52 protein-coding genes and 1 tRNA gene (2 of these 53 running past the window's edge) are annotated in these 54881 nt (G+C 71.6%); 16 read left to right on the forward strand and 37 right to left on the reverse strand.

Annotated features, from left to right (window positions below; all coding sequences use genetic code 11):
- Positions 1 to 700 carry the end of a chloride channel protein gene (locus E5N76_RS31085; protein ID WP_149539173.1) on the forward strand. It extends 1085 nt beyond the left edge of the window, so the window shows 700 of its 1785 coding nt (coding positions 1086–1785); its start codon lies beyond the left edge, outside the window; it ends in the stop codon at positions 698 to 700.
- Between the two features lie 118 nt (positions 701 to 818).
- Here E5N76_RS31085 and E5N76_RS20435 read toward each other — a convergent pair whose 3' ends face one another.
- From E5N76_RS20435 to mutS, 3 genes are read right to left on the reverse strand one after another with little or no spacing between them, the layout of a single operon-like run.
- Entirely contained in the window at positions 819 to 1022 is a 204-nt protein-coding gene (locus E5N76_RS20435; protein ID WP_149539174.1) for a hypothetical protein, read from the reverse strand.
- A gap of 51 nt (positions 1023 to 1073) precedes the next feature.
- Positions 1074 to 3902 (reverse strand): [protein-PII] uridylyltransferase, encoded by a 2829-nt coding sequence (locus tag E5N76_RS20440; RefSeq protein ID WP_149539175.1) that lies wholly within the window; start codon positions 3900 to 3902, stop codon positions 1074 to 1076.
- Positions 3903 to 3907: 5 nt separating this feature from the next.
- Complete coding sequence (mutS, locus tag E5N76_RS20445; RefSeq protein ID WP_149539176.1) at positions 3908 to 6592, reverse strand: DNA mismatch repair protein MutS; 2685 nt, start codon at positions 6590 to 6592, stop codon at positions 3908 to 3910.
- 641 nt (positions 6593 to 7233) lie between these two features.
- Here mutS and E5N76_RS20450 point away from each other — a divergent pair.
- The 3 genes from E5N76_RS20450 to E5N76_RS20460 all read left to right on the forward strand — a co-directional run bounded on the left by E5N76_RS20450 (position 7234) and on the right by E5N76_RS20460 (position 10416).
- Positions 7234 to 9537 carry an NADP-dependent malic enzyme gene (locus tag E5N76_RS20450; protein WP_149539177.1) on the forward strand — a complete coding sequence of 768 codons (2304 nt, stop codon included), beginning with the start codon at positions 7234 to 7236 and terminating at the stop codon, positions 9535 to 9537.
- A gap of 100 nt (positions 9538 to 9637) precedes the next feature.
- Positions 9638 to 10087 carry a DUF488 domain-containing protein gene (locus tag E5N76_RS20455; RefSeq protein WP_149539178.1) on the forward strand — a complete coding sequence of 150 codons (450 nt, stop codon included), beginning with the start codon at positions 9638 to 9640 and terminating at the stop codon, positions 10085 to 10087.
- A gap of 8 nt (positions 10088 to 10095) precedes the next feature.
- Positions 10096 to 10416 carry a hypothetical protein gene (locus E5N76_RS20460; protein WP_149539179.1) on the forward strand — a complete coding sequence of 107 codons (321 nt, stop codon included), beginning with the start codon at positions 10096 to 10098 and terminating at the stop codon, positions 10414 to 10416.
- A gap of 109 nt (positions 10417 to 10525) precedes the next feature.
- Here E5N76_RS20460 and E5N76_RS20465 read toward each other — a convergent pair whose 3' ends face one another.
- The gene (locus E5N76_RS20465) at positions 10526 to 12112 is read right to left on the reverse strand and encodes an ABC transporter substrate-binding protein (RefSeq protein ID WP_149539180.1); all 1587 of its coding nucleotides are present in this window, start codon (positions 12110 to 12112) and stop codon (positions 10526 to 10528) included.
- A gap of 141 nt (positions 12113 to 12253) precedes the next feature.
- Between E5N76_RS20465 and E5N76_RS20470 the strand changes: the two genes are divergently transcribed.
- The 4 genes from E5N76_RS20470 to E5N76_RS20485 all read left to right on the forward strand — a co-directional run bounded on the left by E5N76_RS20470 (position 12254) and on the right by E5N76_RS20485 (position 16482).
- Positions 12254 to 13249 carry an isopenicillin N synthase family dioxygenase gene (locus tag E5N76_RS20470; RefSeq protein ID WP_149539181.1) on the forward strand — a complete coding sequence of 332 codons (996 nt, stop codon included), beginning with the start codon at positions 12254 to 12256 and terminating at the stop codon, positions 13247 to 13249.
- Positions 13250 to 13492: 243 nt separating this feature from the next.
- Positions 13493 to 14677, forward strand: coding sequence for an acyl-CoA dehydrogenase family protein (locus E5N76_RS20475; protein WP_149539182.1), 1185 nt, complete (start codon positions 13493 to 13495; stop codon positions 14675 to 14677).
- Positions 14678 to 14866: 189 nt separating this feature from the next.
- A tRNA-Met gene (locus tag E5N76_RS20480) sits at positions 14867 to 14943 on the forward strand.
- 291 nt (positions 14944 to 15234) lie between these two features.
- Positions 15235 to 16482, forward strand: coding sequence for an ABC transporter substrate-binding protein (locus E5N76_RS20485; protein ID WP_149539183.1), 1248 nt, complete (start codon positions 15235 to 15237; stop codon positions 16480 to 16482).
- Between the two features lie 144 nt (positions 16483 to 16626).
- Here E5N76_RS20485 and E5N76_RS20490 read toward each other — a convergent pair whose 3' ends face one another.
- The 3 genes from E5N76_RS20490 to E5N76_RS20500 form a co-directional block, all read right to left on the reverse strand.
- The gene (locus tag E5N76_RS20490) at positions 16627 to 19122 is read right to left on the reverse strand and encodes a putative bifunctional diguanylate cyclase/phosphodiesterase (protein ID WP_149539184.1); all 2496 of its coding nucleotides are present in this window, start codon (positions 19120 to 19122) and stop codon (positions 16627 to 16629) included.
- Between the two features lie 41 nt (positions 19123 to 19163).
- Complete coding sequence (locus tag E5N76_RS20495) at positions 19164 to 19712, reverse strand: putative pterin-binding protein (RefSeq protein ID WP_207792046.1); 549 nt, start codon at positions 19710 to 19712, stop codon at positions 19164 to 19166.
- A 164-nt stretch (positions 19713 to 19876) separates the two neighbouring features.
- Positions 19877 to 20236: a 6-pyruvoyl trahydropterin synthase family protein gene (locus E5N76_RS20500; RefSeq protein WP_149539185.1), complete on the reverse strand. Its 360-nt coding sequence runs from the start codon at positions 20234 to 20236 to the stop codon at positions 19877 to 19879.
- Positions 20237 to 20854: 618 nt separating this feature from the next.
- Here E5N76_RS20500 and E5N76_RS20505 point away from each other — a divergent pair.
- Positions 20855 to 21946, forward strand: a complete 1092-nt coding sequence (locus E5N76_RS20505; protein ID WP_149539186.1) for a TRAP transporter substrate-binding protein — start codon at positions 20855 to 20857, stop codon at positions 21944 to 21946.
- Between the two features lie 181 nt (positions 21947 to 22127).
- Here E5N76_RS20505 and E5N76_RS20510 read toward each other — a convergent pair whose 3' ends face one another.
- The 4 genes from E5N76_RS20510 to E5N76_RS20525 form a co-directional block, all read right to left on the reverse strand.
- Positions 22128 to 22811, reverse strand: coding sequence for a DJ-1/PfpI family protein (locus tag E5N76_RS20510; protein ID WP_149539187.1), 684 nt, complete (start codon positions 22809 to 22811; stop codon positions 22128 to 22130).
- Entirely contained in the window at positions 22808 to 23323 is a 516-nt protein-coding gene (locus E5N76_RS20515) for an HPP family protein (protein WP_187830300.1), read from the reverse strand. Before E5N76_RS20515 ends, E5N76_RS20510 begins: the two co-directional genes overlap by 4 nt.
- A gap of 17 nt (positions 23324 to 23340) precedes the next feature.
- Entirely contained in the window at positions 23341 to 23919 is a 579-nt protein-coding gene (locus E5N76_RS20520) for a TIGR04282 family arsenosugar biosynthesis glycosyltransferase (RefSeq protein WP_149539189.1), read from the reverse strand.
- A 289-nt stretch (positions 23920 to 24208) separates the two neighbouring features.
- Positions 24209 to 24925, reverse strand: coding sequence for a TIGR04283 family arsenosugar biosynthesis glycosyltransferase (locus E5N76_RS20525; protein WP_235907798.1), 717 nt, complete (start codon positions 24923 to 24925; stop codon positions 24209 to 24211).
- Positions 24926 to 24972: 47 nt separating this feature from the next.
- On the opposite strand from E5N76_RS20525, the gene E5N76_RS20530 reads away from it, so the two are divergent.
- Entirely contained in the window at positions 24973 to 26085 is a 1113-nt protein-coding gene (locus E5N76_RS20530) for a PA0069 family radical SAM protein (protein ID WP_187830301.1), read from the forward strand.
- Between the two features lie 182 nt (positions 26086 to 26267).
- Here E5N76_RS20530 and E5N76_RS20535 read toward each other — a convergent pair whose 3' ends face one another.
- The 9 genes from E5N76_RS20535 to efp all read right to left on the reverse strand — a co-directional run bounded on the left by E5N76_RS20535 (position 26268) and on the right by efp (position 35260).
- On the reverse strand, positions 26268 to 26678 hold the full coding sequence (locus E5N76_RS20535) for a cupin domain-containing protein (RefSeq protein ID WP_149539191.1): 411 nt from the start codon (positions 26676 to 26678) through the stop codon (positions 26268 to 26270).
- A 261-nt stretch (positions 26679 to 26939) separates the two neighbouring features.
- Positions 26940 to 27185: a hypothetical protein gene (locus E5N76_RS20540; RefSeq protein ID WP_149539192.1), complete on the reverse strand. Its 246-nt coding sequence runs from the start codon at positions 27183 to 27185 to the stop codon at positions 26940 to 26942.
- A gap of 406 nt (positions 27186 to 27591) precedes the next feature.
- Positions 27592 to 28341: a 3-oxoacyl-[acyl-carrier-protein] reductase gene (fabG, locus tag E5N76_RS20545; protein ID WP_149539193.1), complete on the reverse strand. Its 750-nt coding sequence runs from the start codon at positions 28339 to 28341 to the stop codon at positions 27592 to 27594.
- Positions 28342 to 28757: 416 nt separating this feature from the next.
- Positions 28758 to 29717: an ACP S-malonyltransferase gene (gene fabD, locus E5N76_RS20550; RefSeq protein ID WP_149539194.1), complete on the reverse strand. Its 960-nt coding sequence runs from the start codon at positions 29715 to 29717 to the stop codon at positions 28758 to 28760.
- A 137-nt stretch (positions 29718 to 29854) separates the two neighbouring features.
- Positions 29855 to 31543, reverse strand: coding sequence for a peptidoglycan -binding protein (locus E5N76_RS20555; RefSeq protein WP_149539195.1), 1689 nt, complete (start codon positions 31541 to 31543; stop codon positions 29855 to 29857).
- Between the two features lie 124 nt (positions 31544 to 31667).
- The gene (locus E5N76_RS20560) at positions 31668 to 32813 is read right to left on the reverse strand and encodes a flagellar motor protein MotA (RefSeq protein ID WP_149539196.1); all 1146 of its coding nucleotides are present in this window, start codon (positions 32811 to 32813) and stop codon (positions 31668 to 31670) included.
- Entirely contained in the window at positions 32810 to 33364 is a 555-nt protein-coding gene (locus E5N76_RS20565) for an OmpA family protein (RefSeq protein ID WP_149539197.1), read from the reverse strand. The genes E5N76_RS20560 and E5N76_RS20565 overlap by 4 nt, the downstream gene beginning before the upstream one ends.
- 241 nt (positions 33365 to 33605) lie before the next feature.
- On the reverse strand, positions 33606 to 34457 hold the full coding sequence (locus E5N76_RS20570) for an inositol monophosphatase family protein (protein WP_149539198.1): 852 nt from the start codon (positions 34455 to 34457) through the stop codon (positions 33606 to 33608).
- Between the two features lie 236 nt (positions 34458 to 34693).
- Complete coding sequence (gene efp, locus E5N76_RS20575) at positions 34694 to 35260, reverse strand: elongation factor P (RefSeq protein WP_149539199.1); 567 nt, start codon at positions 35258 to 35260, stop codon at positions 34694 to 34696.
- A gap of 139 nt (positions 35261 to 35399) precedes the next feature.
- Between efp and E5N76_RS20580 the strand changes: the two genes are divergently transcribed.
- A complete protein-coding gene (locus E5N76_RS20580) occupies positions 35400 to 36014 on the forward strand; it encodes a Uma2 family endonuclease (protein WP_207792048.1) in 615 nt (204 codons plus the stop codon).
- 291 nt (positions 36015 to 36305) lie between these two features.
- Here the strand turns inward: E5N76_RS20580 and E5N76_RS20585 are convergent, their stop codons facing one another.
- The 3 genes from E5N76_RS20585 to E5N76_RS20590 are packed head-to-tail and all read right to left on the reverse strand — an operon-like array spanning position 36306 to position 38124.
- Positions 36306 to 36743: a type II toxin-antitoxin system VapC family toxin gene (locus tag E5N76_RS20585; RefSeq protein ID WP_207792049.1), complete on the reverse strand. Its 438-nt coding sequence runs from the start codon at positions 36741 to 36743 to the stop codon at positions 36306 to 36308.
- A complete protein-coding gene (locus tag E5N76_RS30120) occupies positions 36740 to 37021 on the reverse strand; it encodes a type II toxin-antitoxin system Phd/YefM family antitoxin (protein WP_207792050.1) in 282 nt (93 codons plus the stop codon). Before E5N76_RS30120 ends, E5N76_RS20585 begins: the two co-directional genes overlap by 4 nt.
- The gene (locus E5N76_RS20590; RefSeq protein WP_149539201.1) at positions 37018 to 38124 is read right to left on the reverse strand and encodes a lysine-2,3-aminomutase-like protein; all 1107 of its coding nucleotides are present in this window, start codon (positions 38122 to 38124) and stop codon (positions 37018 to 37020) included. Before E5N76_RS20590 ends, E5N76_RS30120 begins: the two co-directional genes overlap by 4 nt.
- Before the next feature lie 37 nt (positions 38125 to 38161).
- Here E5N76_RS20590 and epmA point away from each other — a divergent pair, with 37 nt between their 5' ends.
- Complete coding sequence (gene epmA / locus E5N76_RS20595) at positions 38162 to 39202, forward strand: EF-P lysine aminoacylase EpmA (protein WP_149539202.1); 1041 nt, start codon at positions 38162 to 38164, stop codon at positions 39200 to 39202.
- A gap of 54 nt (positions 39203 to 39256) precedes the next feature.
- Here the strand turns inward: epmA and E5N76_RS20600 are convergent, their stop codons facing one another.
- Positions 39257 to 39700, reverse strand: a complete 444-nt coding sequence (locus E5N76_RS20600; RefSeq protein ID WP_149539203.1) for a DUF2171 domain-containing protein — start codon at positions 39698 to 39700, stop codon at positions 39257 to 39259.
- Positions 39701 to 40150: 450 nt separating this feature from the next.
- Between E5N76_RS20600 and E5N76_RS20605 the strand changes: the two genes are divergently transcribed.
- Positions 40151 to 40723, forward strand: coding sequence for a hypothetical protein (locus E5N76_RS20605; RefSeq protein WP_207792051.1), 573 nt, complete (start codon positions 40151 to 40153; stop codon positions 40721 to 40723).
- Between the two features lie 15 nt (positions 40724 to 40738).
- Here E5N76_RS20605 and E5N76_RS20610 read toward each other — a convergent pair whose 3' ends face one another.
- From E5N76_RS20610 to E5N76_RS20625, 4 genes are all read right to left on the reverse strand, one after another.
- Entirely contained in the window at positions 40739 to 41164 is a 426-nt protein-coding gene (locus E5N76_RS20610; RefSeq protein ID WP_149539205.1) for a bleomycin resistance protein, read from the reverse strand.
- Positions 41161 to 41787 (reverse strand): thiamine phosphate synthase, encoded by a 627-nt coding sequence (thiE, locus tag E5N76_RS20615; RefSeq protein ID WP_149539206.1) that lies wholly within the window; start codon positions 41785 to 41787, stop codon positions 41161 to 41163. The genes E5N76_RS20610 and thiE overlap by 4 nt, the downstream gene beginning before the upstream one ends.
- Positions 41788 to 41910: 123 nt before the next feature.
- On the reverse strand, positions 41911 to 42552 hold the full coding sequence (locus E5N76_RS20620) for an FMN-binding negative transcriptional regulator (protein ID WP_149539207.1): 642 nt from the start codon (positions 42550 to 42552) through the stop codon (positions 41911 to 41913).
- Between the two features lie 32 nt (positions 42553 to 42584).
- Entirely contained in the window at positions 42585 to 42779 is a 195-nt protein-coding gene (locus tag E5N76_RS20625; RefSeq protein ID WP_149539208.1) for a hypothetical protein, read from the reverse strand.
- 249 nt (positions 42780 to 43028) lie between these two features.
- Here E5N76_RS20625 and E5N76_RS20630 point away from each other — a divergent pair, with 249 nt between their 5' ends.
- Positions 43029 to 44087, forward strand: a complete 1059-nt coding sequence (locus tag E5N76_RS20630) for a mechanosensitive ion channel family protein (protein ID WP_149539209.1) — start codon at positions 43029 to 43031, stop codon at positions 44085 to 44087.
- A gap of 169 nt (positions 44088 to 44256) precedes the next feature.
- On the opposite strand, the gene E5N76_RS20635 is transcribed toward E5N76_RS20630, so the two are convergent.
- Both E5N76_RS20635 and E5N76_RS20640 read right to left on the reverse strand, forming a co-directional pair.
- A complete protein-coding gene (locus E5N76_RS20635; RefSeq protein ID WP_149539210.1) occupies positions 44257 to 45051 on the reverse strand; it encodes an ion channel in 795 nt (264 codons plus the stop codon).
- A 123-nt stretch (positions 45052 to 45174) separates the two neighbouring features.
- Complete coding sequence (locus tag E5N76_RS20640) at positions 45175 to 46410, reverse strand: argininosuccinate synthase (protein ID WP_149539211.1); 1236 nt, start codon at positions 46408 to 46410, stop codon at positions 45175 to 45177.
- A 127-nt stretch (positions 46411 to 46537) separates the two neighbouring features.
- Here E5N76_RS20640 and E5N76_RS20645 point away from each other — a divergent pair, with 127 nt between their 5' ends.
- Positions 46538 to 47710: a hypothetical protein gene (locus E5N76_RS20645; RefSeq protein ID WP_207792052.1), complete on the forward strand. Its 1173-nt coding sequence runs from the start codon at positions 46538 to 46540 to the stop codon at positions 47708 to 47710.
- Positions 47711 to 47968: 258 nt separating this feature from the next.
- On the opposite strand, the gene E5N76_RS20650 is transcribed toward E5N76_RS20645, so the two are convergent.
- A complete protein-coding gene (locus tag E5N76_RS20650; protein WP_149539213.1) occupies positions 47969 to 49129 on the reverse strand; it encodes an MFS transporter in 1161 nt (386 codons plus the stop codon).
- A gap of 84 nt (positions 49130 to 49213) precedes the next feature.
- Positions 49214 to 49510: a SemiSWEET family sugar transporter gene (locus E5N76_RS20655; RefSeq protein WP_149539214.1), complete on the reverse strand. Its 297-nt coding sequence runs from the start codon at positions 49508 to 49510 to the stop codon at positions 49214 to 49216.
- A 122-nt stretch (positions 49511 to 49632) separates the two neighbouring features.
- On the opposite strand from E5N76_RS20655, the gene E5N76_RS20660 reads away from it, so the two are divergent.
- Positions 49633 to 50613, forward strand: coding sequence for a Bug family tripartite tricarboxylate transporter substrate binding protein (locus tag E5N76_RS20660; protein ID WP_149539215.1), 981 nt, complete (start codon positions 49633 to 49635; stop codon positions 50611 to 50613).
- 107 nt (positions 50614 to 50720) lie between these two features.
- Here E5N76_RS20660 and rlmN read toward each other — a convergent pair whose 3' ends face one another.
- From rlmN to E5N76_RS20685, 5 genes are all read right to left on the reverse strand, one after another.
- Entirely contained in the window at positions 50721 to 51908 is a 1188-nt protein-coding gene (gene rlmN, locus E5N76_RS20665; RefSeq protein ID WP_149539216.1) for a 23S rRNA (adenine(2503)-C(2))-methyltransferase RlmN, read from the reverse strand.
- Positions 51905 to 52384 carry a hypothetical protein gene (locus tag E5N76_RS20670; protein WP_149539217.1) on the reverse strand — a complete coding sequence of 160 codons (480 nt, stop codon included), beginning with the start codon at positions 52382 to 52384 and terminating at the stop codon, positions 51905 to 51907. Before E5N76_RS20670 ends, rlmN begins: the two co-directional genes overlap by 4 nt.
- 49 nt (positions 52385 to 52433) lie before the next feature.
- A complete protein-coding gene (locus E5N76_RS20675) occupies positions 52434 to 52793 on the reverse strand; it encodes a YunG family protein (RefSeq protein WP_149539218.1) in 360 nt (119 codons plus the stop codon).
- 315 nt (positions 52794 to 53108) lie between these two features.
- Positions 53109 to 53936 carry a sugar phosphate isomerase/epimerase family protein gene (locus E5N76_RS20680; RefSeq protein WP_149539219.1) on the reverse strand — a complete coding sequence of 276 codons (828 nt, stop codon included), beginning with the start codon at positions 53934 to 53936 and terminating at the stop codon, positions 53109 to 53111.
- Between the two features lie 332 nt (positions 53937 to 54268).
- On the reverse strand, positions 54269 to 54881 hold the 3' portion of the coding sequence (locus tag E5N76_RS20685) for a dihydrodipicolinate synthase family protein (protein ID WP_149539220.1). It continues 545 nt past the right edge of the window; only the last 613 of its 1158 coding nucleotides appear in the window; the start codon falls outside the window, past its right edge; its stop codon occupies positions 54269 to 54271.

Here is a 54881-nt window from a genome sequence, read left to right on the forward strand (position 1 = left end):
GCTCTTCGCCGGCGTGATGGCACTGCTGGCGCCGCCGGGGCCGGATGCACTGCTGATGGCGGTGGTGGGGATGAGCGCCTTCGGCGCCGCCGTCATCGGCGCGCCGCTGGCGATGACCTTCCTGGCGCTGGAGACCACGGGGAGCCTCGCTGTCACCGGGCTGGTGCTGGCCGCCGTCGCGGTCTCCGGCCTGCTGGTGCGGCGGCTGTTCGGCTATTCCTTCGCCACCTGGCGCTTCCATCTGCGGGGGGAGGCGATCCGCAGCGCGCATGATGTGGGCTGGGTGAACGACCTGACGGTGGGGCGGATGATGCGGCGGGATCCGCGGCGGGTGCCGGCGGAGACCAGCCTGGCGAATTTCCGCCGCCTCTTCCCGCTGGGCGCCGCCGCCCAGGTGGTGGCGGTGGATGAGGCCGGGCGCTATGCCGGCCTGGTCTCCGTGCCGGAGGCGCATGCGGCGGCGCCGGAGGGCGGGCTGGGCCCGTTGCTGCGGCATCGCGGTACGGTGCTGCTGCCGGCGATGAATGCGCGCGACGCGATCGCCGCTTTCGAGGCGGCGGAGGCCGATGCGCTGGCGGTGGTGGAGCCGGCCAGCCGCCAGGTGCTGGGGCTGCTGACGGAAACCCATCTGCTGCGCCGCTATGGCGAGGAGGTGGAGAAGAGGCGGCGGGAGGAGAGCGGGTTGAGCGGAGCGGGATGAACCGCCGGGTCTGAAACTCGGACCGGGGTCCGGGGCCAAGTCCTGGCCCCGGCGGGGGTGCAGGGGGCAGCGCCCCCTGCCAGGGGGGGTGGCGGCACTGCCGCCAGCGACCGAAGCCCTACTTCTTCACCGGAATATTCACCTTCCCCCCCGGCGCCGCCGGGTCCCGTCGGTTCACCCCCACCTCCCGGTCCTCCGGCGGGTATTGCGCTTCCGGCCGCTTGTCGCGCGGCGGTGCCTTGGGGCCGTCCCGGGTGACGTGGCTGGTGATCGTGTCCTCCATCGGCGCGCCGGCGCCGGGGTGCTTCGGGTCGTCGGCCATGGCGGGCTCCTGCGGCTGTTGCCGCAACAACGCCCCCCGCCGGGCGCGGGTTCAGGCCCGTTCCGCCGCCGCCCTGGCCGTGCCCGGCACCGCGCCGCCGCCATCCGCCGCCTGCGGCGACAGCGCCGCTTCCATCGCTTCCCGCAGCGCGGCCAGCTTGCGCTCGTTCTCCACCTTCAGCCCGAACACGTCCTTCACGTAGAAGACGTCCACCGCCCTGACGCCATAGGTGGTGATGTGGGCGGAGCCGATCTGCAGCCCCTCTCCGCTGATCGCCGCCGTCACGTCGTGCAGCAGGCCGGGGCGGTCGCGGGCATTCACCTCGATGACCGTGTGGGTGTTGCTGGCGTGGTTGTCGAAGACCACGCGGGGCGGCACCGTCACGGCGCGCAGCCGGGCCGGCTCGCGCCGCACCTTGCGGATCTCCTCCCGCAGCCGGAGGCGGCCGGAGAGCGCCTGTTCCACCAGCACGGAAAGCCGTGCCAGGCGGTGCGGCGCGTCGAAGGCGCCGCCGGCGGCGTCCTGCACCCAGAAGGTGTCGAGCGCCATGCCGTTGGTCAGCGTATGGATGCGCGCATCCACGATGGAGGCGCCGGCCACCGCCAGCGCGCCCGCGATGCGGCTGAACAGGCCGGGATGGTCCGCGGCATAGACGGTGATCTCGGTGACGGCGCGGCTTTCGAGGACGCGGGTGCGGACGGTCAGCGGCGCCTGGCTGGCCTCGGCCTCGCGGATCAGCGCGGCGTGGCGGGCATGGGTGTCGGCGTCGAAGGAGAGCCAGTAGCCGGGATAGCCGAGGGCGAGGAATTTGTCCCGCTCCGCGGCCGGCCAGGCGGCCAGCATGGCGGCGGCGGCCTCCCGCGCGCGGGCCACGCGCACGTCGCGCTCCGGCACGGAAAGCCCGCCGGCCAGCACCTCCGCCACGCGCCAATAGACCTCGCGCAGCAGCGTCGCCTTCCAGCCATTCCACACCTTGGGGCCGACGGCGCGCATGTCGCAGACCGTGAGGACCAGGAGCAGGCGGAGGCGTTCGGGGGATTGGACGAGGTCGGCGATGTCGAGGACGGTCTTGGGGTCCTCGATGTCCCGCTTGAAGGCGGTCTGGCTGATCAGCAGGTGGTGGAGGACGAGCCAGGAGACCGTCTCCGTCTCCTCCGGCGTCAGGCCGAGCCGCGGGCAGAGCTCGGTGGCGATGCGGGCGCCGAGTTCGGAATGGTCCCCGCCGCGGCCCTTGGCGATGTCATGCAGCAAAGCGGCCATATAGAGGGCACGGCGGGATTGGAGCTGGCCGATCAGCTCGGAGGCGACGGGGGCGACTTCCTGCAACTCGTTGCGCTCGATCTGCTGCAGCACGCCGATCGCCTCGATGGTGTGCTCGTCCACGGTGAAGACGTGGTAGGTGTCGAACTGCATCAGCCCGACGATGCGGGCCCAGTCCGGGATGAAGCGGGAGAGGAAGCCCGCCTCGTTCATCAGCCGCAGCCATTGCGCCGCGTCGCGGCCGGTCAGCAGATCGAGGAAAAGGGTTTTCGCTTCGGGGTTGTCGCGCAGCCGGCTGGCATGGTGGGCGTTGCGGATCAGGGCGCGGATGGCGAGGGGATGGATCTCCAGCTTGCGGTCCCGCGCGGCTTTCAGGATCCGCAGCATCAGCACCGGCTCGCGGGAGAAATCCCGGTTGGGCGGGGCGGCCACCAGCTTGCCGTCGGCGAAGGCGAGGCCGGCCTCGGCCAGCGCCGCATCGCCCTGGCGCCGCGTCGCCGGCGGGCCCAGGGCGGCGCGCTCGATGGCCGGCTCCAGGATGCGGGTCAGGCGGAGCACGTCGCGCACCGTGAGGAAGAGGTGCTTCATGAAGCGCTCGACGCCGTTCTGCCGGCCGCGCGGCATGTAGCCCATGCGGGCGCCGACCACCGGCTGGAAATCGAAGGTCAGGCGCTCCTCGGCGCGGCCGGCGACGTAGTGCAGGTGGAAGCGGACGGTCCAGAGGAAATTCCAGGCCCGGCGGATGGCGCGCGCCTCATGCTCCGTCAGCAGCCCGCCGCCGGGGCTCTCGGGCCCGACGAGCTCGGGCATGCGCTGGGTGTTGAAGGCGTAGCGGGCAAGCCAGTAGAGGGTCTGCAGGTCCCGGAGGCCGCCGCGCCCCTCCTTCACATGCGGCTCCACCAGGTAGGGGCTGTCGCCGTAGCGGGCATGGCGGCCAGCCCGTTCCGCCCGCTTGGCGGCAAGGAAGGGGCCGAGGCCCCGCTCCTGGCGCTGCCTGTGGAACACCTCCTGGAAGCGCTCGAACACCCTGGGATCGCCGGCGAGGAAGCGGGCATCGACCAGGGCGGTGAGGACGGTGGTGTCCCGCCCCGCCTCCTCCATGCAGTCGCGGATGGAGCGGGTGGCGTGGCCGACCTTCAGCCCGAGGTCCCAGAGCAGGTAGAGGACGAATTCCACCACCCGCTGAGTGCGCAGCCCGGCCGTCTGGTCGGAGAGGAAGAGCAGGTCGATGTCGGAGAAGGGGGCGAGGACGCCGCGGCCATAGCCGCCGGTCGCGACCAGGGCGAAGGGGGCTTCCGCCCGCTCCATCGCATCCCGGGCCGGGACCATGGCCAGGGCATAGGCCTCGATCGCCTGCATGAGGCCGTCGGTCAGCGCCGCCAGCCAGCGGGCGGCGGCGAGGCCGGAGAGCTCATGCGCCTCGAAGCTTTCCTGCACCCTTTGCTGGATGCGGCCGAGATGCTGGCGCAGCAGGTCCAGCGCTTCTTCCCGCCGCATCGGGCCGCCGCCCTGGCCCCGGGTGAGCTGGGCGATCAGGTCCGGAATCACGGAAGGTGGTTCGGCCAGCGCGGCGGCGCGCTGGCCGGAAGCCCTGGCGGGGAGTGCGGCGGGCGAGGTCATTCGGGCTACTCTAGCCCGGCGCAATCGCCCTTGACAGTGCCATCGAGCAAGGCGCGGAGGCGGTAGAGCGCCGCCTGGGCCTCCCTGGGGCTCAGCGCGTCCGGATCGAGCGCCGCCAGCGCCGCCAAAGCCGGGTGGGATTCGGCCGGAGGCGGGCCGGGGTCGGGGACGGGCGCCGGGGGGGCGGCGGGGCGGGCGAAGAGGGGCAGCTCCTCCGACAGCGGGTCGAGGCCGCGGGCCCGGGCTTCCAGCGAGGCCAGCACCTCCGCCGCCCGGGCGAGGACGGCGCGCGGCACGCCGGCCAGCCGGGCGACATGCAGGCCCCAGCTCCGCTCGGCGGCGCCGGGGCCGACCAGGTGCTGGAACACCACCTCGCCGCGATGCTCCTTCACCCGCATGGAGGCGAGGGTCAGCTCCGGCAGCTTGCCGGCGAGCGCGGTCAGCTCGTGGAAATGGGTGGCGAAGATGGTGCGGCAGCGCAGCCGGTCATGCAGCGCCTCCAGCACCGCCCAGGCCATCGCGAGCCCGTCCCAGGTGGCGGTGCCGCGACCGACCTCGTCCAGCACCACCAGGGAATTCGGCCCGGCCTGGTTCAGGATGGCGGCCGTCTCCGCCATTTCCACCATGAAGGTGGAACGGCCGCCGGCCAGGTCGTCCGCCGCGCCGACGCGGGAGAAGAGCCGGTCCACCAGGCCGAGCCGGGCGCTTTCGGCCGGCAGGAACAGGCCGGATTGCGCGAGGATGGCGAAGAGCGCGTTCTGCCGGAGGAAGGTGGATTTGCCCGCCATGTTCGGCCCGGTGAGCAGGCAGAGGCGGCGGCCGGGGGACAGGTCGCAGTCATTCGGCACGAAAGCCGGTCCCCGGGCGCGGGCCAGGGCGGCGGCGACCACCGGGTGGCGGCCGCCCTGGATGCAGAATTCCGGCCGCTCCACCAGCGCCGGCCGGCACCAGCCGCCCTCGGCGGCCAGCTCGGCGGCGGCGGCATGGACGTCGAGCTCGGCGAGCGCGGCGGCGGCGGCGGCGATGCCGGGGGCGGCTGCCAGGCAGAGATCGCGCAGGTGGCGGGCGATCAGCCGCTCCCGCCGCGCCGCCTGCTCGGCGGCCTCGGAAAGGCGGCGGTCGAGATCGGCGAGCGCGGCGCAGGTGAAGCGGTGGCCATTGGCCATGGTCTGGCGATGGATGGGGGCGTAAGGGCCGGCGGCGCTGGGCGGGGCGTCCCGCAGCAGCTTCTCCCCGGCCGCCGAGGGGATTTCCGCCAGATAGCCGAATTGCTGGTGGTGCTTCACCTTGAGCGAGGCCACGCCCCAGGCCTGGGCAAGGTCGAGCTGCAGCGCGGCGATGGCGCCGCGCGCGTCATCCCGCAGCCGGCGGAGGCCGTCCAGCTCGCCATCATAGCCGGGGGCGAGCAGGCCGGGATCCTCCAGCCGCGCCGGCAGGGTTTCGGCCAGCGCCCGGGTCAGCTCGGCCGAGGGGTCGGGGTGCGGCACCAGCGCGGCGGCGGCGGCCTCCAGCAAGGGCGGGATGGGGGCGAGGCCGGGGGCGGCCAGCGCCTCCGCGATGCGGGCGGCGCGGGTGAGGCCGTCCCGCACCGCTGCCAGGTCGCGCGGGGCGAAGCGGTCCAGCGAGAGGCGGGCGAGCGCCCGGGCCATGTCCGGCGCCCCCTTCAGCAGGGCGCGGATGGCGGCGCGCAGCGGGGCGGCGGCGAGCAGCGCGGCCACGGCATCATGGCGGGCGGCGATGGCGCCGGCATCCGCCAGGGGGCTGGCGAGGCGGGCGGCCAGCTCCCGCGCCCCTGGCGCCGTCACCGTGCGGTCCACGGCGCCGAGCAGGCAATCCTTGGTGCCGCCCCGCTCGGCACGGAGGATTTCCAGGCTGCGGCGGGTGGCGGCATCCATCTGCAGCAGCCCCTGGCCGCCGCGCGATACCGGGCGGCCAAGGCGCGGCAGGGCACCCTTCTGGGTGAGGCGGACATACTCCACCGCCATGGCGGCGGCGGCCAGCTCCTCCGGGGCGAACTCGCCGAAGCCGTCGAGGCTCGCCACCTGGAAGGCCTCGGCCAGGCGGCGAGGGGCGTCGCGCGGCGGCGTCGCCTCCACCGGGGCCGGGCCGGCGGGCAGGGCAAGGCTGGCGGGCGCCAGCAGCTCCGCCGGCTCCAGCCGCGCCAGCAGGGCGGGCAGCTCCGCGGCGGGGAGCGACTCCGTGCCGAACAGTCCGGTGGTGATGTCGAGCCAGGCGGCGCCGATTCGCGGCCCGGAAGGCGCCAGGGCCAGCAGCCAGGCGGGCTTCGCCGCCTCCAGCAGGCTTTCCTCCGTCACCGTGCCGGGGGTGACGAGCCGCACCACCTCCCGCCTGACGGCCGGGGCCTTGCGGCGCTTCGCCTCCTCGGGCGTCTCCATCTGCACGGCGAGCGCCACGCGGAAGCCGCGGCGGATCAGCCGCGCCAGATAGGCCTCATGGCTGTGCGCCGGCACGCCGCACATCGGCACCTTGCGGCCCTGATGCTCGCCGCGGAAGGAGAGGGCGATGTCCAACGCCTCGCTCGCTGCCTCCGCATCGGCGAAGAACAGTTCGAAGAAATCCCCCATCTGGAAGAACAGCAGCGCATCCGGGTGAAGCTGCTTGCAGGCGAACCATTGCGCCAGGGCGGGGGAAGCGCCTGCGGCGCTGGGCAGGGGTTCGGGCAGGTCCATGCCGGCTTCCTAGAGCATTTTCAAGTCCGGCGGAATCGCCGGACGACTCGGAAAATGCGGCAGAACAAAGAGCTAGAGCGGCTTCACGCTGACTGCGCAGCGTGAAGCCGCTCTATCTTATTGATGGTAGAGCAGCTTCACGCCTCCGGGCGATTCCGCCCTTCGGCGATCTGCTCTAGCCTTGGTTTTCGGTGGCCTGCTCGTCCGCGAAGTTCGCTGGAAATCCAGCGAACTTCGCGGGACGGACACTGGCGCAAACTCCGATCAGGTGGAATCACCTGATCGGAGTAATTTGCTCGCTGTAGACCGTGATCGCCCGAGGTGGAATCACCGAAAAGCATGAATCACGCGATCAGACTAAAGCCGCCAAGGTCCGGCAGGAACAATCCCTGCCCGGCCCGGCAGGTTAAGCATGGTGGTTTTTAAGTTCCGCGCGCTTTCTCTTCGCCCTTGCGAAGCAGCCACCTTCCCTGGACCTCGCGCGGCTGCGATGCTGGGCGCTCGATCGCGGCTTCGCCGCATGGCTCTGGTTCGGGCCTGTCGGGACAAGGATGGGGGCGAAGGGCCGGGGCTGATCGCCGCCGGACCCCGGCCGCCGCCCGTTCTTCCGGCCGGTCCCTGTGAGGGTAAGGAACGCCGGAATGGACGATGTGCGCAATACCGGGCTGCCCAATGACGGGCGCACCGCCCGCATCACCGGCGAGGAAGCCCTGGCCATGCATGCCGAGGGCCGCCCCGGCAAGCTGGAGATCCGCCTGACCAAGCCGCTGGTGACGGCGCGCGACCTCTCGCTCGCCTATTCCCCCGGCGTCGCGGAGCCCTGCCTGCATATCCACCGCGACAAGACCCTGGCCTATGACTACACCTCCAAGGGCAATTTCGTCGCCGTCATCTCCAACGGCACCGCCGTGCTCGGCCTCGGCAATCTCGGCGCCGTCGCCTCCAAGCCGGTGATGGAGGGCAAGGTCGCCCTCTTCAAGCGCTTCGCCGATGTGGACGGGATCGATCTCTGCATCGACACCGAGGATGTGGATGCGATGATCAACGCCATCCGCTATCTCGGCCCCTCCTTCGGCGGGATCAACCTGGAGGACATCAAGGCGCCGGAATGCTTCATCATCGAGCAGCGGCTGCGCGAGCTGATGGACATCCCGGTGTTCCACGATGACCAGCACGGCACGGCGATCGTCGCCGCCGCGGGCCTCATCAACGCGGCGCATCTGACCGGGCGGGATTTGGCGACGACGAAGCTCGTCATCAACGGCGCCGGCGCCGCCAGCATCGCCTGTGCCGAGCTGCTGCGGGCCATGGGCATGCGGCCCGAGAACATCCTCATGTGCGACACCAAGGGCGTGATCTACCGCGGCCGGGTGGAGGGCATGAACCAGTGGAAATCCGCCCACGCCGTGGAGACCAAGGCCCGCAGCCTCTCCCAGGCGCTGGAAGGCGCCGATGTGTTCTTCGGGCTTTCGGTGAAGGGCGCGGTGACGCAGGACATGGTGCGCGCCATGGCGCCCAAGCCCATCATCTTCGCCATGGCGAATCCGGACCCCGAGATCACGCCGGAGGAAGCGAAGGCGGCGCGGCCGGACTGCATCATCGCCACCGGCCGCAGCGACTACCCGAACCAGGTGAACAACGTCCTGGGCTTCCCCTTCATCTTCCGCGGCGCGCTGGACGTGCGGGCCAGCACCATCAACGACGCGATGAAGATCGCGGCGGCGAGGGCATTGGCGCTGCTGGCGCGGGAGGACGTGCCGGAGGAGGTGGGCAGCGCCGGCGCCGGCAAGTCGCTGCGCTACGGGGCGGAGTACATCATCCCGAACGCCTTCGACCCGCGCCTCATCAGCCGGGTGCCGGTGGCGGTGGCGAAGGCCGCCATCGAGAGCGGCGTGGCGCGCAAGCCCATCACCGACCTGGCGCGCTACGGCCGGACGCTCGCGGCGCGGCTGGACGCCACGGCCAATGCGCTGGAGCTCATCACCGAGCGGGTGAAGGCCAACCCGAAGCGCGTGGTCTTCGCCGAGGGCGAGGAGGAGAAGGTCATCCGCGCCGCCATCGCCTTCCACAATGCCGGCTATGGCTACCCGGTGCTGGTGGGGCGGGAGGACAGGATCACCGCCACCTGCCATGCGCTGGGCATCCCCCTGCCGGACGGCATCGAGATCCGCAATGCGCGGATTTCCGACAGCAACCGGCGCTATGCCGACTACCTCTATGCCCGGCGGCAGCGCGAGGGCTTCCTGTTCCGCGACTGCCAGCGGCTGGTGAACCAGGACCGCAACGTGTTTGCGAGCTGCATGGTGGCGCTGGGCGATGCCGATGCCGTCGTCACCGGCCTGACGCGCAGCTACTCGGTCGCGCTGGAGGGCGTGACCTCGGCGATCGACCAGGAGGCGGGCAGCCCGCTTTTCGGCCTCACCCTCATGCTCGCGCGGGTCTCCGGCACGGTCTTCGTCGCCGATACCGCGATCCATGAACGGCCGGAGGCGGCGACCCTGGCCGAGATCGCCATCCGCTCCGCCGCCGCGGCGCGGCGGCTGGGGCATGAGCCGCGGGTCGCCTTCCTCTCCTTCTCCACCTTCGGCGATCCGAAGGGCCATATCCCCGGCTCCCTCCGCGAGGCGGTGCGGCTGCTGGACGAGCGCAAGGTGGATTTCGAGTATGACGGCGAAATGGCCGCCGATGTGGCGCTGGACCCGGCGCTGCGCGCCCGGCTCTATCCCTTCAGCCGGCTGAGCGGCGCCGCCAATGTGCTGGTGATGCCCGGGCTGCATGCGGCGCATATCCTCACCCGCGCCACGCCGCGGCTGACCAGCGCCACCACCATCGGGCCGCTGCTGATGGGGCTGTCCCGCCCGGTGCAGATCGTGCCGATGGATGCCAGCGTGAACCAGTTGCTGGACATGGCCTGCCTGGCGGCGCACGCCGCCATCGCGCGATGATGCGCCGATCGCCCGCGCGAAGCGGCGGTGCGGATCGGCCGCGCAATGCTCATGCCCGCTCGCCCGAGCGGCGCGGGGGCGTGAAGCGGTTGCGCCAAAGATGACCTCGCCGCTCTTCACCATCGGCTATGGCGAGGCGACGCCCGGGCGGGTGATCGCCGCGCTGCAGGCGGCCGGCGTCACCACGCTGGTGGATGTACGGGCCGTCGCCAACAGCCGCAAGCCGGGCTTTTCCAAGGGCGCGCTCTCGGCGGCGCTGGCCGAGGCGGGGATCGGCTACCTGCATCTCCGCCCCCTCGGCACCCCGCCGGCGGGGCGGGAGGCGGCGCGCAGCGGCAGGCCAGCGGAGATGCGGCGCATCTTCTCGGCGCATCTGGCGGGCACCGAGCCCCAGGCGGCGCTGGCGGCGCTGACGGAACGGGCCGGGCGGGAAAGGCTTTGCCTGCTCTGCCTGGAGGCCGACCCGGCGCAATGCCACCGCACCCTGGTCGCAGAAGCGGTGGCGGCCCAGGCGCCCGGAGTGGTAGTGGAGCATCTTCACCCCGCCTGAGGCTGCCGATGCCGCAATGCCTTCTGGTGCTGCACACCCTGGACCAGCTTAGCCCGGATGCGCGCCGGGCCTTTGCCGATTCGCTCTATGAGATCTCCGCCGAGCACTGGGCGGTGCAGCCCGGCGCGACGCTGGTCGCCACCGGCACCTCCCCCGCCTATCTGCTGGCGCATCTGCGCGGCGTGTTGCGGCGGCAGAAGGCGCCGGAGGTGCCGCTGCTGGTGACGCGCATCCGCGCCGATCTGGCCATGGCGGGCCAGCCGGCGGGCGGCGCCGCCTGGCTGCAGGCGCTGCTGGACGAGGCGGAGCCGGAGGGCGAGGAGGAATAGCGCCGCCCTGGGGCATGATCCGTTCGCCTGCGCTCACGGCTCATGCTCCAGCTCCGCCCGGATCGCAGGGAGTCACGCTTCAGGTGACGCCGCCGAAAGCGATCGCGCCCTACCGTGCCACCCGCCGCATGTTCCAGAAGACCGGGAAGCCCACCGGCAGCACCTCCGCCACGTCCGCCCGATGCGCTGCCGGGACGGAGAATTGGCCGTTGAAGAGCATCAGCGCCTCGTCATGGACGAGGCGCTGCATCTCCGCCGCGATCGCCTGCCGCTTCGCCGCATCCGGCTCCTTGCCGAATTGCTCCAGCAGCGGCGTCAGGGCCGGGGCGCAGTACCAGCCCGGGTAGTTCTGGCCGCAATTATACGCCACGGCGTAATGGGCCAGCGGGTTCAGGATGTCGAAGCCGGTGAAGACCACGGGCATCAGGTTCCAGCCGCCCCGCCCCGGCGGCTCCCGGGAGAGGCGACGCTGCGCCTGGCTGCTGTAGTCGCTGGCCAGCACATCCAGGTTGAAGCCGGCGCGCTTGAGGCGGTCGATGATGACCAGCGCCATCGGGTTCAGCGTCACGCTGTCCGTGCTGTGCAGCAGCACCACGGGTTCGTTGTTGTACCCGGAAGCGCGCAGCGCCTCGCGCGCCTTCTCGATGCTCGGGTTGCGCAGGCGTTCGGTGCCGGCCTCCGAGGCGTAGGGGCCGCCGCACATGAAGATGGACTGGCACCAGGGCATGGACATGCCGGCGGGCAGGCCGAGGCCGGCGATGATCTCGCCCTGGTCCATCGCAAGCTGCAGGGCGCGGCGTACGGCGGGGTTGTTGAAGGGCGGGTGCAGGTGGTTGATCTGCAGCGCGCCCATCATCTGGGCGATGGGGCGCGGATTGATCAGCCGCACATTGCGGTCCCGCTGCAGCCGGGCGATGAAATCCGTGGGGACGAATTCCAGGTAGTCCACCTCGCCCGCCTGCAGCGCGGCGACGCGGGTGGAGAAGTCGGGCAGGCTGACGAAATCCACCCGATCGAAATGCGGGACCTTGCCGCCGGCGAGGCCGTCCGCCGCTTCCTCCCGCGGCTTGTAGCGCGGGTTGCGGCGGAAGATGGCGCGGTCCCCCTGGCGCCATTCGCCGCGGTCGAAGGTGTAGGGACCGCTGCCGATGCTCTCCGGCACCGGGCGGGTGATCTCGGTGGCCGCCAGCCGCGCCGGCATCATGAAGGGGATCTGCGCCGCCGGCTTGCCGATCGCCTCGATCACCTGGCTGAAGGGCTCACGGAGTTCGAGCACGAAGGTGCTGGCATCCACCACGCGGAAGCCCTTGGCCGCCGCCATCAGCCGGCCGCCGAGGCCGTCCCGCCGGCCCCAGCGTTCGAGGGAGGCGACGCAATCCTCGGCGGTGACGGGCTTGCCGTCGTGCCATTCGAGGCCGGGGCGCAGGCGGAAGGTCCAGGTGAGCTGGTCGGCGCTCGGCTCCCACCCTTCCAGCATCTGCGGCTTGTAGTTGCCCTCGCCATCCATGCTGATCAGCGTGTCGTACACCAGGTAGCCATAGGCGCGCGTCACGTTGGAATTGGTGATGATGGGGTCGAGCACCTGCAGCTCGAGATTCAGCACGGCGCGCAGCGTGCTGCCCTGCGCCTGCGCCCCAGCCTCGAATGACAGGGCGGGCAGCAGGGCGAGGATGGCGGTGGCAATGATCCGGCGCATTGCGGTCTCTCTCCTTCGGAGAGGCGTTTCCTGCGCGGCAGGGTGGCGCGGGGCGGCGGGTCTGACAAGCCGCCCTGGCAAGCTCTGGCCGGGGCGGCCGGGGCGTGCTTGGCTGTGCGCCGACGCAGCGAGGTGCCCGGCATGAGCCAGACCACAGGCGGCCCGGATGGCCGCATCCCCGTCCTCGATATCGGCCCGGCCCTGGCTGGCCTGCCCGGCGCGCGCCAGGCGCTGGCCGAGCGTATCGCCTGCAGCGCGGAGGATACCGGCTTCCTCGTCCTGGCGGGGCATGGGATCGACCCCGCGCTGCCCGCCGGCTGCTTCGCCGCGGCGGCGGAATTCTTCGCCCTGCCGGAGGAGGCGAAGCTGGCGCTGAAGGTCGGGGAGCTGAATATCGGCTTCCTGCCGACCGGAGCGCAGGTCATCCGCACCTCCAAGGTAGCGGAGGTGAAGAAGCCGAACCTGAACGAGAGCTTCTACATCGTGCGGGACCGGGCGCCGGACGACCCGGACATATTGGCCGGCAAGCCCTTCGTCGGGCTGAACCGCTGGCCGGCGGAGCTGCCGGAATTCCGCCGGGCGACCATGGCCTATTTCAACGCCATGGAGGCGCTGGCGCAGCAGATGCTGCCGATCTTCACCCTGGCGCTGGGGATGCCGGAAGATTACCTGGCGGGCGACTTCACCGACCCGAGCTGCACGCTGCGCCTCATCCGCTACCAGCCGCAGCCGGAGGCGGAAGAGGGGCGCTTCGGCTTCGCGCCGCATATCGACACCAATTTCATCACCTTCCTGGCGCAATCGGCGCTGCCGGGGCTGGAAGTGCGGACGCGGGAAGGCGAATGGCTGCGGCCGCCGGCCATCCCCGGCACCTTCGTGGTGAACACGGCGGAAATGCTGGGGCGCTATTCCAACGACCGCTTCGCGCCGACGCCGCACCGGGTGCTGAACGCGGCCAATGAGATGCGCTACGCCATCCCCTTCTTCTTCGGCCCGAACAACGACGCGGTGATCCGCCCGGTGCCGAGCTGCGTGAGCGCGGAAAACCCGGCGCGGTACGAGCCGCTGCTGTACGAGGACCACCGGCGGAAGCTGAACGTGACGAATTTCGCGCATCGGCAGAAGCTGCCGGCTTAGGTTGGGGAAGGGCGTTGCGCCGTAAGGCGCGCCTCACGGCGCGACCCTCCCCCAAACCCCCACCCGCCAAGGGCCGAAGGGCCCTTGGAACCCTTGAGTCTGGATCCGACGGTCGAGGCGCAAAACTCAAGGTTTCCAAAGGCCCTTCGGCCTTTGGCGGGAGGAGTTTGAGGAGGTCAGAGCCCTCCTCAACCACTTCGGCAGGGTCTAATCTCCCCACCAACCCAGCGGAGGATGCGACAGATGGACGGGTTCGATTTCGGCGCCATTCCAGGCCTGGCCGAGGAGCACCGCATGGTGCGCGACCTGGTGGCGAAATTCGTCGAACGCGACCTGATGCCGCTGGAGCCCGCCGTGCTGAAGCGGGAATCCGAGGGCCAGCGCTACGGGCTGACGCCGGAGGAAGAAGGCCCGCTGCTCGAGAAATGCAAGGAGCTCGGCCTCTGGGGCCTCGACGTGCCGGAGGAATTCGGCGGCGCCGACCTGCCGCTGGCGGCGCTGATGGCGATCGAGGAGGAGATGGGCCGCACCGTCACCCCCTTCATCTTCCCGCCGGACAGCCCGAACCTGCACATGCTGAAGGCGGTGGCGAATGCCGAGCAGCGCGCCAAGTACCTGGACCCCTATGCGCGCGGCGAGGCGCGCTCCTCCATCGCGATCTCCGAGCCCGGCGCCGGTGGCGACCCGGCGGGGATGACGACGCGGGCGGTGAAGGACGGCACGGACTGGGTCATCAACGGCCGCAAGATCTGGGTCAGCGGCGTGCCGCGGGCCGATTTCATCATCCTCATGGCCCGCACCGGGGAGGGCAAGCGCCAGGAAGGCGTCACCGCCTTCATCGTGGAGCGCGGCACGCCCGGCTTCATCATCGAGCGCGAGATCCCGATGATCGGCGGCCGCCGGACCTATGAGCTGGTCTTCGAGGATTGCCGGGTGCCGGAGACCCAGGTGCTCGGCGCGCTCGGCGCCGGCTATGCGCCGATGCAGCTTCGGCTGAACGTCCGCCGGCTGCAGATGGGCGCGCGCTGCACCGGCATGGCGCGCCGGGCGCTGGAGATGATGTGCGAGCACGCCAAGCAGCGCGTGACCTTCGGGGTGAAGCTGGCGGACCGCCAAGCGATCCAGTGGTGGATCGCCGATGCGGCGACCAAGATCCACATCGCCCGGCTGATGGTGCGGGACGCGGCGGCGAAGCTCGGCGCCGGGGAGGAGGTGCGGAACGAGGCCTCCATGCTGAAGGTCTTCGCCACCGAGATGGCGCAGGAGACCATCGACCACGCCATGCAGTGCTTCGGCGCCATGGGCATGACGAAGGAGCTGCCGCTGCAGCTCATGGCCAGCCAGGTGCGGGTGCAGCGCATCTATGAAGGGCCGACCGAGGTCCACAAGATGGCGATCGCCCGGCGGGTGCTGAAGGGCATGGGCTGAACCCCTTCCCTCCCCCGCCGGTGCGGGGAGGGTCAGCGCGGGGGCGGGTGCCCGGCGGCCCGCGTGGCGCGACGGCACCCAGGCCCTCCCCGCTCGGCAGGGCAGGGAGACGAGGCCGGCCTCCCCAGCGGGGGAAAGGCCGTCCTCGGCTTGCATCCCCCGGCAAAATCCGCCATAGCGCCACCCCGCGCCTGGGTAGCTCAGCTGGTTAGAGCACGGCACTCATAATGCCGGGGTCGCCGGTTCAAGTCCGGCCCCAGGTACCACCTTGTCCTGTTGATATGAAACGACTTTCCGGCCCGGCAATCGCAGGGGGCGGAAAGCGCCGCCAGGGCTGAGCGGGCATTGGCCGGACGGCGGCCCAAAGCGGGAGCGGCGCGACCCTCGCCCAGAGCACCGTCCGCCCTCCTCGGGACGAGGTGTGGTTGAAAATCGCGCCCGTCTCTGCCCCGCCGTGTGATTTCCCCCGCTGCTGAGCTTGCCCTCAGGGTTGCCAATCCGGCCGTCCTCGCCTTCCATGTCCAGAACGACAACCTTCCCGGGGGGATAAGACGTCCATGACCCTGACCACCACGCGCCGCGAATGGCTCGCCGGTACCGCTGCCGCCGGCGGAGCCACGCTCCTTGCCGCCCGCGGTGCCCGGGCGCAGGGGACGCCGCCCGTCATCCGCCTCGGCGTCATGTCCGACTATTCCGGTCCCTACCGCGACTGGTCGGGCCCGACGAACCTCGCCTGCGTGCAGCAGGCTGTGGAGGAGTTCCGCGCCCAGCGCCCCGATATTCCGGTGGAGGTCATCAATGCCGACCACCAGAACAAGACCGATGTCGGCGCCAATGTCGTGCGCGAGTGGTTCGACCGGCGCGACGTCGATGCGGTGGTGGACGTCAACAACTCCGCCGTCGGGCTCGCGGTGAACACCGTGGTGCGGGACAAGAACAAGGTATTCCTCTGCTCCGGCGCCTCGACCGCGGCGCTGACCGGGGAGCAGTGCAGCCCGAACACCGTGCAGTGGACCTACGACACCTACATGCTGGCCAAGGCGACCAGCACCGCGATGGTGAAGGCCGGCGGCGATACCTGGTTCTTCATCGTCGCGGACTATGCCTTCGGCCACCAGATCGAGCGCGACGCGCGGCGCTTCATCGAGGCTGCCGGCGGCAAGGTGCTGGGCGCCGCCCGCTACCCCTTTCCCCAGACCTCCGATTTCTCCGCCCTGCTCCTGCAGGCGCAGGCGAGCGGGGCGAAGGTGCTGGCCCTGGCGAATGCCGGCAACGACACGGTCAACTCCGTCAAGCAGGCCAAGGAGTTCGGCTTGCAGCGGCGCGGCATGAAGGTCGCGCTCATGCTCGCCTATGTGACGGATGTCCACACGATGGGGCTGGAGACCGCCCAGGGGCTGGTGCTGTCCGAGACCTTCTACTGGGACCTCAACGACCGCACCCGGGCCTTCATGAACCGCGTCAAGCCCAAGGTCGGCAACAACTGGCCCAACCAGATGGGCGCCGGCGCCTATTCGGTGACGCTGCATTACCTGAAGACGGTGGCGGCCATGGGCGGCGCCGCCGCGGCCAAGGCGAGCGGTCGCGACACGGTCGCGCGCATGAAGACGATCCCGACCGACGACGATTGCTTCGGCCCCGGCACCGTCCGCGCCGACGGGCGCAAGATGCACCCGGCCTATCTGTTCCAGGTGAAGACGCCGGCGGAATCGAAGGGACCCTTCGACTATTACAAGCTCATCGGCACGACGCCGCCGGAGGAGGCCTTCCGCCCCATGGCGGAGGGCGGGTGCCCGCTGGTTTGACCGCTATCCGCAGGCAGGGGCGATAGCCACCGAACGGCAGCCGGGGCCGGCCTTCGAGCGGCGCCGCGCCGCCATCCTCCGCCCGGGGCGCAGCAGCACCGGGCGGCGCGACGCTGCCGCCCCTCCACGCCCGTGCCGCCGGCGTCAGGCCCGGCGGCCCGCCGCGGTCTGATCCACCAGCACAAGGGATGGCCGCCCCGCGAACAGGTGGCCGAGCGTGGCGATGGGAGCGGCCCTGCCATAGAAATAGCCCTGCGCCTCGGCGCAGCCTGCTTCACGCACCTGCTCGAGCTGTGCGGCGGATTCCACGCCTTCGGCTGTCGCCACCATGCCGAGGCTGGTCGCAAGCCGGGCGATGGACCGCACGATGGCGCGGCAATCCTCGCGGATCGCCATGTCGCGGACGAAAGACTGATCGATCTTGATCTTGTCGAGCGGAAAGTTGCGCAGATAGCTCAGGGAAGAATACTTCGTCCCGAAATCGTCCAGGGAGATCCCGACGCCAAGCGTCCGCAGGCGATGGAACGTGGCCACCACGGCGTCGCTGTCCTGCAGCAGGACGGATTCGGTGACTTCCAGCTCCAGCCGATGCGGCGCCAGGCCGGCCTCCGTCAGCGCCCGGCCGGTGACCTGCAGCAGGTCGCCGCCGGCGAATTGCGCCGCGGAGACGTTGACCGCGATCTTGATGTCGGCCGGGATATTCGCCGCGTCCAGGCATGCCTGCCGCAGGACCCATTCGCCGAATTGCACGATGAGGCCGGTTTCCTCGGCGAGGGGAATGAACTCGCTCGGGTGCACCAGGCCGCGCACGGGGTGCTGCCAGCGCAGCAGCGCCTCGAAGCCGCAGAGCTTGCCGCGCGCGATGTTGTAGACGGGCTGGTAGTGCAGCTCGAGCTCGCGGCGCTCGAGCGCGTGCCGCAGATCGGCTTCGAGCTCCATCTTGCTCTGCAACTCGGCCGCCATGGAATGCTCGAAGATCCGGTGCGTCCCCCGCCCTGCGGCTTTCGCGCGGTACAATGCCACGTCGGCATGCTTCATCATCACATCGGCATTCAGGCCGGGCCCGGTTGCCATGGCAATGCCGATGCTCGCCGCCACCGATGCCTGGTAGCGCCCCAGGCTGAAGGGCGTGGCCAGCGCCTCCGTAATGCGCCTTGCCAGCGCCTCCACCCCATTGGCCCTGGCGACTTCCCCCACTGCCAGGACCGCGAATTCATCGCCGCCGAGACGGGCGACGACTTCCTCCTCGCGCAGATGCGCCTTGATGCGCGTCGCCGCCGAACGGAGGAGCTGGTCCCCCGCCTGATGGCCGAGGGTATCGTTGACGTTTTTGAAATTGTCGAGGTCGATCAGCAGGAGCGCGACATCCTGCCTGCCGTCGTCATGCGCCAGCAGCGCTTCCTGAAGCTGCTCCCCGAAATGCCGGCGGTTCGGCAGGTCGGTCAATGCGTCATGGTTGGCGAGATAGCGGATGCGCGCCTCGGCCCGGCGGCTCTCGGTGACATCCTCGTAGGTCGCAACCCAGCCGCCATCCGCGAGGGGGCGGTGCGACACCCAAAGCGAGCGTCCCTGGTCGTCTTCCCGGACGAAGGTTGCCGCCTTCGCCTCGGCGGCGAGCATGCGGTGCTCGGTCCAGACAGCCTCGATGGCGCGGGCGCCGAAGCCGCCGGCAACGCCGGCATGGCGCAGGATATCGGCGGCGAGCACGCCTGGCGCCGCGATATCGTGGGGCAGGCGGAACATCTCCTCGAGCCGGCTGTTGCAGACGATGAGCCGGTGCGCGGCATCGAACATCGCCAGCCCCTGCGGCATGTTGCTGAGCGCCGCGTGGAAAAGCTGGTTCTGCCGGCGCAGCTCGGCGTCGCGCGCCCGCAGCTTGGTGTTCTGCTGCCGCAGCGCCAGCATCGCCTCCTGCACCTGGAGATTGGCGTGGGCGAGGCTTTCCCCGGTCCGGCTCAGGCTTTCGACGAGCGACCCGACCTCCGCATTCGCCCTGGCCAGAAGGCGATTGCGCCAGGCGGCCAGCCCGGCCAGCAGCAGCGAGGTGGCGATCAGCCCCATCAGCAGCCTGGAGAATTGCCAGTGCAGCTCCGCCAGCTCCTCGGAATCCTCCCGCGCCAGATCGGCGCCGCGGCCATGCGCCAGGGAGGCAAGGCGCGCCATGCTCGGGTTGAGGGGTTCGAAGCTCCGCATGAGCTGCAGGACGACGTCGGGCTGATCGAGCTGGTCGAGCAGCGGGCGGGCCGCCTCCGCGGCCCGCGCGAGGGAGGCCACGATCTCGCTCACCTCGGGGTCGGAGCGGACGAAGGCCCCCACCTCGCCCGCGCGGAGGACCGCCACGCGGTTCGCGATCAGGTCCAGCCACATCTCGATGTCCTCCCGCTCCGCGTCTCCGCGGCGGAGAACGAAGGCGCCCAGCGCGGCCTGCAGCCGGGACACCTCATGGCCCGCCTGGGCGGCGGTCCATCCGAGATTGTAGCGGGATGTCTTCCGCAGCGCCTCCTGGCGTTCATGGACCAGGCTGGAGACATGCGTGGCGCTGATGGCGAGCAGCGCCGTGGCGCCGATGAGCACCCATTGGAAGCGCGATCGGCTGAAGCGGGATGCCCGTGGCCGCGTGCCGCCGGGACCGGCGGCCATGGCCGATGCCGGCGCGTCAGGCATCGGGCCCCCCGCTTCGTTCATCGCACGACTAGTCGGGCCACCGACCATGCGGAGCGGCTGTAATACAGCCGGCTCCTCAATTCAGGGCTGGAATCATAGGGGTACACGATGAACAGAGGCCCCTTGTCGCTGACCCGCATCGGCTGCCCGTTGCGGAGCAAGGCGAGGATCACGTTGAAGCGGGCGAAGTCGGTGATCGGGATATCCGTCGAGTAATCGTTCAGGGCGATGGCCGTGACCGTCTCGCCGCTGGCCCCGACCGCCTCCATGAGCTTCACCATCGGCACTCCGTCGAAGCGCATGGGGCCATCGAACCACGGCGAATTGGTGACGATAGTGGCAAAGCCGAAGGCCTCCAGCATCGGCCGGTCGAATACCGCCTCCTCCCCCTGGTTGGTGTGCCGGATCTTGCCCGATATGGTGAGGACCGGGCGCTGGCCGGGCGCGGGCAGGGGCTGCCTTGCGCCGTCGCCCTGCGCATGGGCCGGCCGCGAAGGGGCCAGGGCGGGTGCACAGGCCGCCCCGGCCGCCAGCGCCAGCATCCATCGTCTGCCTTGGCGATCCATCCTGCCGTCCTTTTCTCCCGCAGCGCCCTGGCCAGGCGCCGTCCAGTGTCGAGACCTCTGCCCTGGCGACCCGCACTGCCGGGAGGCGGCAGCTTCAGCATTGCGTCGGCGGGGCGTCCACCACACCCGGCGCCCGGGTGCGGGGGACGCGGTCCGGCCGGCCGTCAGCGATCGCCGCGGCTATATATAGTCCCCTCGGCGCCACCTTCCGTGCCGCGCCAGACCTCCACGCGCTCCAGCCCTCTCAGCGAACCGTCTATCCGATCCCAGATCCAGCGCGCGACGTTTTCGAGCGTCGGCATTTCGAGGCCGTCGATGTCATTGAGATAGCTGTGGTCGAGTTGCTTGCGGATCGAGTCCAGGATGGGTGCAACCTCGAGCAGGTCATGGGACCAGCCGTAGATGGGGTGGGGTTCGCCGGTCAATACAACCCTCACCTTGAAGCTGTGCCCATGCAGAGGTGTATCCGGCGTTGTTTTATGCGCGGCGTCAAAGGCGAAGTCGCGGAACGTCAAGGCGGGCATTGCCCTAGACTCCAAAAGGTTGAATTGGTGCCGCGGGTTCTCGATAAACGCGATCCCGCCACCTTTTCCATCATACGCGTAGTTTTTGCTGGAATGTTATCCGTTCAGTAAAGATGTCGATGCGGATGGCTGGTGGTGCAGCCGGCATCTTCGCCGGGGTGGCGCCGCCCGCTGGAGGGCGGGGTGCACTGGCGGGGCGCCGGCTGCCGGACGGCGGGTGGCGCAGCGAGGCGCCAGCAGCGCCGGGCCCGGCTGGCGCGCCGCCCGCCGCGCCGTCTCGTCCGGCCGCCACCGTTGTGCGGCCCGCGACGTCGCTTCGCCCCTTCGCCGGTTCGCCCCTTCGCCGGTTCGCCTCGGAAAAGCGCCAGGCGATCCGTGCCTCGTACTGCCGGCCGCGGCAGGGCGGGGGCGGGGTTTCGACCGGGGCACGGGGCGGCCGGCGCCGCGGCGGCCGGCCCAGCCAGCCTGCGGTCGGCCTGGGCGTGCCCCCTCCGGGTAGCGCGCTCAGGCCGCGAAGCGCCGGCTCAAGACGCCCGACCCGTATCGGCCTGACGCGTTGCGCTTCCGGCGCATTCGGCGTTATCTGCGGATATCCGCCATGTACGGAGATGTCCAGGAATGAATCGCCGCCGCCTTCTGGCCAGCGGCGCCGCGGGGGCCGCCGGCGCCGCGACGCTTGCCACGCCGAATCTCGCTTCCGCGCAGCCGCGCATCCGCTGGCGCTGCCCGGGCAGCTTCCCGAAATCCCTCGATACCCTCTACGGCACGCAGGAATACATCGCGCGCCGCGTCTCCGAGATGACGGATGGCGCCTTCCAGATCCAGGTCTTCGGCCCGGGCGAGCTGGTGCCGGCCCTGCAGGTGCTGGATGCGGTGGGGGCCGGCAATGTCGAATGCGGCTTCACCAGCGGCTATTACTACCTGGGCAAGGACCCGTCGCTGGCGCTGGTCACCTGCCTGCCCTTCGGCCTTTCCTCCCGCCAGCACTGGTCCTGGCTGACCCAGGGGCCGGCGAAGGAGCTGTATGCGGAGGTCTATCGCGACCAGGGCGTGGTGGGCATTCCGGCGGGCAATACCGCGGCGCAGATGGGTGGCTGGTTCCGCAAGGAAATCCGCAGCCTGGACGACCTCAAGGGGCTGAAATTCCGCATCGCCGGCTATGGCGGCAATGTGCTCGGCAAGCTCGGCGTCATCACCCAGCAGATCGGCGGGCCGGACATCTACCCGGCGCTGGAGCGGGGCGTGATCGACGGCGCGGAATGGGTCGGGCCCTACGACGACGAGAAGCTCGGCTTCAACCGCGTCGCCCAATACTATTACTATCCGGGCTGGTGGGAGTATTCGCCCTCCATCGACCTGATGGTGAACGCGAAGTCCCATGAGGAGCTGCCGGCGCCGTACAAGGCCATCCTGCATGCCGCCTGTACCGAGGGCTGGCACTGGATGGCGGCGCGCTACGACGTGCTGAACCCGACGGCGCTGCGCAAGCTCATCGCCTCCGGCACCCAGCTTCGCGGCTTCCCGCGGCCGGTGATGGAGGCCTGCTACCGCGCGGCGCAGGAATTCTACGCCGAGGTCGGTGCCAGCAATGCGCGCTTCAAGCGCATCCATGCGGAATGGGACAAGTTCCGGGTGGAGCAGACGCAGTGGCTGCGCGTGGCGGAGGACAGCCTGGGGAATTTCCTGGCGGCGGCGACGGTGCCCAGGTAGGTGCCGGGGAAGGCGCTGCCTTCCCTGGACCCCATCCGCCAAAGGCCGAAGGGCCTTCGGAAACCTTGAGCCAGCAGGTCGAACCAGCAGACTCACACCGGGGTCCGGGGGAGGGGTCCCCTCCCCGGCGGAGGTGCAGGAGGCGGCGCCTCCAGCTGGGGGCGCGGGGGCGAAGCCCCCGCTACGCCGCCAGCCCCGCCGCCACGCGCGCCACCAGCGCCTCCCGCTCCGCTCGCATTCCCGCGCCGCGCGTCCTCGCCCGCGCCAGCACCTCGGCCGGCGCCGTATCCGGGTGGCCGGCGTCGAAGGGCGGTGCCGGCGCGTATTCGATCTGCAATTGGATGGCCTGCGCCACCTCTTCCCCCGCGATCTCCGCCGCCATGGTCAGCGCGAAGTCGATCCCCGCCGTCACCCCGCCCCCGGTGAAGAGATTGCCGTCCCGCACCACCCGCGCCGCCACCGGCGTCGCGCCCAGCGCGGCCAGGAAGTCGTGGCTCGCCCAATGCGTGGTGGCGCGCTTCCCGCGCAGCAGCCCCGCCGCCCCCAGCACCAGCGCCCCGGTGCAGACGGAGCCGAGATAGCGCAGCCCCGTCGCCTGGGCGCGCAGGAAGCCCAGCACCTCGGCATCTTCCATCAGCGGCGCCACGCCGGGGCCGCCGGGGATGCAGAGCAGGTCCAGTTGCGGGCAGTCCGCGAAGCCGGTCTCCGCCAGCATGGTCAGGCCGGTATCGGCCCGCACCGGCCCCGCCTCCTTCCAGATGGTGTGTACCCTCGCGCCGGGCAGGCGGCTCAACACCTCATAGGGCCCGGTGAAGTCAAGCTGGGTCAGGCGGGGAAACAGCAGGAACCCGATGGCGAGACTCATGGCTTGCCTCCTTGGCGTTGCGGGCAGGATGCCATGCGTACCCGCCACCCCCCAAGAAATCGTGGCCAGGGCCCGGCGCCCCAGGGGCGCGGCAGGTTGTTGGCGGCGAAGGCCACGACGAAGAGGATGCACAGCCCCGGCAGCAGCGGCGCCAGCAGGAAGTGCCAGTCGGCCTCCTCGGCGAAGACCACCAGCGGGTTGGCGCCGGCCGGGGAGTGGATGGTGCGCGTCGCCGCCATCACCGTCAGCGCCGCGGCGACGGCCAGCGCCGCCCAGATCTCCACCGGCCCGCCCAGCGCCAGGTAGAGGTGGCGGAGCACCAGCCCGGTCAGCGTCGCCAGCGCATGCCCGCCGAAGAAGCTGCGCGGCTGCGCCATGATGCCGCGCGGCATGCCGAAGAGGATGACGCAGGAGCCGCCGAAGGAGGGCAGCAGCCAGGGGTGCTGGGTGGCCTGCAGCAGGGTGACGGCGCCGGAGAGTGCCAGGAAGGTGCCGAGGAATTCGGTGAGCAAGCGGGGTGGCCGGGTCCTCATCCTTGCCGCATCGCCTCCAGATCCTCCTTGCTGTCCACATCCCGCAACCGGCGCAGCAGCACGGCGCGGGGGCAGTTGCGGAGCGTATCGGCCAGCGCCTGGGGCGTCGACCAGCGGACGCCGGCGAAAGGGCGTGCCGGGCAGCGGGGGCCGAAGCCGACCAGCCAGTAGCCGCCATCCTCGGCCGGGCCGAAGACGGCGGGGGCGCGGCCGAGGGCGCGGAAGCCGGCGGCGATGTCCGCGGCGGCGATGCCGGGGATGTCGGTGCCGATGAGGAGGGCGCGGCGGCGGCGCGCCAGGGGGCGGAAAAGCGCGCGCTGCATGCGGGCGCCGAGGTCGCCGCGCCCCTGGGGGTGGCGGGGCAGGCGGCCCGCCCAGGGGCCGCGGGCATGGTCCGGCGTCACCGCCAGCGCCGTGTGCCAGCGGCGGTCCCGCCCCAGCGTGCGGATCAGCGCGGCCAGCCGGGCGCGGTGGAAGCGCAGCGCGGCCAGCGTGCCGATGCCCGCGGCGAGCCTCCGCTTCACCTGGCCGAGGCGGGGGGCGCGGGCGAAGAGGATGAGCGTATCGCCCTTCATCCGTGGAGCCTTCGGACCAGTCGCCGCAGGGCGCCCGGGAATCGTCGCCGAAAACATCGAGGCGTGTGGGCGAAGAGGATGAGCGCATCGTCCTTCATCCGTGGAGCCTTCGGGCCAGTCGCCGCAGGGCGCCCGGGAATCGTCGCCGAAAACATCGAGGCGTGTGGGCGAAGAGGATGAGCGCATCGCCCTTCATCCGTGGAGCCTTCGGACCAGTCGCCGCAGGACGCCCGGGAAGCGTCGCCGGAGGCATCCGGGCGCATGGGCGAAGAGATGAGCGTATCGCCCTTCATCCGTAGAGCCTTCGGATCCGGCGCGGCGGCACGCCAAGGAACCACAGCCCCAGGCAGCAGAGATTGCGGGCGGAGCGGCGCCACCACCCCTCCCGCTGCCAGCGCGCGGCGGAGGTGACGGCCGCCACCGGCAGCGCCACGAGGCGGCGGCGGCCGAGGCGGCGGATGAGGTCCACATCCTCCATCAGCGGCAAGGGACGGAAGCCGCCGACCTCGTCGTAGAGAGCGCGGGAGATCAGCAGCCCCTGGTCGCCATAGGGCAGGGCCAGGAAGCGGCAGCGCCAGGCAACGGCGCGTTCCAGCCGGCGCGCCTGCCGGGAGGGATCATCCAGGGCGAAGCGGAAATAGGCGGCGCGGTGGCGGTTGGCGGGTGCCGCCATATGGGCGGCGATGGCGGCCTGCCAGCCCGGGCCGAGGCGGGTATCCGCATGCAGGAAGAGCAGCCAAGGGGTGCGGGCGGCCGCCGCGCCGGTGGCAAGCTGCACCCCGCGGCCGGGCGGGCCGGCGACGAGGCGGGCACCGGATTCCAGCGCCAATTGGATGGTGCCGTCCTGGCTACCGCCATCGGTGATGATCATTTCATGACATTGCCCGCGAAGGTTGTGGATTGTCGCGGCCAGAAGCCTGGCGGCGTTCCGCGTGGGAAGGACGATGGTCAGGCTTTGTTCCAGGGCAGTCTTAACCAATAGTTCGCTTGATGTTCTTGACAGCACAACCGCATCCACGGCAGGGTTGGGGGGAACGGACAAGGAACAGGACCATGCCGGACGGGCTTGCTGTTTCCCCTGGCCCGGGCCTGCCGCGCAAGGGCCGCGGCGCGCTCTCCAACCCCGCCGTGCGCTTCGAAAGCACGGCGCGGGAAGCCTTCGACGATGGCTGGGGCAGCCTCGAGGCGCTGGCCGACCTGCCGCCGCTGCCGACGACGCTGATCCGCGAGAAGTCGCGCAGCGCCATGGCCTGGAATGACAGCCCGGATATCGGCTTCGACCGGTCGCTGAACCCCTACCGGGGCTGCGAGCATGGCTGCGTCTATTGCTACGCCCGGCCGAGCCATGCCTATGTCGGCTATTCGCCGGGGCTGGATTTCGAGACGAAGCTGCTTTTCAAGCCGGACCTGCCGGCGCTGCTGGAGAAGGAGCTGCGGAAGCCGGGCTACCAGGCGAGGCCGGTGGCGCTGGGCGCCAATACCGACCCCTACCAGCCGGTGGAGCGCACCCTGCTGATCACCCGCCAGGTGCTGGAGGTGCTGGACCGCTTCAGCCACCCGGTGACGATCGTGACGAAATCCGCCGGGGTGCTGCGGGACCTGGACATCCTGCAGCGGATGGCGGCGCGGCGGCTGGTGCATGTCTGCGTCTCCGTCACCACGCTGGATGCGGCGCTGGCGCGGAAGATGGAGCCGCGGGCGGCGACGCCCGGCCGGCGGCTGGAGGCGATCCGGCAGCTCAACGCGGCGGGGGTGCCGGCGGGGGTGCTGGCGGCGCCGATGATCCCCGGGCTGAACGATGCGGAGCTGGAGCGCATCCTCTCGGCCAGCGCCGCGGCGGGGGCGCAGCGGGCGGGCTATGTGCTGCTGCGGCTGCCGCTGGAGATAAGGCAGCTCTTCGAGGAATGGGCGCGGGCGCATTTCCCGGACCGGGCGGCGCGCATCCTGGCGCTGGTGCGGGAGACGCGGGGCGGGCGGATGTATGACAGCCGCTTCGGCCAGCGGCAGACCGGGACGGGCATCTATGCGGACATGCTGGCCAACCGGTTCAAGGTGGCCATCACCAGGCTCGGGATGAACAAGGCCGGGGTCGGGGGGCAGGGGCTGGATTGCAGCCTGTTCGCGCCGCCGGCGGAGGCGGGGCCGCGGCAATTGGCGCTGCTGTGACTGAGGGGGAGCTCTGCTCCCCTCGTTGGACGCAGCGCGTCCAACCCTCCTCGCAAAGGGCCGAAGGGCGCCTTGGGCCCTGGAGTTTGGCCGTCTCGACCGTCGCGCCAAAGACTCACGGTTTCCAAAGGCCCTTCGGCCTTTGGCGGGGAGAGCCCGAGAGGGGCAGAGCCCCTCTCGGTTCAACCCTCTTCGGTGAAGAACTTCCGTCCATCCGCGAAGATATTGGGCCGCAGGAAGATGCTGAGAATGGTCGCCCCCTCCGGCCCGGCCCAGGCGACATGGGTATTCCCCGCCGGGCGCCAGACGAACTGCCCCTCCAGGCACTCCCCTTCCTCGTCCAGGAAATGCCCGCGCAGCACATAGGTCTGCTCGATGGCGGTGTGCTCATGCAGCGGCACCACCGCACCGGGTGCCAGCTCCAGCAGCAGCGTCGCCAGGCCGCTCGGGTCCGTGCAGAGCGTCTTGCATTTGATGCCGGGGAATTTGGTCTCCTCCCACGGCATGTTCGGCACGTCGAGGAAGATGGAAGCGGGCGAGGGTTCATCCGCGAGCAGGCGCTTGCGGGGCGGCTTCTGGGCACCATCGGGCATGGCGGATCCTCCCTGTATTCGACGGACGGACGACCAACCTAGACCATCATCCACACCGGCAGAAGCGCGGATCGTCGTCCAGCCGGTGCCCCAGAGCGTGATCGGCTGTGGTCGAGGAGACCGAAACGGTTTAGTGGCCAAACAATTGAGGGGAGGGACGGGTGAGCGAAGCTCAGCCGGGCCCGCTCCGGCGCGCGGTTCACGCTGCCTGGCCCCGCCCTCCGGCGACCCGCCCGGCCCGGGCGGGGGAAGCCGTCCCGGCTACCGCCGGTCGCCGGGCGCCATGGCCAGGCCGAGCCGGGCCATGCCCAGCATCATCTCAATGGCGAGGCAGGGGGAGGCGAGGCAGGCCAGGCCGGCGAGGATCGCCGTCTGCCCATCCCCGCCCTGCAGCAGCACTGCCAGCGGAGCGCAGGCGGAACCGGCCAGCAACAGCGCCCAGGGCGCCTCCTCCCCCTGGTCCAGGCCGGGGATGCGAGAAAGAGACCATCGCCAGAGCCGTTCCACGTGACACCCCATTGCTGCAAAGGGTTCAGCGGCGCCCTGGCGCAGGAGTTGCGGGCCAGGGGGACATAAAGCCGTGCGGCAAAGCGGCCGGAGCCGGAGCGGGCCCGCACCGCCGCCAACTATGGCGCAGCGGGACGCCGCCGCGCCACCATGGCGTTGGGGGGAGCCGGTAACGGGAAGGCTGCGAGGTTGTGCGCCGCATCTCAGGCGTTTGCGCGAGGCTGGGGGCGCCGCACCTCCGGTGCTTGCGTGAAGGTCGGGGGGCGCCGCATCCCGGCGCTTCCGCGAGATCAGGGCGCCGCATCCCGGCGCTGCCACGTGCTGCCTGCACCCCCACCCCCAGCCTTGCCCCGCAGGGCGGGAGGGGCGACGGCGCCACGCCTGGGCCAGGGCGCCCCGGCAGGCTTCAGATCATCGCCATGCCGCCATTCACATGCAGGGTCTGGCCGGTCACCCAGCCGGCCTCGCTGCTGGCCAGATACACCACGGCGCCGGCGATATCCTCCGGCGCGCCCATCCGGCCGGCCGGGATGCGCTCCAGCAGCCGGGCGCGCACCTGGTCCCCCAGCACATCCGTCATCGCCGTCTGCACGAAGCCCGGTGCGACGACATTCACCGTCACATTGCGGGTCGCCACCTCCTGCGCCAGGGATTTGCTCATGCCGATCAGCCCGGCCTTGGCGGCGGCGTAATTCGCCTGGCCGGCATTGCCGGTGACGCCGACGATGGAGGCGATGGAGACGATCCGCCCCCAGCGCTTCTTCATCATGCCGCGCAGCGCGGCGCGGGCCAGGCGGAAGGGGGCGGTCAGGTCCACCTCCAGCACCGCGTTCCAATCGGCATCGCCCATGCGCAGCGCCAGCATGTCGCGGGTGAAGCCGGCATTGTTCACCAATATGTCCAGGCCGCCGAGCTTGCCCTCCACGGCCTCCACCAGCGCCGCCGGGGCGGCGGGGTCGGCCAGGTCGGCGGGCGCCACCAGCACGGGCGCCTCCCCCTTGGCGCCCAGCTCGGCGGCCAGCGCCTCCAGCTCCGCCGCGCGGCGGCCGGTCAGCGCCACCGCGGCGCCCTGGGCGTGCAGCGCCCGCGCCACCGCGGCGCCGATCCCCCCCGTGGCGCCGGTGACGAGGGCAGTTTTTCCATCGAGACGAAACATGGCCGAACCTTCCAGGGCGGGATCGCGCGACTCGCGCGACCAGACAAAAGCCTGGGGCATGATCCCGTGGCCTCGCCACAGGATCATGACGCCAGGGCGGGTTTCGCAGGCGCCGGCCGCCCGCGCCACCTGGCGCCCCGCGGACCCTGCGTCTGCGGCCAGCTGCCGGTGCCGAAGCCGGTGGGCGCCGCGGGCAGGCGGCCTGAGCGTGATCGGCTGAGGTCGAATCGACCGAAGCCGTCAATCACGCGACCGGACCATGACCTGAAGCGGGACGGGTGAAGCTCGACCGATCCCGCTCCGGCGTCCTGCCCGCTCCGTTCGCTCGATTCCAACGAACGAAGCGGACAAGCACGCCGCTGAAAACAAAAGCCAGTCTCCCGAGTCCGAAGTCGCAGGACCCCGGACTCAGGACATCAGAGGCTCTTCAGGAAGGCCTCGACTTCGGCGGGCGTGCCGATGGCCAGGGCGGTCGCCTCCGGCGCGTTGCGCTTCATCAGCCCGGTCAGCACGCGGCCGGCGCCGAGCTCGGCGAAGCGGTCGCAGCCCATGGCGGCCATGGCGGCGATGCAGTCCCGCCAGCGCACCGTGGCGGTCACCTGGCGCACCAGCAGGTCGCGGATCTCATCCGGGTCCGCGGCCTTGGCGGCCGTGACATTGGCGACCACCGGCACCACCGGCGGGTTCACCGCGGCGCGCTCCAGCGCCTCGCCCATCGCCGCCGCGGCCGGGGCCATGAGGGCACAATGGAAGGGGGCGGAGACCGGCAGCGGCAGGGCCCGCTTGATGCCGGCGGCGGGGGCGGCGGCGACGGCGCGGTCCACCGCCGCCTTCGCGCCGGAGATCACCACCTGGCCGCCGCCATTGTCGTTGGCGACCTCCACCACCTCCGCCTTGCCCGTCTCCGGGTCCGTGGCGGCGGCGGCGCAGAGCGCCCGGGCCTGGTCCAGCTCGGCGCCCAGCAGGGCGGCCATGGCGCCGGTGCCGGGCGGCGTCGCCTTCTGCATCGCCTCCCCGCGCAGGCGCAGCAGCCGGGCGGCGGTGGAAAGGTCGAAGGCGCGGGCGGCGGTCAGCGCGCTGTACTCGCCCAGCGAATGGCCGGCGACGAGGGCGACCCGGGCGGCGAGGTCGAAGCCGCCCTCCTGCTCCAGCACCCGCAGCACCGCGATGGAATGGGCCATCAGCGCCGGCTGGGCGTTGGCGGTGAGGGTCAGCTCCTCGGCCGGGCCCTCGAACATCAGCTTCGAGAGCTTCTGCCTGAGGGCCTCGTCCACTTCCTCGAAGACCTCGCGGGCGGCGGGGAAGGCGGCGGCCAGGTCGCGGCCCATGCCGGGGGCCTGGCTGCCCTGGCCGGGAAAGACGAAGGCAAGGGCCATGGCAGGTTTCCAACGGATGACAGGGGGCGGGGCCTAACCGCTGGTCATCGCAATGTCAACGAGAAGGGCGGTAGGGGCCGGGAAAACAAGGGGATAGGGGGGGCGGGCTTCGCTCCGCCCGGCCTTGCCGGCCGCGCTCAGCGATCCGTCAGCCGCAATTCGATCCGCCGGTTCCGCGCCAGCGCTTCCGGTGAATCCCCGGTGTCCAGCGGCTGGTTGTCGCCGAAGGCCGTCGCCGCCACTCGGTTCGGCGCCAGCCCTTCCGCCATCAGCAATTGCGAGACCGCGATCGCCCGCGCCGCCGACAGCTCCCAGTTGGAGGCAAACCGCGCCCCGGGCCGCAGCGGCTGGCGGTCCGCATGCCCGTCCACCCGCAGCAGCCAGTTCACATCGGGCGGGATGCGGGAGGCGATCTCCTGCAGCACCCGCGCGATCTCGCGGATCTGCTGCTGCCCGCTCGGCGACAGCTCCGCCGAGGCGGGCGGGAACAGCACCTCGGACTGGAAGACGAAGCGGTCGCCGACGATCCGCACCTCCGGCCGGTCCCCCAGCACGTCCCGCAGCCTTCCGAAGAAGTCGCTGCGGTAGCGCTGCAGCTCCTCCACGCGCGCCGCCAGCGCCGCGTTCAGCCGCAGGCCCAGCGAGGCGATCTGCGCATCCTTGTCCCGGCCGGAGGCTTCCGCGGCATCCAGCGCCGCCGCCACCCGGGCGAGCTGGTTGCGTAGCTCCTCGAGCTGACGGGTCAGCAGCGCCACCTGGGCGCGGGCGCTTTCCGCCAGGCGGGTCTGCTCGGCGCCGGCGCGTTCCGCCGCCTGGCGGCGCTGGGCTTCGTCCTGGGCGATGGTCTCGGCGGCGCGGCGGCGCTCGCCTTCGGCCGCCGCGGCGCGTTCGGCGGCGGCGCGGGCTTCCGCCTCGCTGCCGGCCGTGGCTTCGGCGGTGCTGCGCCGCTGCGCCTCGTCGCCGGCGCGCCGCGCCGCCTCCGCCGCCTGGCGCTCCAACTGGTCCCGCATGGCGGAGAGGGCGCGGATCTGCTCGGAGAGCCGGGCAATATCGGCCAGCCGCGTCTCGATGGTGGCGCGGTCCGCCTGCACCTGGCGATCGAGCGCCGCCATCTCCGCCCGCATCGCCGCCACCTGCTGGCGGGTGCTTTCCAATTGCGCCTGCGCCTCGGCCAGCGACTGGTGGAGGTTGGCCAGCTCCCGCCGCGCCGTCTCCACCGCGCCGCGCGCCTCGGCGAGCTGCGTCTCGGCCTGCTGGCGGGCGGCGCGCTCGGCGGCGAGGTTGCGGCCGGTCTCCGTCAGGCGGCGCACGGTCTGCGCGGCATCGCCGCCGGCGGCCTCGGCGCGGCGCAGGGCCTCCGCCAGCTGGGCTTCCAGCGCGGCGATCCGCTCCCCGCTGCCGCGCGCCGAGAGATCGAGATCGGTGATGCGGGCGGTCAGCCGGTCGCGGTCGGCGCGGGCGGCGTCGCGGTCGGCCATCAGCCGCTCGCGCTCCTCCCGCGTCTCGCGCAGTTGGGCGGAAAGCGCATCCCGCGCCGCGGCCGCGACGCGCAATTCCTCGGCGGTGCGGGACAGGGCGTTGCGCAACTCGCCCGCCTGGCCACGCTCCAGCGCCAGCATCTCGGCCAGCTCGGAGACCTGGCGGTTCAGCCGGTCCAGGGCGCGGTCGCGGGAGGACAACGCAACCGAGAGGAAGCCCTGGGCCAGGACGAACACCATGAGGACGAAAATGATGACCATGAGGAGCGTCGAGAGCGCATCCACATAGCCGGGCCAGGCCTCCAACCCGCCGCCATCGCGGCGGCGCCGGGCGCCGCTCAGGGCCATGGTATTTCGAGGGGGCCTTGCCCCCTCGAGCTCCCCCGCCAGGGGCTTCCATCGAGAATGTGCAGCATTGCCGATGGGGTCCCCCCAAGGCCGCAAGGCCCTTGGCACCCTTGCATCCGCCGGGTCACCGCGGCGCCTCCTCGGACAGCGCCGCGATGGTGCGGGCAACCAGCTTAATCTCGCTGCGCAGCTCGGCCGTGCTCTGGGCGCGGCCCTGCGAGACCTCCTCCAGCAGGCGGGCCAGATACAGCTCCGCATTGCGCAGATGGCCGCGGGTCTGGTCGTCGATCGCCGGCTGCGAACCGGCATCGGCCAGGCGCGACAGCACGGGGCCGAGAGCGGCCTGCTGCTCCGCGACACGCAGCATCAGGCTCTGGCCGGTACGCATCTGGTCGGTCAGGGTGGAAAGCCGCTCGGTGAGCGTCATCATCGCCTGGCTGGTCTGGGCCCGGCCTTCCTCGCCGCGGGCCAGGATGCGCTGCAGCCCTTCCAGATTCTCCGCCGTCTGCTCCAGCAGCGCCTGGACGTAAGCGGGGACGCTGCCGCCCTCGCCGCCCGCATCGCCCAGCACGCCGGAGGAAAGGCGCGTAATCCCTGCCAGCCACTCCTCCAGCTCATTGAAGAAGCGGTTCTGCGCCTGGCCCGCGGTGAGATCGAGGAAGCCCAGCACCAGCGCCCCCGAAAGACCCAGCATGGAGGCGGAGAAGGCCGTGCTCATCCCCCGCAGCGGCTGCGCCAGCCCGGTCTTCAACTGGTTGAAGAGCTGGTTCACATCGCCCGAGCCCACCGACATGTCAGCAATGACGTCCGAGACCGAGCCGATGGTCAGCAGCAGCCCCCAGAAGGTGCCGAGCAGGCCGAGGAAGATCAGCAGCCCGGTCATGTAGCGCGAGAGCTCCCGCGACTCGTCGAGGCGGGAGCCGATGCCGTCCAGCAGCGTGCGCATGGCGCCGGCGGACAGCGACAGCCGGTCCGAGCGGCGGGCGGCGAACATGCTGGCCATCGGCCCCAGCAGCCGCGGCAGCGCCTGGGCGGGGGCGCCGAGCTTCGGCTGGCGGAAATTCTCCAGCCAGTCCACCTCCGGCCGCAGCACCAGCACCTGGCGGAGATTCCAGGCGATGCCGAGCAGGATGACGGCGAGGATCAGGCTGTTGAGGATGGGGTTGCTGACGAAGGCATGCATCAGCATCGGCGCCAGCAGCACGACGACGCCGCCGACCACGGCGAGGAAGCCCAGCATGCGCCAGAGGAAGCGGAGCGGCGGTGTCATCTGCGGTCTGTCGTCCCCCCTGGCGTCCCCCCTGGCGTCCCCCGGCTGGGCGGCGGCTGGATATCGGCACTGTCCAGCCCATCGGCCGTGCGGCCCATCGGGCGGATATCGATTCGCGTCGGCGGCAGCCCGCCTTCCGCCAGCGCCTGCTTCACCGCGAAGCCGCGGGCCAGGCTGAGGCGGCGGGCGGTGGAGACATCCTCCGGCCCGCTGGCCTGGGCCAGGATGGTGACGCGCCCCGGCGGCCCGGCGGCCAGGCGACGGCCGAGCTCCGCCAAAGCGGGGGCGGCGGCCTCCGGCACCTCCGCCGCGCCGGTGGGGAAGCGCAGGCGCCAGGCGCCGCTGGGCAGGGCCTCCATCCCGGGCGGCAGGGCCAGCGCCGGGACGGTGGCGGGGGACAGGCCGCGGGCCGGCGCCGGGCGGTCCGGCAATCGGGCGGGGGTGGGCGGGGCCAGCGCCGGTTCCGGCGGCACGGGCCCGTCCTCCGCCGCCGCCGGCAGCGGCAGGATCAGCAGGGCAAGCAGCAGGGCGCGGCAAAGGGGCTGGGTCACGGGGCGAAACTAGGCCGTCCGGCCGCGTCGCGGCAATGCGTTGGCGGGTGACGGCGCGTTGCGGCGGGGGGCTTTGCCCCCTTGCCCCGGCAGGGGGCGCTGCCCCCTGCACCCCCGCCGGGGGGTGGACCACCCCCCGGACCCCGGTGTGGGTTTGCGGTTCAGCGGACCGGAGTCGGGGGAGGGGTCACTGCCGCCAATGGGCAGCGCCCTGGTGGGGGTTCGGGGCGGAGGCCCCGGTCTACTCCGAAGCCCGCGCCCGGGCGCTGGCGACGGCGGCGATCCCTTCCACCACCACCTCCCGCAGCTTGCCGTGCAGCGCCTGGTTGCCGGCGACGACATTGCCTTCCGCATAGGGGTCGCCGCCCTCGGGGTCGGTCACGAACCCCCCGGCTTCCTTCACCATGATCAGCCCGGCCGCCATGTCCCACTTCTTGAGGCCGAGCTCCCAATAGCCCTCGTACCGCCCCGCCGCGACCCAGGCGAGATCCAGCGCCGCCGCGCCGAAGCGCCGCACCCCCGCCACCTGCGGCATGATGCGCGCCAGGATCTGGCTGAACTCCGCCTTGCGCGGCACGCCGGCGAAGGGGATGCCGGTGGCGAAGACCGCCTGCTGCAGCTCCTTCCGGCCGGAAACGCGCAGCCGCCGGTCGTTCAGGAAGGCGCCGACGCCCTTCTCCGCCCAGAACATCTCGTCCGAGGCGGGGTTGTAGATGACGCCGGCGACGATCTCCGTCTTCTCCGCGTCGATCCGCTTCTCGATGCCGACGGAGATGGCCCAGTGCGGGATGCCGTGCAGGAAATTGGTGGTGCCGTCCAGCGGGTCCACCACCCAGCGCCATTCCCAATCCTCGGCGCCATGGCTGCCGCTTTCCTCCATCAGGAAGGCGAAGTTCGGGCGGGCGCGGGAGAGTTCGGCGCGGAGCGATTCCTCCGCCCGCAGATCGGCCTGGGAGACGAAATCCCCCGGCCCCTTGGGCGAGACCTGGAGCTGCTCGACCTCTCCGAAATCGCGCAGCAGGCGGCGGCCGACCTTCTGCACGGCGGCGACGACGACGTTGAGGGCGGGGGAGAGACGGGGGGAGGGGGCCATGGGCGGGGACTCCGTGCGGCCGGCGAGGATGGGCGCGCGAGGCGAGGGGAGGCGGCCGGCCTCCCGCCAGGAGCCGGGCGGGGGCAGGGGCGGCCGGCAAGGCCCTGGCACGCGCGGCCGGACCTGGCACTGCCTGTTGCCCTGAAGCGGCCTTGCCGCTTCAGGCTATGGGAGGCCCCGGGAAGGCAGCGACTCCCGGGGCCCCCGCAGAGCCGCGCAGCGGCTTCGTGGGGAGCTTACTTCGCCCGTTCCACGTAGCTGGCGTCTTCCGTCTTCACCACGATCTTCTCGCCGGCGGTGACGAAGGGCGGGACCATGGTCTTCACGCCGTTGGAGAGCACGGCCGGCTTGTAGGAGGAGGTGGCGGTCTGCCCCTTCACCACCGGATCGGCCTCCACCACCTCCAGCACCACGGATTCCGGCAGGGACATCGCCACCGGCTCGCCCTCGATGAGGCGGACATTGACGGTCATGCCCTCGACCAGGAAGGGCAGGCGGTCCCCCAGGATGTCCTTGGTGACATGCGTCTGCTCATAGGTCTCCGGATGCATGAGGACGAGCTGATCGCCCTCGGCGTAGGAGAAGGTGAACTCTTCGTCGGCCGTCTCCAGCCGCTCCACCGTATCCGCGGTGCGCCAGCGCTGGTCCTTCTTCGCGCCGGTCTTCACGTTGCGCATTTCCACCTGGATGACGGCGGCGCCCTTCCCGGGGATCATGATGTTCTGCTTGAGGATGGTGTAGCGCTGGCCTTCGAACTCGATGACCATGCCGGCACGCATCTGGTTGGCCTGCATCTTTGCCATGGGTGGGCGACCTGTCCGGGAGGTTGGGAATGAGCGGGCGCCCGGATGGGCGCGGGTGGCGGGGGTTTAGGCGGGAAGATGGCGGGAGGGAAGGGGGCGGCGTTCTCCCGGGCCACGGGTGATGCTATATTGGGCAGGCATGTCCGCTTCCCTCTCCCCGCCCTCCGCCGCGCATCGCCCGATGACCGAGGCGGAATTCTTTGCCTGGCTCGCCCGGCAGGAGCGGCGGCATGAGCTGGTGGACGGGCGGCCCAGGGCGATGGTAGGGGCCACGCTGCGGCACAACCGCATCATCGGCAACCTCTCGGCGGCGTTGCGGTCCAGGCCGCGGGGCGGAGCCTGCCAGCCCTACACGATGGATGTCGCGGTGCGCATCCCCAACCGCAACATCCGCTATCCGGATGCGGTGGTGGATTGCGGCCCCTATGCGGACAATGCCCGGGCGGCGGCCGAACCCATGCTGGTGGCCGAGGTGCTCTCCCCCTCGACCATGGATTTCGACCAGACGGAGAAGCTGGAGGAATACCGTTCCGTCCCCGGCCTTCGCCACATCCTGATGATCGACACCGACCAGCCCCGGCTGCGCCTGCACAGCCGGGGCGAGGACGGGCATTGGGCGTCCGAGCCCTTTGCCGGGCTGGCGGCACTGGTCGCGATCCCGGCGCTGGGCATCGAGCTGCCCCTGGTCGAGCTGTATGAGGGCCTGACCTTCCAGCCCCTGCCCCGCCTGGTCACGCCCGGCGCGCCGGAATAGCTGTTGCGCCAGCGGCGGCCGGCGCTGGCTGGTGCCCTGACGCGGCTTTGCCGCGGCAGGCTGTGCGATGCCTGGGGAATGCAGCGCTTCCAGGGTCCCGCGGCGCCGCGCAGCGGGGTCATGGGAAATCTAGCATCCTGCCCGCGAAGTTCGCTGGATTTCCGGCGAACGCAGCGGACAAGCGGGACACTAGAGCGGTTTCACGCTGACTGTGCAGCGCGAAACCGCTCTAGCTTATGATTGTAGAGCAGATTCACGCCTCCGGGCGATGCCGCCCTCCGGCGATCTGCTCTAGCATTCCACCACCCGCACATGTCCGGCCGCGCCATAGGCCAGGATGGCGCGGTCCCGCGTCACCACCGGCAGGCCGCGGTCCCGGGCGGTGGCGATGATCAGCCTATCGCCCGGATCGCCATGCACCTCTCCCGGCAGGAAGGAGGCGCCGATGGCGATGCCCGGCGTCAGCGGTGCCGGGCGGAGCCCGGGCGCCGCCATCAGCCTGGCGAACCAGGTCTGCGGATCGGGCAGGAAGTCGATGGCCGGGCGGTTGGACCGGGGGCGAGCCAGCATCCCCACCTCCCAGGCCGAGACCGGGGAGACGAAGATGCCCTCCCCCGCCCCGGCCGCCAGGATGGCCTGCAGCGCCGCCGGGGCCAGCCTGTCGCCATTCGCCAGCCAGATCGCCGCGCAGGTGTCGAGCAGGAGGCCCCGGGGAGCGCCCTCGCTCACCCGTGCAGCCGGCCCTCCTCGGCGAGGAAGGGCGCCTCGCCCTCCGAGGCCGGGGCGGTCAGGTCCAGCCCGGGCGGGATCACCGCCATGCCGCGCAGGCAGCCATGCAGCCCGGCCAGGGCCTCCGCCGGGGCGGGCGGCGGGACCAGCAGGGCGACGACCTTGCCGCGCTTGGTGATCTCCAGCCGATCCCATTCCCCGGCCGCGGTGCGGTCCAGCAGCTCCAGGCAGGTAGCCTTGAACTCGGCGGCGGCGATGATGGGGGCGTCGGCGGTCATCGGAGCCTTTCCATGGTCATCTGGGATGACCATATGGCGTCGCCCGTCCCGGAGTCCAGGAGAATGGGCACTTTCCCCCCGCCCCCCGGCGTCTCCCGCACATAGGTCGGCCAGGCCAGCCCGGTCACCCGCCCACGCAGCCGCCGCAGCAGCGCCAGCCCCTCCGCCTCCGGCACATGGAAGCGGGCCGTCCCCGGCGCCGGGTCCAGCTGGTGCAGGTAATAGGGTTTTACTCGTGCCCGCAGCATGGCCCGGAACAGCCCTTCCAGCGCCGCCTCGCTGTCATTCACCCCGCGCAGCAGCACGCTCTGCCCCAGCAGCACCGCCCCCGCGCCATGCAGCCGCCGCAGCGCCGCCTGGGCCGCCGGGGCGAATTCCCGCGCATGGTTGGCATGGACGCAGAGATAGAGCGGCGCCTCCACCGCCAGCGCCTCGGCCAGCGCCGCCGTCACCAGCCGGGGCGCCGCCACCGGCACCCGGCTGTGGATGCGCAGGATCTCGATATGCGGGATCGCCGCCAGCCGCCGCAGCACCTCCCCCAGCCGCCGGGGCGAGAGCATCAGCGGGTCGCCGCCGGTCAGCACCACCTCCCGCACCTGCGGCGTCGCGGCGAACCAGGCGAGCGCCGCCTCCAGCTCCGCCTCGCTCAGCAGCCCGCCATCCGGCCCCACCGCCTCCCGCCGGAAGCAGAAGCGGCAATAGACCGGGCAGGCCAGCAGCGGCTTCAGCAGCGCCCGGTCCGGGTAGCGATGCACCACCCCCTTCACCGGGGTGAAGGGCGCATCCGCCGTCGGGTCTTCCAGCTCATGCGGGGCGGTGATCAGCTCCGCCGGGTCGGGGAGGTATTGCCGGGCGATCGGGTCCGCCGGGTCGGCGGGGTCCATCAGCCTCGCCATCTCCGGCGTCACGGCGATGGCGTAGCGTTCCGCCACCGCCGCCACCCCAGCCCGCGCCGCCTCCGGCAGCAGCCCGGCCGCGATCAGCTCCCCGGCGCTGCGGAGGGTGCGGGCCGGCCGGCGCCCGCCCGCTGCCGTCAGGGCGGAAGCCGCCCGGGCAAGGTCCGGCGCGTCCTGGGCTGGGCGGGAGGGGAGGCCATCGGGCATGGTCCCGGGCAGCTAGTCCCTCAGGTCCCCCGACGCAATGCCCGCATCCCCACCCCTCTCCCCACCCTGGCATCCGGAACGCCTCGCTGCCCGGCTGCCTTTCCTCCACCGCCGGGCGGCGCTGACCGCCGCCACCCGCGCCTTCTTCGCCGCCCGGGGCTTCACCGAGGTGGAGACCCCCTGCCTCGTCCCCGTGCCGGGGATGGAGGTGCATCTGCATGCCTTCCGCAGCGAATACGTGCCCCATCTCGGCCAGGGGGAAAGGCGGGTCCTCTGGCTCCGCACCTCGCCCGAACTTGCCCTGAAGCGGTTGCTGGTGGCAGGGGCCGGGCCGATCTTCGAACTCGCCCGGGTCTGGCGGAACGGCGAGGCGAGCCCGCGCCACGCCCCGGAATTCACCATGCTGGAATGGTATGCCCCCGGCCTCGGCCTCGCCGGCCTGATGGACCAGGTGGAGGCCTATCTCCGCGCCGTCGCCCCGCCCCTGGTCAGCCATGCAGGCGTGGCATGCGACCTGACCCTGCCCTTCGAGCGGCTGACCATGCAGGCGGCCTTCGCCCGCTGGTGCGGCGGCCTCGACATCCTCGCCACCGAGGGCGATGCGGCGAAGCTGCGCGCGGCGGCCGCCGCCATCGGCGTGACGCCGCGGGAGGATGAGGGCTGGGAGGACCTCTTCTTCCGCCTGCTGCTGGAACGCATCGAGCCGCAGCTCGGCCGCGGCCGCGCCACTTTCCTCACCCATTGGCCGACGCCCCAGGCGGCGCTGGCCCGGCGCGACCCCGCCGACCCCCGCGCCGCGCTGCGCTTCGAGCTCTTCGTCGCCGGGATCGAGCTGGCCAACGCCTTCGACGAGCTGACCGACCCGGTGGAGCAGCGCGCCCGCTTCACCGCCGATGTGGCGGAACGCCGCGCCCGCTACGGGAGCGAAGGCTGGGAGGTGGACGAGGATTTCCTCGCCGCGCTGGAACACGGCATGCCGGCGGGCAGCGGCATCGCCCTGGGCTTCGACCGGCTCGCGATGCTCGCCAGCGGGGCCCGGCGGATCGAGGACGTGCTCTGGCTGCCGGCGCTGCCGTGACCGGCCCCGGCTGCACGGGCCTCAGCCGGTCTCCGGGGCGCCGCCGCCCGTGGCCTATTTCCGGTTGGGACTCACCCCGAAGGAGGTCTGCCCCGGCGGCCCGCCGCGATTGCCGCTGACGGAGCCGGACTGCCCATGCTGCCGCTTGCCCTTCGGCCCGCCATGGGCATGCGCCCGGCTGCCATGCGGCGCGTCGTCCTCCGGCCGGCCGAAGGCGGGACCGGCATCGGGGTCGGAGGCGAGGCGGCCAGCCACCTCGGCCTCCCCCAGCATCGCCGCCGGGGCCTGGAGGGCGGGCAGGGAAAGCCGCACCAGCCCGCCTTCCAGCCCCGCCACGGTGGAGCGGGGCAGCCAGCGATGCTCCCCCGCCTCGCCGCGCATCAGCTTGAGATATTCGCCCTCCACCCGGTCCACCATGCCGACCGGGCGGCCATCGCTGCCGACCACTGGCGCGTGATCCGGAATCTCGCCGCGTTCCAGGCGTTGCGCGTTGGCCATGGCTTCCTCCTGCCGGTGGGCGGGAGAACGGCAGGGCAGGGCCGGGGTTCAGCGGCCTGCTGCGGCCTTCCGCAACCGTGCCGGCTTTCCGGCCGCGGCGCGGGGGCTCGGCGGGGCGGCCGGCGGCCTGCGGCAGCCGCGGCAAGGCGTTGCGGCCGGGCTGCGTAGGGCAGCCTTCCGCCGCGGCGGGACGACCGGCGTGCAGCAACCATCGGCAAGGGTGCGGCGCCCGTAACGGCGGCGGCAGCCTTCGGCCAGGGCGCGACGGCCGTCGCGGCATGCGGCAACCTTCCGCCGGGCCAGGCGGCCGGGCATGCGGCCGCCGCCGGGCAGGCAGGCGAAATCCCGCGATGCCCCCTACACCCCCCCCGCCCGCCGCCCATCCGGGGCGGGCAGTGCCCCGCCGCAACCGCCCCGCCGCCCTGCCGTTGCCGCCGGATGCAAGGCCCCATGGAAGCCATCCTGCTCTGGTTCATCCTGCCGCTCTGGCTGGCGGCGGGGGTGGCGGATTGGCTCTGCCACCGCGCGACCCACATCGCCACCACCACCGGCGCGAAGGAATCGCTGATGCATATCGCCATGCTGGGGATCGCCGGCGTGCCGGTGGTGGCGGGGCTGTTCCTGCAGGTGAACGCCCTGCTCATCGCCGTCATGCTGCTTGCCTTCCTGGCGCATGAGGCGGTGGCGCTGTGGGATGTCAGCTACGCCACGCCGCGGCGGGAGGTGAATTTCATCGAGCAGCATGTGCACAGCTTCCTCGAGCTGGTGCCGCTGATGGCGATCATCGCCGTCGTCACCCTGCACTGGGACCAGGCGCTGGCGCTGTTCGGCCTGGGCGAGGCGCGCGCCGACTGGACGCTGCGGTGGAAGGAGCCGCCGCTGCCGACGCTCTATGTCGGCGGCATCCTGCTCTCGATCCTGCTGCTGGAGCTGCTGCCCTATGCGGAGGAGCTGTGGCGCTGCTGGCGGGCCGGCAACGGCTTCCTGCACCCGGCGCCGCGGCGGCGGCCGCGGCCCGAATGACCGCCGGCGCGGCGGTCAGCCGGCCCCGGGCCCGGCCAGGGCCTGGGAGAAGCGCAGCAGATAGCCGTCCGGATCCTGCACCAGGAATTGCCGCACCGTGACCGCGCCCTCGCCGACGCGGTAGCGCTTCACCTCCGGCGGCATGAAGAGCGGGTGGCCGGCCGCGGCCAGAGCGGCGAGAATCGGGTCGAGGTCATCGACCGCGATCTCGAAATTCACATGCCGGCCGAAGGGCGGCGTGGTGGGCGCCACTGCCCAGCGATGCGGCCTCTCCTTCGGCAGCTCGTCCAGCATGAGGCGGGAACCGTCGCGCTCCAGGCAGGCGAAGCCGTCCTCCGGCCGGTCAAACAGCACGCGGAAGCCGCAGGCGCCGCACCAGAAGGCCAGGCTGCAGGCGAGTTCCGTCACCATCAGCTCCGGCACCAGGGCGGGGTGCCTCATGCCGCGGCGATCGCGGCGTTCATGGCGCGCACGCCGGCCGCCGGCCCTTCCGGGTGGTTCCAGACAGCGCCGACCACCGCCAGGAAATCCGCGCCGGCGCGGACCAGCGGGGCGCAATTCTGCGCGGTGATGCCGCCGATCGCGACCGAGGGGATCTCGAACATCTCGCTCCACCATTCGAGGATTTCGGGCATGGCGCGGTGCTGCGTCTCCTTCGTGCCGGTGGGGAAGAAGGCGCCGAAGGCGACGTAATCCGCGCCGAGCTCGCCCGCCACCATCGCCAGGTGCCGGCTGGCATGGCAGGTGATGCCGAGGATCTTCCCCTCCAGCAGCCTGCGCGCCGCCGCGTGGTCGCCATCCTCCTGCCCCAGATGCGCGCCGTCGCAGCCGAGCTCGGCGGCCAGGGTGGCATTGTCGTTCAGCAGGAAGGCGACCTCCCGCGCCTGGGCGATGGGCATCAGCGCTTCGGTCGCCCGCCGGATCTCGTCCGGCGCCGCGTCCTTCAGCCGGAGCTGCAGGCAGGCGACGTCGCCGGCATCCAGCGCCGCCGCCAGCAGCTCCGCGAAGCCAGGCGGCAGCACCGGTGGCGTGATGAGGTAGAGTCGGCAGCGATCCTCGGTCATGGCGTGGTCTGTGGCCGGTTTGCCGGGCGATGGGAAGGGCAGGCTCAAGGGTTCAGACGGGGGTGGGCGCACCGTGTCCAGCCGGCCCTTGGCGGGCGGAGTTTGCGAGGGCCGGCGCCTCTCTCAGGTTGCGCGGCTCTCGGCCACTTCCCGCATCGCCTCCGCCACCGCCCTGTCCCTTCCGTCCTCGCTGCCCGCCAGCCCGGCGATGGCGCCGTCGCGATCCGCCGCGCTGCGGTTCTGGCTCAGCTTCCGCTTCCCCGTCAGCCGCTCGATCCGCAGCTCGAACCCCACGATCCCCTTGAGCTGCGCCGCGACGAATTCCGCCGGCGCATCCGCCACCGCCCAGGGGGCCGGCTGCGCCGCCTCCTTCTCCCGCGTCAGCGCGCTGACGATGCCGAGCAGCCGCGTTGCGTCCTCGATGAGCTCGACCGTCCCCTCGGCATGCACCGCCTCGTAATTCCAGGTCGGCACCACCCTGTGGGTCTCGGCCTTGGAGGGGTACCAATTGGGCGAGACATAACCCTCGGCCCCGCGGAACACCGCGACCGCCCGCCCCGCCTCCCGCAGCGCCCGCCAATGCGGGTTGGCGCGCGCCAGGTGGCCGATCAGCACGCCGCGCCCTGCATCCAGCGTCAGCGGCAGGTGGGTGACGTCCGGCACGCCGCCGGCGCCGTTCGAGACCAGCAGCGCCAGCCGGGCCTCGCGGATCAGGGCGTGCAGGATCTCCGGGCGGTCCTCCCGGAAGGCGGGCGGGGTGTACATGCCGCCAGCCTGCCGCAGCCGGGGCCGGAATGCTACCGGCGCCGGGAGGGTTGCGGCTTCTCGATCCGGCCGGCGGCGGTCTCCGTCGCTTCCCGCTCGCCATGCGGGCGGCCCTTGGGCTCGGCCTCGCCGGCTGCCTTGCCGTTGCCGTCGCGGTGCTCCGGGTCCGGGGTCTTCTCCTCGGGCTTCCAGCGGGTGTCGTTACCGCGCTTCGGGTCGTTGGCCATGGCGCGCGCTCCTTCGGTTTGCCGGCGGAACGCCGGGGGCGGCGCGGGGTTGCGCGCGTTGTCCGGGGGCCTGCCGGCGCCGGGGGTCCCGGGCCGGGCCGGCGGAGACGTTCCGTGCCGGCCGCGCCCGGCGGAGGAGCCGGGGCCGGCGGCCCCGTTTCCGCCGCCTGCCCTGCCGGCCGGCAAGGTCGCCGCGCCGGCCGCCACCCTGGGCCGGCCGGCCCCTCGCAACTGCGCAAGGACGTGCCCATGCCGCCATTGCCGCTTTGGCTTTCCCTGGTCTTCGTTTTCGTGATCGCCCCGCTGCTCGCCGTGCTCGCCCTGGCAGCGGTGCATGCGGTGCTGGACCGGCTGCTGGCGCACCGCCAGGCGCCGGTGCTGCACCAGGTGCTGGCGCAGGGCCGCCCTTCCCTGGCCGTCGCCGCCGCGCTGCTGGCGGTGCAGGCGGCGCTGCCCGCGGTGGAGCTGCCCGGCCCGCTCTTCGCGGCGGCGGACCGGCTGACCGCCCTCGCCCTGGTCGGTGCGCTGGGCTGGTCGCTGACGCGCAAGGTGGCGGCGGTGTTCGATGCCTATCTGGACGGCGATGCGGGGGCCGACGCGAATTGGCTGATCCGCCGGCGCCGCACGCAATTGACCGTGTTCCGCCGGCTGGCCGTGGCGGCAGGGCTGGCCATTACGGCGGGGCTGGTGCTGACGGCCATCCCCGCGGTCCGTGCGGTCGGCCTCAGCCTCTTCGCCTCGGCGGGCGTCGCCGGCATCGTCGCCGGTATCGCGGCACGGCCGGCGGTCTCCAACCTCATCGCCGGCATCCAATTGGCGCTGACCCAGCCCATCCGCCTGGGCGATGCGGTGCTGGTGGAGAATGAGTGGGGGCATGTGACGGAGATCACCGCCACCTTCGTTACCATCACCACCTGGGACCAGCGCTCCCTGGTGGTGCCGCTGGGCTATTTCATGGAGCGGCCGATCCGCAATTGGACGAAGACCAGCAGCCAGTTGATCGACACCATCTTCCTCTACGTGGATTTCGCCGTGCCGGTGGAGGCGATCCGCGCCGAGGCGAAGCGCATCCTGGAGGAGACGAAGCTGTGGGACGGCCGGGTTTTCGCCGTGCAGGTGACGGATATCCGGGAGCGCAGCATGGAGGTGCGGGTGCTGATGAGCGCGGCCAATGCAGGGGTGATGTTCGACCTGCGCTGCATCATGCGGGAGAAGCTGATCGCCTGGCTGGCGCGGGAGTATCCGCAGGGGCTGCCGCAGGAGAGGCTGGAATTGGCGCGGCCGCCGCGGGCGCGGCAGGTGGCGTAGCGGGGCTCCGCCCCGGGCCCCGGCAGGGGGCGCTGCCCCCTGCACCCCCGCCGGGGGGTGGACCACCCCCCGGACCCCGGTCTGAGTCTTGCGGTTCGACCTGCGGACTCGCAGCGAGGTCCGCTCCGGCGGGGGTGGCGGCGCTGCCGCCAGCGGTAGCCCCCGTTTTTCAGCCTTCGCCCTCGTCGGGGATCTGCAGCATCGTGCCGCAGGCCTTGCAGTGCACCGCATCCGGCTCATGCCGCGTGAGGCCACAGGACGGGCAGGGGAAGCGCACCTTCGCCGGCCGGAACAGCGTCTGCGCCAGGCGCAGGAACAGCGTGACCCCGGCCAGCATGATGACGGCGGAGAGCAGCCGCCCGGTGGTGCCCGGCAGGGTGATGTCGCCGAAGCCCGTCGTCGTCAGGGTGGTGACGGTGAAGTAGAGCGCGTCGGCGTAATTGGTGATGGCCGGGTTGCTGCGGTGCTGCGTCTCGAACACCACGCCGGTCATGACGAAGAGGAAGACGCCGAGCTGCGTGGCGGCGAGCGCCGCCTCCTCATTCCTGCGGAAGAAGGGCAGGTCGGAACGCAGCGAGGCGATCAGCCGCACCGAATGCAGCAGCCGCAAGGTGCGGAGCACGCGGAGGAAGCCGAGCGCGCCGCTGAGCAGCGGCGCCAGCAGCAGGGAAAGGATGGCGACCAGATCCGCCACCGCCAGCGGCCGCAGCAACGCCCGCACCGGCCTGCCATTGGCGGCAAGGCGCAGCCCGAATTCCCCGAGCAGCACCAGGCCGAGCGCGACATCGCCCGCCAGCACCATCGGCGTGCGCGGCTGGAAGGAGGCGGCGACGATCCAGCCGAGGCTGGCGGCATCGAGCGCCAGCAGCCCGTAGCGGAAGCGCTTCGCCTCCGGCGTCATCGCCTCATACAGATGCCGCAGCCTCACCCGCCAGCTATGCCGGCGGGGGGAGGCGGCCGGCATGGCGCCGGGCGTGCGGTGCGCTCGTCTCCGTCCCAGCATCACGCCCCGCCCGTCGGTCGCCCGCCGTATTGAGCATGCCGGCGGCCGCGCCTCAAGCGGCCGCGATGCGGGGCGCCGGCGGCGCTACAGCGCGCCGCCCTTCCGCCCCGCCATGGCGCCGAGGCGCAGCCGCAGCGCGTTCAGCTTGATGAAGCCCTGGGCATCGAACTGGTCATAGGCGCCCTGATCCTCCTCGAAGGTCACGTGCTTCATGGAGTAGAGGCTGTTGGGCGACTTCCGGCCGGTGACGATGACATTGCCCTTGTAGAGCTTCATGCGCACCGTGCCGGTCACGCTCCGCTGGCTCTCGTCGGCCATGGCCTGCAGCATCCGGCGCTCCGGGCTGAACCAGAAGCCGTTATAGACCAGCTCCGCATAGCGGGGCATCAGCGAGTCCTTCAGATGCGCCGCCTCGCGGTCCAGGGTGATGGATTCGATGGCGCGGTGCGCCTGGTGGAGGATGGTGCCGCCGGGGGTTTCGTAGCAGCCGCGGGACTTCATGCCGACGAAGCGGTTCTCCACCAGATCGAGGCGGCCGATGCCGTTCGCCTTGCCCAGCGCGTTCAGCTCGGTGAGCAGGGCGGCCGGGGAAAGGCGCTTGCCGTTGATGCCGACGGCGTCGCCGCGCTCGAATTCCATGGTGATCTCGGTCGGGGTGTCCGGCGCGTCCATCGGGCTGATGGTGCGCTGCCAGACCATCTCGTCCGGCGCGTCCCAGGGCTCCTCCAGGATCTTCCCCTCGCTGCTGCTGTGCAGCAGGTTGGCGTCCACGGAGAAGGGCGCCTCGCCACGCTTGTCCTTGGCGATCGGGATCTGGTTGGCCTCGGCGAATTCCAGGAGCTTCGTCCGGCTCGTCAGCTCCCATTCCCGCCAGGGGGCGATGACCTTCACATCCGGCTTCAGCGCGTAGTAGCCGATCTCGAAGCGGACCTGGTCGTTGCCCTTGCCGGTGGCGCCATGGGCGACGGCGTCGGCGCCCACTTCCTCGGCAATCCGGATCTGTTCCTGCGCAATCAGCGGGCGGGCGATGGAAGTGCCGAGCAGGTACTGGCCCTCGTAAAGGGCATTCATCCGGAACATCGGGAAGACGAAGTCCCGGACGAATTCCTCCCGCAGGTCACGAATGAAGATGTTCTCGGGCCTGATGCCGAGCAGCAGGGCCTTGTCGCGGGCCGGGCCGAGTTCCTCGCCCTGGCCGAGATCGGCGGTGAAGGTGACCACCTCGCAAGCGTAGGTGGTCTGCAACCATTTCAGGATGACGCTGGTGTCGAGCCCCCCGGAATAGGCGAGCACCACCTTCTTCACATCCTTCACGCGCATCGTCTGGGCCTTTGATTGCCTGGCTGGTCCGGGCCGCACCATGGCGCCGGGGCCAGGCCGGGGCAAGCGGCGGCGGGTGCGATGGTTCCGCTTGCAAGGGGCGGCGGCTTCGGGTTTCATCAAATCTATGGCATACCGAATACAAATCTTCGGCATCCGTAGGTTGATAGGGCTGGCCCTGCTCGGTACCCTGCTGGCCGCCTTCTCCTTGCGGCCGGCCCGGGCGGAGGCACCGCCGGCGGTGCTGGACGCCGAGGCGGTGCCGCATCTGGCCGCGGAGGGCCGTGTCGGCTACCGCCGCTTCCTGCAGCAGGCAACCCCCCGCGCCTTCGCCCTGGCCCCGGATGGAAGCTGGGGCTGGGCCGCGGCGCAACCCGATATGGCGGCGACCGAGGCGCGCGCCCTGCAAATCTGCGCGCAATGGGGCGGGAAGGAATGCAGGATCTATGCCAGGGACCTGGCGGTGGTCTGGAACGGCGATGTCCGCGCGCCCGGCACCCCGCCCGGGGAGGTCTTCGCCGCCGGCCCCGGCTGGACCCTGCTGCCGGATGCCCGCTTCCTCTGGCGAGGGCCGGGGCGGGCCCATGGCGCCTATGTCTGGGCGCATGGCCGCGCCGCCGGCGGGCAAGACAGCCGCGGCAGCCAGCCGCAGCCGCATGTCCGGGTCTTCAACAATGCCGGCTGGGACGTGTTCCGCTTCGACCGCGACCCGATGACGGACGAGACCGACACGGCCGCCGGCTGGCTGCGCGCCGCGCTGCGGGAGTTGCGGAAGCGCGGCTACACGAGGCTGGTCGCCGCCGGCCAATCCCGTGGCGGCTGGAATGCGTTGCAGGCGCTGTCCGAGCCCGGGCTGGCCGATGCCGTGGTGGCGGTGGCGCCGGCGGCGCATGGGGCGCGCGGCAGCCCGGCCTGGGCCTGGGCGCTGCAGGATCTCCGCCGGGTGGTGGCGACGGCGCGCAGCCCGGCGGCGCGCGTGGCGGTGGTGACCTTCGCCGGGGATGAGTTCGACCCGGACCCCGCCGGCCGCGCCGCCATCCTGCGCGGCCTGGCGGCGCGGACCGAGGCGCTGCTCTTCCTCGACCGGCCGGCCGGGTTGAGCGGTCATGGCGGCGGGGCGGAGGCGGGCTTCACCCAGCGCTATGGGGAGTGCCTGCTGGAATTCGTCGAAGGCGGGCCCGGCTGCGAGGAGGCGGCGGACAGGCTCGTTGCCGGCAGCGCCCCTCTGGCAGGGGCCATGGCCGTTGGCGGCATGCTGCCGACCCCGGCCGCGATGAAGGCCTCCCCCCGGACCCGCTAGAGCAAACTCCGATCAGGTGGAATCACCTGATCGGCGTAATTTGCTCCCTGACAAAGACCTGGAGCATTTTCAAGCTCGGCGGAATCGCCGGATGACTCGGACGTCGGGTCTGAAGACTCACACCGGGGTCCGGGGAGGGGTACCCTCCCCGGTGGGGGTTCGGGGGCAACGCTCCCGATCTTTCTCGCCGCTTTCCCTATGTCCTTCTCTCACTTCGCGCCCCAGGGGCAAGCCCCCCTGGCGGGAGGCGGAGCCCCTCTACGACACTGCCTCCCGCCGCATCCCCCGCCTCGCCCACAGCGTCAGCCCCAGCGCCCCCGCCGCCGCCAGGGCGAAGCTGCCGCGATAGTCCAGCAGGAACAGCCCCAGCCCGAAGGCCAGCGACCCCGCCCCCTGGCCGAAGAACAGCGCCATGGCGAAGGCCGACATCGCCGTGCCGCGCGCCTCCGGCAGCGCCTCCGTCGCCATGGTCAGCAGCACGCCGTGGAAGGTGTAGAACACCAGCCCCAGCAGAAGCTGCACCAGCCCCACCATCCACCAGCTCTGTGCCAGGGCCAGCAGCACCAGCCCGCAGGTCAGGCCGCAGCCGCCGATCATCAGCAGCCCGCTCTCCCCGAAGCGCGCCACCAGCCGCTTCGCCAGCCGCGTGTACAGGAAGGCGCCGGCCCCGAAGCCCGCGACCAGCAGCCCGGCCTCCGCGATGCTGCGGCCGAAGCCTTCCACCAGGAAGCTGCCGACGAAGGGAAAGGCGCCACCGAACAGCCAGAACCCGTCGAGGAAGGCGGTGGCCAGCAGCCAGCGGCCGGAGGGGCGGCGGAGCAGCGCGGCATAGCCCGGCGTCGCCGCCGGCCGCGCCGCCACACGCCACAGCCGGCCGCCCAGCCGCCAGCTCAGCGCCGCCACCACGGCGAAGGCGACGAGGCCGAGCAGGGCGACCGGCACCCGCCAGCCGAGCAGCGAGGCGATGATGCCGGCGATCGGGCCGGAGAGCATCTGCGCCATCACCATGCCGGTGGAGAAGCGCGCCAGCGCCCCCTGCCGCTCCGCATAGGGCACGACGTCGCCGAGATGCGCCATGAGCAGCGGGATCACCGCCCCGGCCCAGAGCCCGGAGAGGGCGCGCCAGACGATCAGCTCCCCGAGCGAGCCGGCCTGGGCGCTGAGGATGAGCGTGCCGCCATAGAGCAGCAGCGCGATGGCGGCGATGCGCGGCTTGCCCAGCCGGTCGCCGAGCGGCCCGGCGGCAAGCTGCACCAGGCCATAGGCGATGACGAAAGCGGCGACCACGGGGGCTGCCATCGGCACGGTGATGCCGAAATCGGCGGCGAGCAGGGGAAGCAGCGGATCCAGCATCCGCATGCCGGCGCCCGTGGTGAATCCGGCGAGCGCGAAGAGCGCGATGGGAAGTGCGGGAGGCATGTAAGCGGCATTGGCGCAACTGCGCCCGGGGGCGTCAAGCGGCAGCGCAACGGCATGGCGCCTCCCGGCCGCGCGGCGCCGCGTTCAGCCGCCGGGGTCCAGCGCCTCCGCCACCGCCTGCTTGCCGCGCCGCGGCAGCAGCTTCATCACCAGGATGAAGAGGGAGAGCACGAGGCAGGCCGAGTTGCTGAGGATGACCGGCAGGGCGCCGAGCAGCAGGCCATAGGTGATCCAGAGCGTGAATCCGGCCGCCGTCACCGCATACATGCCGGCCGAGATCGCCCGCGTGTCGCGGCTGCGGATGACCTTCCAGGCCTGCGGGATGAAGCTGGTGATGGAGGCGAGGCTGGCGGCCCCACCGATCAGCGTCGCCGCATCCATGCCCTCGCCTCCTTTGCCTGCCCTGCCGGCAACCGCGCCGCCGCCGCGCGGTTCCGCGGCGGATTGACAAGGCGGCCTGGCTCCGCCGTGCTGGCGCCGACTCATCGGGGAAGGACCACGTCATGCTGCATCGCCGCACCCTTGGCCTGGCGGGGCTGCTCGCCGCGCCGGGGCTGCTTGCGCCCCGGGTGCAGGCCCAGGGCTTTCCCGGCCGGCCGCTGCGCCTGGTGGTGGCCTTCCCGCCCGGCGGTCCGACCGACGTCGTGGCGCGCATCCTGGCCGAGCGCATGGGGCGGGAGCTGGGGCAGCCGGTGGTGGTGGAGAACCGCGGCGGCGCCAACGGCAACATCGCCGCCGAGGCGGTGGCGAAGTCCGAGGCGGATGGCCATACGCTGCTCTACAACACCTCCTCCATCGCCATCTCCCGCGCGCTGTACCGGCGGCTCTCCTATGACGTGCTGAAGGACCTGGCGCCCGTGGCGCTGACCGCCGCCTCCCCCCTGGTGCTGGTGGTGAACCCGGCGACGCCGCCGCGCGACCCGGCCGGCTTCGTCGCCTGGGTGAAGGGGAGCGGCGGGAAGCTTTCGTACTCCTCGGGGGGCATCGGCAACATCTCCCACCTCGTCACCTTCCTGGTGCTGCGGCATATCGGGGCGGAGGCGGTGCATGTGCCCTATCGCGGCACCGCGGCGGCGCTGACGGATACCGCGGCGGGCAATGTGCAATTCACCAGCGACACGCTGGTGACGGCGCTGCCGGTGGTGCAGGACAACCGGGTGCGGGCGATCGCGGTGAGCAGCGCGGAGCGCTCGCCGCTGTTGCCGGAGGTGCCGAGCATGGCGGAGGCGGGGCTGACGCCGCCGGGCTTCGACCTCGGCGCCTGGCAAGGGATCATGGCGCCGGCGGGCACGCCGCCGGCGGCGGTGGCGCGGGTGAATGCGGCGGTGAACGCGGCGCTGGCCGACCCGGATGTGCGGGCCAAGCTGGCGCAGCAGGGGGCAAGGCCGACGGGCGGCAGCCCGGCGGATTACGCGGCGTACCTGGCCAGCGAGGTGGAGCTGTGGACGCGGGTGGTGCGGGAGAGCGGGGCGACGGCGGAGTAGGCGGACCGGCTCAGGAGTGCCGAAGGCCCTTCGGCCTTGGCGGGATCGGGCGCAGCGCGCCCGGTGCTCGAGGGGGGGCCATGGGCCGCGCCTCCCCGAAGCGCCGGTCAGCCGGCGGCGCGCCGCAGCCTCTCCCCCTCCGTCTTCAACTGCCCGCAGGCCGCCAGGATGTCCCGCCCGCGGGGCCGGCGGATCGGGCTGGAATACCCCGCCTCGTTCAGCACCGCGGCGAATTTCGCCGTCTGCTCATGCGTGCTGGTCTGGTAGGGGCTGCCCGGCCAGGGGTTGAAGGGGATGAGGTTCACCTTCGCCGGCAACCCGCGCAGCAGCCGCACCAGCTCCCGCGCCTCCGCCTCGCTGTCGTTGACCCCGCGCAGCATGACGTATTCGAAGGTGATGCGGCGGGCATTGCTGGCGCCGGGGTAGCGGCGGCAGGCGGCCAGCAGCTCGGCGATCGGGTATTTGCGGTTCAGCGGCACGATCTCGTCGCGCAGCGCATCCGTCACGGCGTGCAGGGAGACGGCGAGGTTCACCCCCAGCTCCTGCCCGCAGCGATCCATCATCGGCACCACGCCGGAGGTGGAGAGGGTAATGCGGCGGCGGGACAGGCCGATGCCCTCCGCATCCATGATGATCCGCAGCGCCTTCGCCGTGTTCTCGTAGTTATACAGCGGCTCGCCCATGCCCATGACGACGATGGTGGACAGCCGCCGCGGCACGTCGTCCTTCGGGCTCGGCCATTCGCCATAGGCGTCCCGCGCCGCGATGAATTGCCCGACGATCTCCGCCGCGCCCAGGTTGCGCACCAGCTTCTGGGTGCCGGTATGGCAGAAGCGGCAGGAGAGGGTGCAGCCCACCTGGGTGCTGATGCAGACGGCGCCGCGGTCTTCCTCCGGGTCCGGGATGTACACGGTTTCCACCTGTTGGCCGTCGCGCCAGCGGAAGAGCCATTTCCGCGTCTCGTCCTTGCTGGTCTGGGCCAGCGCCACCTCCGGCCGGCCGATGACGAAGCGCTCCGCCAGCCTCGCCCGCATCGGCGCGGCGATGGAGGACATGGCGGCGAAATCGGTCACGCCCTGGTGGTAGATCCAGTGCCAGAGCTGCTTGGCGCGGAAGGGCTTCTCGCCCATCGCCAGCATCTCCGCCGCCAGCTCCTCGCGCGAGAGGCCGACCAGCTCCCGCCTGCCGTCCGTCAGCACCGGGGGCGGCGGGTTGAACAGGGCGGATTTCGCCAGGATCCGGTCGCGCTCGGCGCTGCTCAGCCCGGCGGGGGGAGGGGGAGGAATGGCGCTCATCGGCCGGCCGGGCATTCGCGGGAAATGGCGTCATAGGCCGCGCTGAAGCCGGAGAGGGGGAAGGTGGCGCCGGGGCCGGGGCCCTTCGCCACCGCTTCCCGCCCGTTGCGGAAGGCGCGCACCGCGGCGGCGCCGTCGCGGGCCGCGGCGGTGCGCTCCGCGGTGTAGAAATCCAGCGCGGTGGCGCCGACCGTCACCCGCAGATCCGGGGCGTTGCGGGGGTAGGCGGGGCCGCCATTGATCGTCACCTCGTCGCGCGAGCCATGGCGGTGGGTGACGGTCAGCATCGGCCCTTGTTGGCCCCCTGGGCGGCCGGCGCGGGCGAAGGCGTAGCAGATCTTCTGCGCCCCCTGGCCGAGGGCGGCGGCGGTCCAGGCGTTGAAATCCCCCAGCCGGCGCGGCTGGGCCGGCTGAGCCTGGCCGATGGAGGGCAGCAGCAGCATCAGGGCGAGCGGGGCAAGGCGGGATGGGCGCATGTGGCGCTAGATACGAGCGGCGACCCCCCGGGGCAACCGCAGGTGCGTTTCATTCCCCTGCCGCATCCCAGGCGCGGCGGAGGGCGGCGTATTGCGCCGGGCTGGTATCCGCCAGGGCCTCGGCCCGGCTGGCGGGCTGGTCCAGATAGGGGGGTGGCGCGGCGCCCAGGGTGGCGAATTGGGCGGCGGTGAGATCCACCCGGGCGCCTTCGATCCGGTTGTAGAAATGCGGGCCCCATCGGGTGGGGGTTTGCAGGATCTCGCCGCCGAAGCGGTCCTGCAGCAGCAGGGCGGTGACGGAGCATTGGCCGAGGGCGGGGGCGTCCGGCCGCCATTTGCTGCTGGTGGCGGGCGACCAGGCGCGATGCAGGCGGGCGAGCACGGCCGTTGCGTTGAACCCTTCTGCCATCTTGCCTCTCCTGCATCTTCCGCCGAAAGGACGCTGTCGCGTCCGGGCGCGCCGCAATCTCAGGCCGTGGGGCCGATGTCGAGTCAAGGACCGGCGCGGATCGACACGGTGCGCTGCCCGGCGACGCCGCTGCCCGGCGAATGCGACCATTCCTGCCGGCCGCAGGCTACGCAGGCGATGGCCACCGCCATTCCCGGCGCCAAGGCGGTGATCATGCCCGGCCTCGGCCATTTCCCGATGCGCGAGGATACGCCGCGCTGCGGCCCTTCCTGCTGCCGGCGCTGGCGGAGATGGCGGACGGAGGGGCGGGGCGCCTCAACACGAACTCGCGTGGCGTTCCTTCGCCAGGCGCAGCACCTGCTCCGGATCCTCCTGCCACCAGCGCGTCGAGAGGATTTCCATCTCGCAGCTCCCGTCATGCCCGGCCGCTTCCGCCATGGCGCGGATGGCCGGGATGTCGATGACGCCATCGCCCGGCATGCCGCGGTCGAGCGCGGTATCCCTTGTCGGCACCAGCCAGTCGCAGACATGGAAGGCGGCGATGCGGCCCGCGGCGCGCGCGACCTGCCGCGGCAGATCCGGGTCCCACCACACGTGATAGACATCGAGGGCGATGCCGGTGCCCTCGCCGAATTCGTCGCAGAGATCGAGCGCCTGGGCGAGCGTCGTGAGCACCGACCGATCGGCGCAGGTCATCGGATGCAGCGGCTCCAGCGCCAGGGTCACGCCGGCGGCACGGGCCGCGGGCAGGACCTCTGCCAGCCCGTCATGGAACATGGCCCGCGCCCCGGGTAGATCCTTGCTGCCCGGCGGCAGCCCGCCGCCGAGCGTGACCAGGCAGCGCGCGCCAAGCGCATGCGCTTCCTCGATGGCACGCAGATTCTCCTCGATGGCGGCGCGGCGCCCTGCCGCATCCGCCGCCGGGAACATGCCGGCGCGGCAGAGGCCGGAGACGAAGAGGCCGGCATCGCGGATCTGCCGCGCCGCCTGCTGCAGGCCAAGCTCCGCCACCTTGTCCCGCCAGGGCGAGATGCCGGGGATGCCGTGCCGGGCGCAGCCTTCGATGCATTGCGCCAGGGTCCAGCGGTCCCGCACCGTCACGGTGTTGAGGGAGAGAGGGCCGGGCGCACGGTATTCGGGCATCCGATTCACGCCTCCGGTGCTCGGCTCCGCCTCCGCCCTCCGGCGATCGGATGGGTCATGTTCGGGCATCCGCTTCACGCCTCCGGTGCTCGGCACCGCCTCCGCCCTCCGGCGATCGGATGGGTCATGTTCGGGCAGCCGCTTCACGCCTCCGGTGCTCGGCGCCGCCTCCGCCCTCCGGCGATCGGACGGGTTATGTTCGGGCATCCGCTTCACGCCTCCGGTGCTCGGCTCCGCCTCCGCCCTCCGGCGATCGGATGGGTTATGTTCGGGCATCCGCTTCACGCCTCCGGTGCTCGGCTCCGCCTCCGCCCTCCGGCGATCGGATGCCGTCATGCCACACCATGCACGGCCAGCAGCCTGCGCATCCGCGCCGCGGCGAGGTCCGGGTCCCGCAGCAGCCCCGCCGCATCCGCCAGGCGGAACAGCGCGGCGAAATGCTGTAGGGAACGGGCGGATTGCTGCCCGCCCACCATGACGAAATGCTCCTGATGTCCGTTCAGCCAGGCCATGAACACCACCCCCGTCTTGTAGAAGCGCGTCGGCGCCCGGAAGATGTGCCGGCTGAGCGGCACGGTCGGCGCCAGGATGTCGTGGAAGGTCGAGAGGTCGTCGCGCGAGAGTGCCGCCAACGCCCCGCCCACCGCCGGCGCGATGGGATCGAAGATGCCGAGCAGCGCATCGGAATGCCCCTCGGCATCGCCGGCGATCAGCTCCGCGTAATTGAAATCGTCGCCGGTGTACATGCGGACACCGCGAGGGAGACGGCGGCGCATCGCGATCTCCTTCTCCTTGTCCAGCAGCGAGATCTTCACCCCGTCCACCTTCGCCGCATGCGCGGCGATGACGGCCAGCGCCGTCTCCATGGCGGCGTAGTGGTCGGCATGGCCCCAATAGCCGTCGAGCGCCGGATCGAACATCTCGCCCAGCCAGTGGATGATGACC

The sequence above is a fragment of the Siccirubricoccus phaeus genome (assembly GCF_008360935.1).
GTDB lineage: Bacteria > Pseudomonadota > Alphaproteobacteria > Acetobacterales > Acetobacteraceae > Siccirubricoccus > Siccirubricoccus phaeus.

Excerpts from the sequence above, each read along its gene's own strand:
- fabG (WP_149539193.1), bottom strand. The coding sequence starts at position 28,341 with ATGTTTCGTCTCGATGGAAAAACTGCCCTCGTCACCGGCGCCACGGGG.
- epmA (WP_149539202.1), top strand. The coding sequence starts at position 38,162 with ATGCCCGCATCCCCACCCCTCTCCCCACCCTGGCATCCGGAACGCCTC.
- E5N76_RS20655 (WP_149539214.1), bottom strand. The coding sequence starts at position 49,510 with ATGGATGCGGCGACGCTGATCGGTGGGGCCGCCAGCCTCGCCTCCATC.
- E5N76_RS20450 (WP_149539177.1), top strand. The coding sequence starts at position 7,234 with ATGGACGATGTGCGCAATACCGGGCTGCCCAATGACGGGCGCACCGCC.
- E5N76_RS20495 (WP_207792046.1), bottom strand. The coding sequence starts at position 19,712 with ATGGATCGCCAAGGCAGACGATGGATGCTGGCGCTGGCGGCCGGGGCG.
- E5N76_RS20500 (WP_149539185.1), bottom strand. The coding sequence starts at position 20,236 with ATGCCCGCCTTGACGTTCCGCGACTTCGCCTTTGACGCCGCGCATAAA.
- rlmN (WP_149539216.1), bottom strand. The coding sequence starts at position 51,908 with ATGAGCGCCATTCCTCCCCCTCCCCCCGCCGGGCTGAGCAGCGCCGAG.
- E5N76_RS20670 (WP_149539217.1), bottom strand. The coding sequence starts at position 52,384 with ATGCGCCCATCCCGCCTTGCCCCGCTCGCCCTGATGCTGCTGCTGCCC.
- E5N76_RS30120 (WP_207792050.1), bottom strand. The coding sequence starts at position 37,021 with ATGACCGCCGACGCCCCCATCATCGCCGCCGCCGAGTTCAAGGCTACC.
- E5N76_RS20620 (WP_149539207.1), bottom strand. The coding sequence starts at position 42,552 with ATGTACACCCCGCCCGCCTTCCGGGAGGACCGCCCGGAGATCCTGCAC.
- E5N76_RS20610 (WP_149539205.1), bottom strand. The coding sequence starts at position 41,164 with ATGAGGCACCCCGCCCTGGTGCCGGAGCTGATGGTGACGGAACTCGCC.
- E5N76_RS20475 (WP_149539182.1), top strand. The coding sequence starts at position 13,493 with ATGGACGGGTTCGATTTCGGCGCCATTCCAGGCCTGGCCGAGGAGCAC.
- E5N76_RS20440 (WP_149539175.1), bottom strand. The coding sequence starts at position 3,902 with ATGACCTCGCCCGCCGCACTCCCCGCCAGGGCTTCCGGCCAGCGCGCC.
- E5N76_RS20580 (WP_207792048.1), top strand. The coding sequence starts at position 35,400 with ATGTCCGCTTCCCTCTCCCCGCCCTCCGCCGCGCATCGCCCGATGACC.
- E5N76_RS20535 (WP_149539191.1), bottom strand. The coding sequence starts at position 26,678 with ATGCCCGATGGTGCCCAGAAGCCGCCCCGCAAGCGCCTGCTCGCGGAT.
- E5N76_RS20660 (WP_149539215.1), top strand. The coding sequence starts at position 49,633 with ATGCTGCATCGCCGCACCCTTGGCCTGGCGGGGCTGCTCGCCGCGCCG.
- E5N76_RS20505 (WP_149539186.1), top strand. The coding sequence starts at position 20,855 with ATGAATCGCCGCCGCCTTCTGGCCAGCGGCGCCGCGGGGGCCGCCGGC.
- E5N76_RS20625 (WP_149539208.1), bottom strand. The coding sequence starts at position 42,779 with ATGGCCAACGACCCGAAGCGCGGTAACGACACCCGCTGGAAGCCCGAG.
- E5N76_RS20465 (WP_149539180.1), bottom strand. The coding sequence starts at position 12,112 with ATGCGCCGGATCATTGCCACCGCCATCCTCGCCCTGCTGCCCGCCCTG.
- E5N76_RS20460 (WP_149539179.1), top strand. The coding sequence starts at position 10,096 with ATGCCGCAATGCCTTCTGGTGCTGCACACCCTGGACCAGCTTAGCCCG.
- E5N76_RS20560 (WP_149539196.1), bottom strand. The coding sequence starts at position 32,813 with ATGACACCGCCGCTCCGCTTCCTCTGGCGCATGCTGGGCTTCCTCGCC.
- E5N76_RS20435 (WP_149539174.1), bottom strand. The coding sequence starts at position 1,022 with ATGGCCGACGACCCGAAGCACCCCGGCGCCGGCGCGCCGATGGAGGAC.
- E5N76_RS20510 (WP_149539187.1), bottom strand. The coding sequence starts at position 22,811 with ATGAGTCTCGCCATCGGGTTCCTGCTGTTTCCCCGCCTGACCCAGCTT.
- E5N76_RS20590 (WP_149539201.1), bottom strand. The coding sequence starts at position 38,124 with ATGCCCGATGGCCTCCCCTCCCGCCCAGCCCAGGACGCGCCGGACCTT.
- mutS (WP_149539176.1), bottom strand. The coding sequence starts at position 6,592 with ATGGACCTGCCCGAACCCCTGCCCAGCGCCGCAGGCGCTTCCCCCGCC.
- E5N76_RS20630 (WP_149539209.1), top strand. The coding sequence starts at position 43,029 with ATGCCGCCATTGCCGCTTTGGCTTTCCCTGGTCTTCGTTTTCGTGATC.
- E5N76_RS20485 (WP_149539183.1), top strand. The coding sequence starts at position 15,235 with ATGACCCTGACCACCACGCGCCGCGAATGGCTCGCCGGTACCGCTGCC.
- E5N76_RS20635 (WP_149539210.1), bottom strand. The coding sequence starts at position 45,051 with ATGCCGGCCGCCTCCCCCCGCCGGCATAGCTGGCGGGTGAGGCTGCGG.
- E5N76_RS20570 (WP_149539198.1), bottom strand. The coding sequence starts at position 34,457 with ATGGCCCCCTCCCCCCGTCTCTCCCCCGCCCTCAACGTCGTCGTCGCC.
- E5N76_RS20470 (WP_149539181.1), top strand. The coding sequence starts at position 12,254 with ATGAGCCAGACCACAGGCGGCCCGGATGGCCGCATCCCCGTCCTCGAT.
- E5N76_RS20600 (WP_149539203.1), bottom strand. The coding sequence starts at position 39,700 with ATGGCCAACGCGCAACGCCTGGAACGCGGCGAGATTCCGGATCACGCG.
- E5N76_RS20650 (WP_149539213.1), bottom strand. The coding sequence starts at position 49,129 with ATGCCTCCCGCACTTCCCATCGCGCTCTTCGCGCTCGCCGGATTCACC.
- E5N76_RS20645 (WP_207792052.1), top strand. The coding sequence starts at position 46,538 with ATGGCATACCGAATACAAATCTTCGGCATCCGTAGGTTGATAGGGCTG.
- E5N76_RS20640 (WP_149539211.1), bottom strand. The coding sequence starts at position 46,410 with ATGCGCGTGAAGGATGTGAAGAAGGTGGTGCTCGCCTATTCCGGGGGG.
- E5N76_RS20530 (WP_187830301.1), top strand. The coding sequence starts at position 24,973 with ATGCCGGACGGGCTTGCTGTTTCCCCTGGCCCGGGCCTGCCGCGCAAG.
- thiE (WP_149539206.1), bottom strand. The coding sequence starts at position 41,787 with ATGACCGAGGATCGCTGCCGACTCTACCTCATCACGCCACCGGTGCTG.
- E5N76_RS20490 (WP_149539184.1), bottom strand. The coding sequence starts at position 19,122 with ATGGCCGCCGGTCCCGGCGGCACGCGGCCACGGGCATCCCGCTTCAGC.
- E5N76_RS20680 (WP_149539219.1), bottom strand. The coding sequence starts at position 53,936 with ATGCCCGAATACCGTGCGCCCGGCCCTCTCTCCCTCAACACCGTGACG.
- E5N76_RS20605 (WP_207792051.1), top strand. The coding sequence starts at position 40,151 with ATGGAAGCCATCCTGCTCTGGTTCATCCTGCCGCTCTGGCTGGCGGCG.
- efp (WP_149539199.1), bottom strand. The coding sequence starts at position 35,260 with ATGGCAAAGATGCAGGCCAACCAGATGCGTGCCGGCATGGTCATCGAG.
- E5N76_RS20555 (WP_149539195.1), bottom strand. The coding sequence starts at position 31,543 with ATGGCCCTGAGCGGCGCCCGGCGCCGCCGCGATGGCGGCGGGTTGGAG.
- E5N76_RS20455 (WP_149539178.1), top strand. The coding sequence starts at position 9,638 with ATGACCTCGCCGCTCTTCACCATCGGCTATGGCGAGGCGACGCCCGGG.
- E5N76_RS20520 (WP_149539189.1), bottom strand. The coding sequence starts at position 23,919 with ATGAAGGGCGATACGCTCATCCTCTTCGCCCGCGCCCCCCGCCTCGGC.
- E5N76_RS20675 (WP_149539218.1), bottom strand. The coding sequence starts at position 52,793 with ATGGCAGAAGGGTTCAACGCAACGGCCGTGCTCGCCCGCCTGCATCGC.
- fabD (WP_149539194.1), bottom strand. The coding sequence starts at position 29,717 with ATGGCCCTTGCCTTCGTCTTTCCCGGCCAGGGCAGCCAGGCCCCCGGC.